Origin of the sequence: Vibrio sp. HA2012 (genome assembly GCF_002812955.1) — a bacterium.
Taxonomy (GTDB): domain Bacteria; phylum Pseudomonadota; class Gammaproteobacteria; order Enterobacterales; family Vibrionaceae; genus Vibrio.
Window position 1 is genome coordinate 1 of sequence record NZ_PFXK01000008.1, and the last position, 57,671, is coordinate 57,671.

General features: G+C 47.1%; 50 protein-coding genes, 2 tRNA genes and 1 riboswitch (1 of these 53 running past the window's edge). Of the genes, 22 read left to right on the forward strand and 30 right to left on the reverse strand.

What is annotated here, in order from left to right:
• The first annotated feature begins 11 nt into the window (after positions 1–11).
• Positions 12–96, forward strand: a tRNA-Tyr gene (locus CSW98_RS14180).
• 237 nt (positions 97–333) lie between these two features.
• On the opposite strand, the gene oppF is transcribed toward CSW98_RS14180, so the two are convergent.
• The 10 genes from oppF to moaA all read right to left on the reverse strand — a co-directional run bounded on the left by oppF (position 334) and on the right by moaA (position 9,308).
• Positions 334–1,323 carry a murein tripeptide/oligopeptide ABC transporter ATP binding protein OppF gene (gene oppF / locus CSW98_RS14185; RefSeq protein WP_269799025.1) on the reverse strand — a complete coding sequence of 330 codons (990 nt, stop codon included), beginning with the start codon at positions 1,321–1,323 and terminating at the stop codon, positions 334–336.
• Entirely contained in the window at positions 1,320–2,291 is a 972-nt protein-coding gene (locus CSW98_RS14190) for an ABC transporter ATP-binding protein (RefSeq protein ID WP_198517344.1), read from the reverse strand. Before CSW98_RS14190 ends, oppF begins: the two co-directional genes overlap by 4 nt.
• A 57-nt stretch (positions 2,292–2,348) precedes the next feature.
• Positions 2,349–3,251, reverse strand: coding sequence for an oligopeptide ABC transporter permease OppC (gene oppC / locus CSW98_RS14195; protein ID WP_100801139.1), 903 nt, complete (start codon positions 3,249–3,251; stop codon positions 2,349–2,351).
• Positions 3,252–3,266: 15 nt separating this feature from the next.
• Complete coding sequence (gene oppB, locus CSW98_RS14200) at positions 3,267–4,187, reverse strand: oligopeptide ABC transporter permease OppB (protein ID WP_100801140.1); 921 nt, start codon at positions 4,185–4,187, stop codon at positions 3,267–3,269.
• Between the two features lie 218 nt (positions 4,188–4,405).
• Complete coding sequence (locus CSW98_RS14205) at positions 4,406–6,091, reverse strand: ABC transporter substrate-binding protein (RefSeq protein WP_100801141.1); 1,686 nt, start codon at positions 6,089–6,091, stop codon at positions 4,406–4,408.
• Positions 6,092–6,573: 482 nt separating this feature from the next.
• Positions 6,574–7,032, reverse strand: coding sequence for a molybdopterin synthase catalytic subunit MoaE (gene moaE, locus CSW98_RS14210; protein ID WP_100801142.1), 459 nt, complete (start codon positions 7,030–7,032; stop codon positions 6,574–6,576).
• 1 nt (position 7,033) lies between these two features.
• The gene (moaD, locus tag CSW98_RS14215) at positions 7,034–7,279 is read right to left on the reverse strand and encodes a molybdopterin synthase sulfur carrier subunit (RefSeq protein WP_100801143.1); all 246 of its coding nucleotides are present in this window, start codon (positions 7,277–7,279) and stop codon (positions 7,034–7,036) included.
• The gene (gene moaC, locus CSW98_RS14220; RefSeq protein WP_100801144.1) at positions 7,276–7,755 is read right to left on the reverse strand and encodes a cyclic pyranopterin monophosphate synthase MoaC; all 480 of its coding nucleotides are present in this window, start codon (positions 7,753–7,755) and stop codon (positions 7,276–7,278) included. The genes moaD and moaC overlap by 4 nt, the downstream gene beginning before the upstream one ends.
• A 5-nt stretch (positions 7,756–7,760) precedes the next feature.
• Positions 7,761–8,273: a molybdenum cofactor biosynthesis protein B gene (gene moaB / locus CSW98_RS14225; protein WP_100801145.1), complete on the reverse strand. Its 513-nt coding sequence runs from the start codon at positions 8,271–8,273 to the stop codon at positions 7,761–7,763.
• Positions 8,274–8,318: 45 nt separating this feature from the next.
• The gene (gene moaA / locus CSW98_RS14230; protein WP_100801304.1) at positions 8,319–9,308 is read right to left on the reverse strand and encodes a GTP 3',8-cyclase MoaA; all 990 of its coding nucleotides are present in this window, start codon (positions 9,306–9,308) and stop codon (positions 8,319–8,321) included.
• A riboswitch (molybdenum cofactor riboswitch) is annotated at positions 9,297–9,453 on the reverse strand. It overlaps the preceding gene by 12 nt.
• Before the next feature lie 194 nt (positions 9,454–9,647).
• Here moaA and CSW98_RS14235 point away from each other — a divergent pair.
• Positions 9,648–10,550, forward strand: a complete 903-nt coding sequence (locus tag CSW98_RS14235; protein ID WP_100801146.1) for a YvcK family protein — start codon at positions 9,648–9,650, stop codon at positions 10,548–10,550.
• A 23-nt stretch (positions 10,551–10,573) separates the two neighbouring features.
• On the opposite strand, the gene CSW98_RS14240 is transcribed toward CSW98_RS14235, so the two are convergent.
• The 3 genes from CSW98_RS14240 to uvrB form a co-directional block, all read right to left on the reverse strand.
• Positions 10,574–10,924, reverse strand: a complete 351-nt coding sequence (locus tag CSW98_RS14240; RefSeq protein ID WP_100801147.1) for an Hpt domain-containing protein — start codon at positions 10,922–10,924, stop codon at positions 10,574–10,576.
• A 13-nt stretch (positions 10,925–10,937) separates the two neighbouring features.
• On the reverse strand, positions 10,938–12,365 hold the full coding sequence (gene luxO / locus CSW98_RS14245; RefSeq protein WP_443083667.1) for a quorum-sensing sigma-54 dependent transcriptional regulator LuxO: 1,428 nt from the start codon (positions 12,363–12,365) through the stop codon (positions 10,938–10,940).
• 431 nt (positions 12,366–12,796) lie between these two features.
• The gene (uvrB, locus tag CSW98_RS14250) at positions 12,797–14,827 is read right to left on the reverse strand and encodes an excinuclease ABC subunit UvrB (RefSeq protein ID WP_100801148.1); all 2,031 of its coding nucleotides are present in this window, start codon (positions 14,825–14,827) and stop codon (positions 12,797–12,799) included.
• A 561-nt stretch (positions 14,828–15,388) separates the two neighbouring features.
• On the opposite strand from uvrB, the gene CSW98_RS14255 reads away from it, so the two are divergent.
• The 9 genes from CSW98_RS14255 to gloA all read left to right on the forward strand — a co-directional run bounded on the left by CSW98_RS14255 (position 15,389) and on the right by gloA (position 22,551).
• Positions 15,389–15,464: transfer RNA gene (locus CSW98_RS14255), tRNA-Asn, on the forward strand.
• Between the two features lie 171 nt (positions 15,465–15,635).
• Positions 15,636–16,217 (forward strand): electron transport complex subunit RsxA, encoded by a 582-nt coding sequence (rsxA, locus tag CSW98_RS14260; RefSeq protein WP_100801149.1) that lies wholly within the window; start codon positions 15,636–15,638, stop codon positions 16,215–16,217.
• The gene (rsxB, locus tag CSW98_RS14265) at positions 16,217–16,801 is read left to right on the forward strand and encodes an electron transport complex subunit RsxB (RefSeq protein ID WP_100801150.1); all 585 of its coding nucleotides are present in this window, start codon (positions 16,217–16,219) and stop codon (positions 16,799–16,801) included. The genes rsxA and rsxB overlap by 1 nt, the downstream gene beginning before the upstream one ends.
• A gap of 2 nt (positions 16,802–16,803) precedes the next feature.
• Entirely contained in the window at positions 16,804–19,059 is a 2,256-nt protein-coding gene (gene rsxC / locus CSW98_RS14270) for an electron transport complex subunit RsxC (RefSeq protein ID WP_100801151.1), read from the forward strand.
• A complete protein-coding gene (gene rsxD / locus CSW98_RS14275; protein WP_100801152.1) occupies positions 19,059–20,105 on the forward strand; it encodes an electron transport complex subunit RsxD in 1,047 nt (348 codons plus the stop codon). The genes rsxC and rsxD overlap by 1 nt, the downstream gene beginning before the upstream one ends.
• Positions 20,106–20,114: 9 nt before the next feature.
• Positions 20,115–20,750, forward strand: coding sequence for an electron transport complex subunit RsxG (rsxG, locus tag CSW98_RS14280; protein ID WP_100801153.1), 636 nt, complete (start codon positions 20,115–20,117; stop codon positions 20,748–20,750).
• Positions 20,750–21,436 (forward strand): electron transport complex subunit E, encoded by a 687-nt coding sequence (locus CSW98_RS14285; RefSeq protein WP_100801154.1) that lies wholly within the window; start codon positions 20,750–20,752, stop codon positions 21,434–21,436. Before rsxG ends, CSW98_RS14285 begins: the two co-directional genes overlap by 1 nt.
• Before the next feature lie 33 nt (positions 21,437–21,469).
• Positions 21,470–22,111 (forward strand): endonuclease III, encoded by a 642-nt coding sequence (gene nth, locus CSW98_RS14290; protein WP_100801155.1) that lies wholly within the window; start codon positions 21,470–21,472, stop codon positions 22,109–22,111.
• A gap of 23 nt (positions 22,112–22,134) precedes the next feature.
• Positions 22,135–22,551 carry a lactoylglutathione lyase gene (gene gloA / locus CSW98_RS14295; protein WP_100801156.1) on the forward strand — a complete coding sequence of 139 codons (417 nt, stop codon included), beginning with the start codon at positions 22,135–22,137 and terminating at the stop codon, positions 22,549–22,551.
• A 37-nt stretch (positions 22,552–22,588) separates the two neighbouring features.
• Here gloA and CSW98_RS14300 read toward each other — a convergent pair whose 3' ends face one another.
• A complete protein-coding gene (locus CSW98_RS14300) occupies positions 22,589–23,188 on the reverse strand; it encodes a VOC family protein (RefSeq protein WP_100801157.1) in 600 nt (199 codons plus the stop codon).
• Positions 23,189–23,420: 232 nt separating this feature from the next.
• Here CSW98_RS14300 and argS point away from each other — a divergent pair, with 232 nt between their 5' ends.
• A complete protein-coding gene (gene argS, locus CSW98_RS14305) occupies positions 23,421–25,154 on the forward strand; it encodes an arginine--tRNA ligase (protein ID WP_100801158.1) in 1,734 nt (577 codons plus the stop codon).
• Between the two features lie 23 nt (positions 25,155–25,177).
• Positions 25,178–25,603: an HIT domain-containing protein gene (locus CSW98_RS14310; RefSeq protein WP_100801159.1), complete on the forward strand. Its 426-nt coding sequence runs from the start codon at positions 25,178–25,180 to the stop codon at positions 25,601–25,603.
• Between the two features lie 546 nt (positions 25,604–26,149).
• Here the strand turns inward: CSW98_RS14310 and yfbV are convergent.
• A complete protein-coding gene (gene yfbV, locus CSW98_RS14320; protein ID WP_100801161.1) occupies positions 26,150–26,602 on the reverse strand; it encodes a terminus macrodomain insulation protein YfbV in 453 nt (150 codons plus the stop codon).
• A 340-nt stretch (positions 26,603–26,942) separates the two neighbouring features.
• On the opposite strand from yfbV, the gene CSW98_RS14325 reads away from it, so the two are divergent.
• Entirely contained in the window at positions 26,943–28,139 is a 1,197-nt protein-coding gene (locus CSW98_RS14325; RefSeq protein ID WP_100801162.1) for an acetate kinase, read from the forward strand.
• A gap of 112 nt (positions 28,140–28,251) precedes the next feature.
• The gene (gene pta / locus CSW98_RS14330) at positions 28,252–30,390 is read left to right on the forward strand and encodes a phosphate acetyltransferase (protein ID WP_100801163.1); all 2,139 of its coding nucleotides are present in this window, start codon (positions 28,252–28,254) and stop codon (positions 30,388–30,390) included.
• 79 nt (positions 30,391–30,469) lie between these two features.
• On the opposite strand, the gene CSW98_RS14335 is transcribed toward pta, so the two are convergent.
• Positions 30,470–31,336, reverse strand: coding sequence for a Tim44 domain-containing protein (locus tag CSW98_RS14335; protein WP_100801164.1), 867 nt, complete (start codon positions 31,334–31,336; stop codon positions 30,470–30,472).
• A gap of 201 nt (positions 31,337–31,537) precedes the next feature.
• Between CSW98_RS14335 and CSW98_RS14340 the strand changes: the two genes are divergently transcribed.
• Positions 31,538–32,131, forward strand: a complete 594-nt coding sequence (locus tag CSW98_RS14340; protein ID WP_100801165.1) for a TetR/AcrR family transcriptional regulator — start codon at positions 31,538–31,540, stop codon at positions 32,129–32,131.
• Between the two features lie 18 nt (positions 32,132–32,149).
• On the opposite strand, the gene menE is transcribed toward CSW98_RS14340, so the two are convergent.
• From menE to CSW98_RS14370, 6 genes are read right to left on the reverse strand one after another with little or no spacing between them, the layout of a single operon-like run.
• Positions 32,150–33,586, reverse strand: a complete 1,437-nt coding sequence (gene menE / locus CSW98_RS14345; RefSeq protein ID WP_100801306.1) for an o-succinylbenzoate--CoA ligase — start codon at positions 33,584–33,586, stop codon at positions 32,150–32,152.
• A 22-nt stretch (positions 33,587–33,608) separates the two neighbouring features.
• Entirely contained in the window at positions 33,609–34,598 is a 990-nt protein-coding gene (gene menC, locus CSW98_RS14350) for an o-succinylbenzoate synthase (RefSeq protein WP_100801166.1), read from the reverse strand.
• Between the two features lie 51 nt (positions 34,599–34,649).
• A complete protein-coding gene (menB, locus tag CSW98_RS14355; RefSeq protein WP_100801167.1) occupies positions 34,650–35,516 on the reverse strand; it encodes a 1,4-dihydroxy-2-naphthoyl-CoA synthase in 867 nt (288 codons plus the stop codon).
• 3 nt (positions 35,517–35,519) lie between these two features.
• Positions 35,520–36,329: a 2-succinyl-6-hydroxy-2,4-cyclohexadiene-1-carboxylate synthase gene (menH, locus tag CSW98_RS14360; protein ID WP_100801168.1), complete on the reverse strand. Its 810-nt coding sequence runs from the start codon at positions 36,327–36,329 to the stop codon at positions 35,520–35,522.
• Entirely contained in the window at positions 36,316–38,028 is a 1,713-nt protein-coding gene (gene menD / locus CSW98_RS14365) for a 2-succinyl-5-enolpyruvyl-6-hydroxy-3-cyclohexene-1-carboxylic-acid synthase (protein ID WP_100801169.1), read from the reverse strand. Before menD ends, menH begins: the two co-directional genes overlap by 14 nt.
• Positions 38,025–39,368, reverse strand: coding sequence for an isochorismate synthase (locus CSW98_RS14370; protein ID WP_100801307.1), 1,344 nt, complete (start codon positions 39,366–39,368; stop codon positions 38,025–38,027). Before CSW98_RS14370 ends, menD begins: the two co-directional genes overlap by 4 nt.
• Positions 39,369–39,571: 203 nt before the next feature.
• On the opposite strand from CSW98_RS14370, the gene CSW98_RS14375 reads away from it, so the two are divergent.
• The 5 genes from CSW98_RS14375 to rrtA all read left to right on the forward strand — a co-directional run bounded on the left by CSW98_RS14375 (position 39,572) and on the right by rrtA (position 44,119).
• A complete protein-coding gene (locus tag CSW98_RS14375; RefSeq protein ID WP_100801170.1) occupies positions 39,572–40,786 on the forward strand; it encodes a pyridoxal phosphate-dependent aminotransferase in 1,215 nt (404 codons plus the stop codon).
• Between the two features lie 141 nt (positions 40,787–40,927).
• The gene (gene yfbR, locus CSW98_RS14380; protein WP_100801171.1) at positions 40,928–41,527 is read left to right on the forward strand and encodes a 5'-deoxynucleotidase; all 600 of its coding nucleotides are present in this window, start codon (positions 40,928–40,930) and stop codon (positions 41,525–41,527) included.
• Positions 41,528–41,575: 48 nt separating this feature from the next.
• Positions 41,576–42,190, forward strand: coding sequence for a YrbL family protein (locus CSW98_RS14385; protein ID WP_100801172.1), 615 nt, complete (start codon positions 41,576–41,578; stop codon positions 42,188–42,190).
• Between the two features lie 37 nt (positions 42,191–42,227).
• Positions 42,228–43,550, forward strand: a complete 1,323-nt coding sequence (locus tag CSW98_RS14390) for an anti-phage deoxyguanosine triphosphatase (RefSeq protein ID WP_100801173.1) — start codon at positions 42,228–42,230, stop codon at positions 43,548–43,550.
• A gap of 17 nt (positions 43,551–43,567) precedes the next feature.
• Positions 43,568–44,119, forward strand: coding sequence for a rhombosortase (rrtA, locus tag CSW98_RS14395; RefSeq protein WP_100801174.1), 552 nt, complete (start codon positions 43,568–43,570; stop codon positions 44,117–44,119).
• A gap of 50 nt (positions 44,120–44,169) precedes the next feature.
• On the opposite strand, the gene CSW98_RS14400 is transcribed toward rrtA, so the two are convergent.
• The 8 genes from CSW98_RS14400 to CSW98_RS14435 form a co-directional block, all read right to left on the reverse strand.
• Positions 44,170–44,484, reverse strand: coding sequence for a ComEA family DNA-binding protein (locus tag CSW98_RS14400; RefSeq protein ID WP_100801175.1), 315 nt, complete (start codon positions 44,482–44,484; stop codon positions 44,170–44,172).
• Positions 44,485–44,608: 124 nt separating this feature from the next.
• Positions 44,609–46,474, reverse strand: coding sequence for a peptidylprolyl isomerase (gene ppiD, locus CSW98_RS14405; protein WP_100801176.1), 1,866 nt, complete (start codon positions 46,472–46,474; stop codon positions 44,609–44,611).
• A gap of 152 nt (positions 46,475–46,626) precedes the next feature.
• The gene (gene hbs / locus CSW98_RS14410) at positions 46,627–46,899 is read right to left on the reverse strand and encodes a non-specific DNA-binding protein Hbs (protein WP_100801177.1); all 273 of its coding nucleotides are present in this window, start codon (positions 46,897–46,899) and stop codon (positions 46,627–46,629) included.
• Between the two features lie 173 nt (positions 46,900–47,072).
• Positions 47,073–49,442, reverse strand: a complete 2,370-nt coding sequence (gene lon / locus CSW98_RS14415; protein ID WP_100801178.1) for an endopeptidase La — start codon at positions 49,440–49,442, stop codon at positions 47,073–47,075.
• A 123-nt stretch (positions 49,443–49,565) separates the two neighbouring features.
• On the reverse strand, positions 49,566–50,846 hold the full coding sequence (gene clpX / locus CSW98_RS14420) for an ATP-dependent protease ATP-binding subunit ClpX (protein ID WP_100801179.1): 1,281 nt from the start codon (positions 50,844–50,846) through the stop codon (positions 49,566–49,568).
• A 72-nt stretch (positions 50,847–50,918) separates the two neighbouring features.
• Complete coding sequence (gene clpP / locus CSW98_RS14425) at positions 50,919–51,545, reverse strand: ATP-dependent Clp endopeptidase proteolytic subunit ClpP (RefSeq protein WP_100801180.1); 627 nt, start codon at positions 51,543–51,545, stop codon at positions 50,919–50,921.
• 104 nt (positions 51,546–51,649) lie between these two features.
• Complete coding sequence (gene tig / locus CSW98_RS14430; RefSeq protein WP_100801181.1) at positions 51,650–52,954, reverse strand: trigger factor; 1,305 nt, start codon at positions 52,952–52,954, stop codon at positions 51,650–51,652.
• A 519-nt stretch (positions 52,955–53,473) separates the two neighbouring features.
• Complete coding sequence (locus tag CSW98_RS14435; protein WP_100801182.1) at positions 53,474–55,939, reverse strand: cation:proton antiporter domain-containing protein; 2,466 nt, start codon at positions 55,937–55,939, stop codon at positions 53,474–53,476.
• A gap of 263 nt (positions 55,940–56,202) precedes the next feature.
• Here CSW98_RS14435 and CSW98_RS14440 point away from each other — a divergent pair, with 263 nt between their 5' ends.
• Positions 56,203–57,671: the 5' portion of a tetrathionate reductase family octaheme c-type cytochrome gene (locus CSW98_RS14440; protein WP_100801183.1), read on the forward strand. The gene runs 112 nt beyond the window's last position; 1,469 of the gene's 1,581 nt are visible here — the first part of the coding sequence; it begins with the start codon at positions 56,203–56,205; the stop codon falls past the right edge of the window.

A 57,671-nucleotide genomic window follows, 5' to 3' on the forward strand; every position in this document is an offset into this window, starting at 1 on the left:
TCGATACCCCTGGAGGGGTTCCCGAGTGGCCAAAGGGAGCAGACTGTAAATCTGCCGGCTCCGCCTTCGATGGTTCGAATCCGTCCCCCTCCACCATTTTTTTTCTTTTATCTGTTGTCTATCTTTTCATTATTTTCTGCCACTGTTTAATTCAGTAATGTTTTTTCTATATCTCTATCATTAAGATCAGAGATATTTTCCATTTAACATTTTCTCTTTCGCTCTCTTACTTCAGTCTCCGACAAGACCTGTACTCACAAAAAAGCGCCCGTTCTGACCAGCAGAAAGGACGCTGTAATACCTCATAAATCCGGCTTATTCAGCTTATTCAGCTTATTCAACCATAAGACAAGAGACTGAGTGTTTATCACTGCCTTTAATCTGAGGTTTTTGCTGCGCACAGATCTCTTTAGCCATAGGACAGCGAGTGCGGAATACACAACCTGACGGAGGATTGATCGGCGAAGGCAGATCCCCTTCCAGCATCTGGATCTGTTTATTGCGTTCGATTTCCGGATCCGGAATAGGCACAGCAGACATCAGAGCACGGGTATAAGGATGCTGAGGATTCGCAAACAGTTCATTCGCTTCACCCAGTTCCACTGCATTGCCAAGATACATCACCAGTACACGGTCTGAAATATGCTTCACCACCGACAGATCATGAGCAATAAATACCAGACTCAACCCCAGCTCTTTCTGCAATTCTTTCAGCAAGTTTACGACCTGAGCCTGAATGGACACATCCAGAGCAGAAACTGGTTCATCACAGATAATCATTTTCGGTTTCAGGATCAAAGCACGGGCAATACCGATACGCTGGCACTGGCCGCCTGAAAATTCATGCGGATAGCGGTTAATCACGTTAGGCAGCAGCCCAACCTTAGCCATCATCTCTTTGACCCTGTCTTTCACTTCTGTCTTAGACAAGTCCGGATAAAATGTCTGTAGCGGTTCGGCAATAATGTCTCCAACCGTCATACGCGGATTCAGTGATGCCAGAGGGTCCTGAAAAATCATCTGGATTTCTTTACGGGTTTCCCGGCGCTGCGCCTCTTTCATCTTAGTCAGATCCTGACCAAGCCAGACAACATCACCTTCTGTCGCTTCCACCAGGCCGATAATGGCCCGGGCAAACGTAGATTTACCACAACCGGATTCTCCGACCACGCCCAGTGTTTCGCCTTCATACAGACGTACGTTAACTCCGTCTACCGCTTTCAGTGCGGAAGGCTTCGACCATGGCCAGGCAGATTTCGATGCGATACTGAAATGAACCTTCAGGTCTTTCACATCCAGCAATAGTTTCTTATCGGCACTCATTTGTTCCAGCTCTCCCAGTCAGAAAAACACGCTCGCTGACGGCCATCAGCAAATGGTTTGAGGATCGGAGCTTCACGCTTACAACGCTCCATCACTCTATGACAACGTTCCTGATAAGGACAGCCCGGTGGCAGATGCAGCAGGTTTGGCGGATTTCCCGGAATAGTCGGCAGCACATCACCTTCCGTATCCAGACGAGGGATCGCTTTCAGCAGGCCTTCTGCGTAAGGATGGCTGGGATGGTAGAAAATATCGTTCACACTACCATATTCCATGGTACGACCTGCGTACATAACCAGCACCTTGTCACAAGAACCGGCAACGACACCCAGATCATGGGTGATCATGATGATGGCCGTATTGAACTCTTTTTTCAGTTCATTCAGCAAATCCATGATCTGCGCCTGAACCGTCACATCCAAAGCCGTCGTCGGTTCATCAGCAATCAGCAGCTTAGGGCGACACAGCAGTGCCATCGCAATCATCACCCGCTGGCGCATACCGCCGGAAAACTCATGCGGATACATGGTAATACGCTTCCGTGCTTCCGGAATTTTTACTGCTTCCAGCATACGTACCGATTCTTCAAAAGCTTCTGACTTACTCATACCTTTGTGAAGCATCAGTACCTCCATCAGTTGGTCGCTGACTTTCAGATACGGATTTAAGGAAGTCATCGGGTCCTGAAAGATCATGGCAATCTGTTCAGAACGCACCTTATTCAGCTCTTTTTCCGACAGATTAAGGATTTCGCGCCCTTCAAACTTAGCACTGCCCTTGATAATACCGTTCTTCGCCAGAAGACCCATAATAGCGAATACCGTCTGGGACTTACCCGAGCCAGATTCACCTACGATACCCAGTGTTTCCCCCTGATTCAGGGAAAAATTCAGATCATTAACTGCAGTGACAATACCGTCCTGAGTAGTAAACTCGACACGCAGATCTTTGACATCTAATAAACTCATCATTCTTTCCAATGTAATATTCTTATTTTACACAGTATGTAATTATGAATTACTGCGTTAACGGTCTTTCGGATCCAGCGCATCGCGCAAACCATCACCCACATAGTTAAAACAGAACAGGGTGATGACCATAAACAATGCAGGGAAAGCCAGTTGCCAGATAGCCAGCTCCATTGTCTGAGCCCCTTCCTGTAGCAACGCCCCCCAACTGGTCATCGGCTCCTGAACACCCAGTCCGAGGAAAGATAAGAATGATTCGGTTAAAATCATGCTGGGAATAAGCAGTGTTGAATATACCGCTACAATACCCAGTACATTCGGTACGATATGCCGGGTAATGATCTTCCAGCGGCTAACACCACAGACATGTGCCGCTTCGATAAACTCTTTACTGCGCAGACTCAGAGTCTGTCCCCGAACAATACGAGCCATATCCAGCCAGGCGATCGCCCCGATAGCCACAAAAATCAGAATAATATTACGGCCGAACAGGGTTACCAGCACAATAACCAGAAACATAAACGGCACGGAATACAGAATTTCCAGCAAGCGCATCATCACGCGGTCGGTCCGGCCACCGATAAACCCGGATGTCGCACCATACAAAGTACCGATAACTACAGCGACCAGAGCGCCCAGTACGCCAACCATCAGAGAGATACGTCCCCCTATCAGGGTTCGCACATACAAATCACGCCCCAGTGCATCCGTGCCAAACAGATGGGATGCGGAAGGAGCCTGATGCAGTGCATACCAGTCGGTACTGTCATAGGCGTACTCTGCCAGCATCGGCAGGAAGATCACGGCCAGCACCATCAGAGACAGGATGACCAGACTGACCATGGCTGCTCTGTTACGCATAAAACGGATGCGAGCATCCTGCCAGAGGCTGCGGCCTGCGATATCCAGATTTTCGGAGAACTTCTCAACCGCTTCAATATTGTCTTTTTTCGTCAACATAATCACCGTCCCCAATTAATAACGAATTTTCGGGTCAATATAAGCCAGTAAAATATCAACGATGGCGTTGAACAGAATGAAGAGGAAACCAATCAGAATGGTCACTCCCATTACCAGCGAATAGTCACGGTTAAATGCAGCGTTTACGAACAGCTTACCGATACCCGGTAAGCCAAAAATGGTTTCAACCACCACGGAGCCAGTGATAATACCAACAAATGCCGGTCCCATATAAGACACCACAGGCAACATAGCCGGTTTCAGAGCATGCTTAAAGATGATGTAGCCGAAACCCAGACCTTTAGCCCGCGCAGTACGGATAAAATTGCTGTTCAGCGTCTCAATCATGCTGCCTCGGGTGATCCGGGCAAACGTAGCGACGTACAGCATAGACATAGCGATAACTGGCAGGAACATATATTTGAAGGAACCGTCCATCCATCCCCCGGCTTCAAACCAGCCAAGGTTGATGGCAAACAGATAGATCAGAACCGGAGCTAACACAAATGAGGGCAGCACGACCCCAAGCATCGAAGTGGACATAATGGCATAATCTATCCAGGTATTCTGTTTCAGGGCCGCAATGGTACCGACACCTACCCCCATGATTACCGTAAAGATAAATGCCGCGCAGCCTACTTTAGCAGAGACAGGCAATGCACCGGCGATCAGTTCGTTTACCGTAAAATCTTTATATTTAAAAGAAGGACCAAAATCCCCGTGAAGTATATTGGTCAGATACGTGGTGTACTGCTCAAATACAGGCTTATCCAGTCCATATTTAGCATTGATATTTGCCATCACTTCCGGAGGCAGAGGACGTTCGCTGGAAAACGGATTCCCGGGAGCGAATCGCATCAGAAAGAAAGAGATTGTGATCAGTACCAACATGGTTGGTATAGCCTCAAATACCCTTTTCGCAATGAATTTAAGCATAATAACTTCTTATTCAGTTTATGACGTAGTTGCTCACTATCACACCTGCCGTATTGAGCTTATCTGTGAGCACTTTCTCAGCCATCTCTGGCGCAAAAATATTCACACATACACTGGTTAACAAAGCAGACATTCAGTGTGTTCATTAAATTTAAACGTTAAAGAGCACTGCATGCGTTTCCACATGCAGTGTCATTACTTATTGTTTTTATTCTGTTTTACTCAGCCTTGATGTACAGGTCTTTGGAGAAGACCTTCTCTTCGGCGTTGTTAGACGGGAAGCCGCCGACACGCGGGTTCAGCAGACGAGCCTTAACATACTGATAAACGGGTGCAATTGGCATATCCCTGGCCAGCAGCTTTTCGGCTTCCGCATACAACTGGGCTCGCTCTTCTTCACTGGTTGTGTTCAGAGCTTTATCCATCACTGCATCATACTCATCGTTGTAGTATTTGGCATCATTTGAACTATTGTTAGACTGCATCAGTGACAGGAAGCTGGAGGCTTCGTTATAGTCGCCACACCAGCCCGCACGGGTTACGTCAAAGTTACCCTGACGACGGGTATCTAGGAAGGTTTTCCACTCCTGATTTTCCAGCACAGCTTCAGCACCCAGAGTGGTCTTCCACATAGAAGCAACCGCAACGGCCAGCTTCTTATGGTTTTCAGAGGTGTTATACAGCAGAGTAAATTTCAGCGGATGGTTTTCATCAAAACCAGCTTCCGCCATTAGGCGTTTTGCTTCTGCATTACGCTCTTCCTGAGTCATTTTACCGTAGGCCGGCATTTCCGGATTAAAATTAGCCGTAATTTCCGGCGTCAGGAAATAAGCGGGTTTCTGACCCTGACCCAATAGTGCTTTAGTGATCACATCACGGTCAATGGCATAAGACAGAGCCTTACGCACGCGAACATCGTCAAATGGTGCTTTCTTGTTATTAAAACCGTAGTAGTAAGAACACAGGTTACCCACGATTGACAGTGATTCAGGGTGCTCTTTTTGCAGACGCTTGAAATGCTCGTTAGGCAGTTCATAGGTAAAATCAATTTCACCGGACAGGAAGCGGTTCATTTCTGAAACCTGATTTTCGATCGGCAGGAAGGTGACTTTGGTCAGCTTAGTGTTGGCTTTATCCCAGTAATATGGGTTCTGTTTCAGTTCGATACGCTCGTTCACGACCCAGTTGTCGACAACAAATGCACCGTTACCGACAAAGTGTTCCGGCTTCGTCCATTCGTCACCATATTGCTCAACAACAGCTTTATTCACCGGTTTCATGGTTGTGTGACCAGCCATTTTCACAAAGTAAGGTACCGGAGATTCCAGCTTAACTTCCAGAGTGGTGTCATCCAGCGCTTTTACACCCAGAGTTTCTTTATCTTTCTTGCCCGCAATGATATCCGCAGCATTTTCCATCGTAGTCATTTCAAAATACCAGGAATACGGAGAAGCGGTTGCCGGGTCGACAGCACGCTTAAAGCTGAATTCGAAATCCTGAGCGGTGACCGGTTCACCATTAGACCATTTAGCATCTTTACGCAGATGGAAGATAAACGTGCGGTTATCCGTTGTTTCCCAGCTTTCTGCCACGCCCGGAATCGTATTACCATCGGCATCCTGATTCACCAGACCTTCCAGCAGATCCCGAATCACATGTGACTCCGGAACCCCTTCCGTTTTGTGCGGATCGATGGACGCCACTTCGGCACCGTTACCACGCACCAGCTCCTGAACTTCTGCATATTTGATTTCACCAGCAGCAGGAACTGCCTGAGTTTCTTCTTTCTTTGGTTTTGGTTCTGGTGCTGTTTGTGCCTGTTTAGGTTCATCACCACACCCGGAAAGGGCAAGAGAAAGCCCGGCGCTCAGAAGAAGAGCCCGGGTAATATTATTTTTATCCATATGTATTACACTCCAGATTTTGTACTTTGCATCCATGACTGCATAACTATTTTTATCTTTAGTTCAGGGCAATCTCACCTGAACAACCCCTATCGAACGGCTCGAACAGCAGGGCATCCCGATAATTTAGAATAAAATACCGACTAAATCATCTTTTGCTCATAAAGAGCTAAGCAGACAAAGTACCAACCATTAGTGCAATTTGCCACAAAAACATGGTAACAAAAGTATTATTATTTGGCTTTCATCATGCGGACAAAATAAAACCCTGAAAAATCATTCATGTTACTGATAGTCGTACATAGAAAAAACATCACTTCACCGTGATAAAGATCACGCTGGATATGTAATCAAAAGAAAGTGCATGAATATTTTTTGAGACGAATCAAAAAACACCGTCTGAATTTGTGCAAAAAATCAGCAGATAAATAACAGAAATCAGAGACAAGTGGGGTTTTTACAGAAATTGACGCCACCGGACATTATTCATATTGCCACCTTTTCGCTGCCTGATGATCCGATGCTCTGGACTCAATCCAACGACTATTTTCTGCTATTGATTCTTTTTTCCAGAATGGTGCTCTGGTTTTAAGAAAGTCCATAATAAATTCACAAGCCGAAAATGAGTCACTTCGGTGGGCACTGGTGACCCCGACAAATACGATCTGTTCACCGGCCAAAATCTCTCCCACCCGGTGAATAACTCTGATATCACACACTGACCACCGATCTGCCGCCTGCTCACAAATCTCAGTCAATACTTTTTCGGTCATCCCCGGATAATGCTCCAGATGCAGGCTCTGTACATCGTCGCCCAGATTCATATCCCGAACTTTACCGGTAAACGTTACCACGGCTCCGGCCTGACTGCCCGCCGCCAACTGTTCATATTCAGAGCCGACGGAAAAATCCGCCGCAGAAACCAGAATACTGATGGCCATCCTATCCCCCTGTCACCGGCGGAAAGAATGCCACTTCATCCCCATCAGTCAGGGCATGCTGCAAAGAAACCAGCATCTGATTCACTGCTACCAGCAGTTTTCCATTCTCCAGCGCCAGAGACCACTTATCGCCCCGGGAAGTTAATGCCATTCTTAACGCTTCCACATTCGGATATTCGGCTTCCAGCACCAGAGTATCCATTCCAACCAACTCTCTGGTCTGGGCAAAAAACAACACCTTAATCATTGTTCCACCTTAAAATGTCCGGACTTTCCGCCGCTTTTCTCCAGCAGGCGAACCGGCCCGATCACTATGTCCTTTTGTACCGCTTTACACATATCGTAGATGGTCAGAGCCGCAACAGAAACCGCCGTTAATGCTTCCATTTCCACACCGGTCTTTCCGGATAGCTTGCAGACAGACTCAATACGCACCCGGCTGTCGCATTCAATAGCCTCCAGTTTTATCTCAACCTTAGACAGCATCAGCGGATGACATAACGGGATCAGTTCCCATGTACGTTTGGCTGCCTGAATACCGGCAATCCGGGCTGTTGCAAAAACATCCCCTTTATGATGGCTGCCGGACAGGATTAACTGCAGGGTTTCCGCATTCATCACCACATACGCCTCTGCCCGGGCCTCTCTGACCGTATCGTTTTTCTCCGATACATCCACCATATTGGCCTCACCGGATGTATTGATATGGGTAAATTCACTCATCAGATTCAGACCTTAAGGTGTGGCATAAAATTACACGGGCCATGGCTGGCATCCAGTTGCTGACGAATAATCTTCGTCCATGCTGTTTTACAGGCACCGGTAGAGCCCGGAACCGCAAAAATAACGGTATGATTGGCCATCCCCGCAAAAGCACGGGACTGAATCGTTGACGTACCGATTTCTGCATAAGAAAGTGTCCGGAACAGTTCACCAAACCCTTCAATCTGCTTATCAAACAGAGGTATTAAGGCTTCCGGGGTATTATCCCGGCTGGTAAACCCTGTTCCTCCAGTGATGAGTACCGCCTGAATATGCTCATCCGCAATCCATTGGGAGATCACGGCCCGGAGCTGGTACACATCATCTATCACTATCTTTTTATCTGCCAGTTTATGTCCCGCTTCCTCTAGCTGTTCGACAAAATACCGGCCAGAAGTATCATTCGCTTCCGTACGTGAATCCGATACAGTTAATACTGCAATATTGGCGGGAGTAAATTCATCCGTAGCATGCCCCATAGTTCACCTTCTGAAGTATGTTGTTTTTATGTTTGAATATAACGATTAACCGCCGATAGAGGCCAGATGAGGTGTCATTCCTGTATTGCCTTCATGCAGAGAGTGAGCTTCTGCCTTTTCAGTCAGTCCGTTACGGATACGTTCAATAAGCAGAGTCTGCTGTTCATCCTGCTGTAACAGTTCCCTGAGTTCTATCCCCTTCTCTCCGAACAGGCATAAGTGCAGCTTACCCAGAGCTGAAACTCTGAGCCGATTACAGCCCCGGCAGAAATCCCGCTCATAAGGCATAATCAGCCCCACAGAGCCGCAATAATCCGGATGAACAAACACCTGAGCCGGCCCATCCGTCAGTCCTCTGACTTCAGGCAGCCACCCATCTTGCAGCAGTTGCGTCCGGATAGCTGTCCCCGGGAGATGATGACGCTGAAACAGCGTATCCATCTCTCCGGTTTGCATCAGTTCAATAAAACGCAGTTGGATAGGGCGCTGTTTCACCCAGTTGAGAAAAACCGGTAATTCCCGGCTGTTGATGTCTTTCATCAACACGACATTCACCTTGATTTGCCGGAAACCGGCTTCCAAAGCCCGTTCAATTCCCATCATTACGTCACTGAAACGATTTTGTCCGGTAATCTGCTGAAACATACGCGGGTCAAGGCTGTCAACACTCACATTAATATCCGTCAGACCAGCGGAACGCCATGTGCTTACATGCTCAGCCATTCGGTAACCATTTGTCGTAACCGCCACTTTTTCAACACCACAGGTTGAAGCCAGTGTATGAATAATATTGGTAAAATCCTTTCTCAGGGTCGGCTCCCCTCCGGTAATCCGCACTTTACGCGTGCCGCATGCAGCAAAAGCACACACCACTCGTCGTATCTCCGGCAGAGATAAAAAAGAAGAGTTCTTCCGCCCGGACGGACGATAGCCGTCAGGCAAACAGTAGGTACATTGAAAGTTACAGGCATCTGTAACCGAGAGCCGCAAATAATAAAACTTGCGTCTGAATTTGTCTTCGAATTGTTCCGCCACGTCACACCTTTCCAAACACGGGAGGCTCACCCATTTCTAAGTAAACCCTTAGGAATTGTTTGCTTATTCATCAGCAACAACACCACGGCCTGACAGGCATATCCAGAAGACTTAGCACCAATCAGGCTCGGAGCGATGGCAACTGCTGTAAAAATCAGCAGTTACGTCTCTGCGTAATTAACACGCTTTAACATAAAAATAATGAAAAAAAATACCAGATGCCAGATCTTACTGATAAAAACGTTGCCTCTGACCCAAAATACTTATTAATAGGTAGGTATTCCGGCTGTTTTATTCTATTTTGCAGCAGAAAATCACTCACGTTACCCAAAGGCCGATATGTCGCAGTCAGAAAACATCTATACCAGTAAAAAAATTGTAGCCATCGGCGGCGGGCATGGCTTGGGCCGAATGCTTGCCGCACTGAAAGATTTCGGCAGTAATGCGACCGGTATTGTTACCACTACCGACAATGGAGGCTCCACCGGGCGTATCCGTCACTGTCAGGGCGGCATTGCCTGGGGCGATACCCGTAACTGCATTAATCAGCTCATTACCGAGCCGTCGATCAGTTCCATGATGTTTGAATACCGGTTCAAAGGCACCGGAGAACTTAACGGACACAATCTGGGCAATCTGATGCTGACGGCACTGGATAACCTTTCGGTACGGCCTCTGGATGCCATTAATCTGATCCGGGATATGCTCAGAGTAAACGTCAATATCCTGCCTATGTCTGAGCATCCTTCGGATCTGAAAGCTCTGTCAACCAGCGGTGAATGGGTACATGGGGAAACCAGTGTGGATGAGATGACTCAGGATCTGCAGCGTCTGGATCTGGAACCGGAGGTTCCGGCAACCGATGAAGCGATTACGGCGATAGAAGAAGCTGACTGCATAATTCTGGGACCCGGTAGTTTTCTGACCAGTATCATGCCGCCCCTGTTGCTGTCTGAACTGGGAAATGCGATCTGCCACAACCGGCAGGCTCTGGTTATCTTCGTAGAAAACCTTTCTCCCGAATACGGTCCGGCTTCACGCATGAGCCTGAAACAGAAACTGGAGTGGTGTGAACGAGCTTGTCGCGGACGCAAAATTGATATGTTGCTGACCCCCGATGAACACCCGGAACTGGCCGAACACTGGTATTGTGTCGCTGATAATCTAGCGTCTCCCAACCGAGACTGGCGTCACGACCGGGATAAACTACACAAAGCGATCATCCGCTTATTAACACGGTGACTAAATAACCCAGACTTTCATTTTCAGGTCAGATGGCCAGCTGAGAGCTGATTATACTCGCGAATAGTATTTTCCAGACAGGAAAGAATCGATTCGCGATTTTTACTGGTATTGATCTTTTCCCCCGCTTTTACCCGGGCATCAAAACTGACTGCCATTTCACACAAAGTATCCGCTCCAAAACTGGCGGCACTACTTTTTAGTGCATGGCTTATTTCACTCAGAGGACACTCTAACTCTTCCGGATCACCTGATAATACTTGTTGATAACCACTGAGTTCATCAAGAAATATGCTAAGCAAAACAGGTAAATTTTCCTCACCGACTTCATGGCATAAATCGACGATTTTTGTTGAGTTTAAATAAGCAGTCACTGCAAATCCTTACTTACGGGTTCTCATTCCAGGCCTGTATTTTGCGATAAATCGTTGACGGGCTGACGCCAAGGGCATGGGCAGCCTTAGGGATGTTGCCTTCGCAGGCACCAATTGCCAGTTCGATTGCTCGCTTCTCCGTCACCCATAATGGTTGTATTTCTTCAGGTAACAGACTATCTGCTGTTAAAACAGAGTCAGCTTTCGCACTTGCAATTTTTGTGCTCACTTCTGATTTATCTATCAATTGATTCAGCGGTGGCGGTAACATCTCCAGAGTTATTTCCTTACCGTGGTTCAGTACTACCGCATTACGCAAAACATTTTGCAGCTGTCTGACGTTACCCGGCCATTCGTAAGCAATAAACCTGTCGACAACTTCCTGAGAAAAACGGGCAAACTGTTTGCCCTCCTCAACCGACATATACCCAAGCAATGAATAGGCTATCTCCACCACATCTTCTCCCCGCTCCCGCAGGGGGGGCAGATGCAGAGGGATAACATACAACCGATAGTAAAGGTCTTCCCGGAAACGGCCTTCCTGTACTTCTTTCCACGGATCCCGGTTCGTTGCACAGACAAAGCGCACATCCACACTTTTCATCCGGGATGAACCTACCTTCTGAAACGTTCCTGTTTGTATAAAGCGCAGTAGTTTGGTCTGCAAATCCAGATCCATCTCACACAGCTCATCCAGAAACAGGGTTCCTCCGTCAGCCAGTTCAGCCGCCCCCTGCCTTTCTGCCGCCGCACCGGTAAAAGCCCCTTTAACATGTCCGAATAATTCACTTTCAATCAGATCCTTGGGAATAGCAGCGCAGTTGATGGCAATAAAAGGTTTGTCCCCTCTTTTGCTGGCCGCATGAATCGCCTCTGCACAGACTTCCTTACCGGTTCCGCTTTCTCCAGTAATAAAGATGCTGGCTTTACTGGCAGCAGCGGAGTCAATGGTTTTGTAAACCGATTGCATTGTCTGGCTGCTGCCAATAAATCCCTGATATTGATTATGCTCAGGAGAATCTCCTGACGCTGTTTCGGCTTTTAATTTTCCGGCCTTACGAATAGCATTGTTAACCGTTACCCTCAGCCGGTCTGCTTCACAGGGTTTGATAAGGAAGTCCTGAGCACCAAGACGCATGGCTTCAACGGCAGTATCGATAGAGCCGTGTGCCGTCATAAAGATCACCGGTACTTCAGGATTGGTTTCCTTAACGGAATGAAGTACGTCCATCCCTGTCATATCCGGCAACCGGAGATCCAGAAGAATCAGATCCGGCACCTGCTTACCCACGCTTTCTATCGCCTCTTTTCCACTACCGACAATTGATATCTGTAAACCTAACGGCATCAGAAATGAACGGTACAAAGCCGCGACTGAAGCGGTATCCTCCACCATAAGTAAATGTTTCATTTTAGGTATTTCAACCCGAGAACTGTACATTTAATAATCACCCAAAATTTGCATTTTAACAATAATTGCATCATGCATTGCATTTTGCAAATTATTCATACTGAGACAGAAAGAAAAGTGGTACTACCGGAGGATCTTCTGATCATGCCAGGGAATGATATTTGATGAATTGCTAATGGAACTTATTTTCTAAAAAGCTCAATTTTTAAAATAACCCCACTTTTAGTACCTAATTTATCTACATTTTTATTATTAAGCAGATTTATTAATAATATTGGCACGCTCTGTGCTATATATTAAATGACCCTAACGGGTCACCTAGCCAACTGACGTTGTTAGTGGAAAATATCCACAGAATATAGCCAACAGGGTCCATTTCCTGTTGGCTCTTTTTTTCTGTGAACTAACCATTTATCGTAAGCTGACCATTTATTATCGCAGACCAGCCACCGGCTGTACGATTAACTATTGGCGATAAACTGCTTCCGCAATACATCAATCTGATCTCTTTTCTCTGCTGCCAGCTCAAACTCCAGATTCTGAGCATGCTGATACATTTCACCTTCCAGTTTCAGAATTTCCTTCTCCAGTTGCTGGGGAGTCAGTACGGTGTAATTTTGTGATGGTTCAGCCACTTTAGATAACGGAACCTGTTTTGATTTCTTCTGCCGTCTGGTTTTGGCAATATCACCGATCTCCAGAATATCCTGAACATTTTTTTTCAGAGCCTGTGGCTGGATCCCCATCTCTGCATTGTAAGCCTGCTGTTTCTCCCTGCGTCGCTGCGTCTCATCCATTGCTCTTTTCATTGAACCGGTTATCCGGTCAGCATACAGAATAGCCTTACCCTTCAGGTTTCGGGCAGCCCGGCCTATGGTCTGAATCAGTGACCGTTCGGAACGCAGGAAGCCTTCTTTATCCGCATCTAATATAGCAACCAGAGAAACTTCCGGCATATCCAGCCCTTCTCTGAGTAAGTTGATGCCGACTAATACATCAAACTCTCCCAGACGAAGATCCCGTATAATTTCCACCCGCTCAACCGTATCGATATCCGAGTGCAGATAGCGAACCCGCACATCATGTTCATGCAGATATTCGGTCAGATCTTCTGCCATCCTTTTTGTCAGTGTCGTCACCAGAACACGTTCATTATTCGCAGCCCGAAGCCTGACCTCAGACAAGAGGTCATCTACCTGTGTTGCAACAGGACGCACTTCGATTTCAGGATCTAGCAATCCGGTCGGCCTGACAACCTGGTCGGCCACTTCACCGGCGGATTTCTCCAGTTCGTAATTCCCCGGTGTTGCCGAAACAAAAATAGTCTGTGGTGCAAGGGATTCAAATTCATCAAACTTCAGCGGACGATTATCCAGTGCCGAAGGCAGACGGAAGCCGTATTCCACCAGCGTCTCTTTGCGGGATCGATCCCCTTTGAACATAGCCCCGATCTGTGGCACCGTCACGTGGGATTCATCAATAATCAACAAACCATCATGTGGCAGATAGTCAAACAGTGTCGGTGGTGGCTCACCTTCACTGCGCCCACTAAGAAAGCGTGAATAGTTTTCAATACCAGAACAAAAACCCAATTCATTCATCATCTCTATATCAAACTGGGTACGCTGGGTAATACGTTGCTCTTCCAGCAGTTTATTGTTATCCCGCAGATAGGTCTGGCGAGTTTTAAGTTCTTCTTTAATCTGCTCAATCGCCTCCAGAATTTTCTCTCTCGGAGTCACATAGTGCGTTTTTGGATAAATGGTATAACGCGGAAGATCACGCTGTTTAACGGCTCCGGTCAGCGGGTCAAAAATACTGATACCATCAATTTCATCATCAAACATCTCAATACGAACGGCATCCTGCTCCGATTCTGCCGGGAAAATATCAATCACTTCTCCCCGAACCCTGAACTGACCCCGTTCAAAGGTAACATCATTGCGTGAATACTGCAGCTCGGCCAGCCTGCGCAGAATATCCCGCTGATTAATCACATCGCCACGGCAAATGTGCAGCATCATCTGCAGATAGGAGTCAGGATCCCCCAGACCGTAAATAGCAGAAACAGAAGCAACAATAATGGCATCTTTACGCTCGAGCAGCGCCTTAGTTGCCGACAAGCGCATCTGTTCAATATGAGCGTTGATCGAAGCGTCCTTCTCAATAAAAGTGTCCGTCGTCGGGACATAAGCTTCCGGCTGATAGTAATCGTAGTAAGAGACAAAATACTCAACTGCGTTATTAGGAAAAAAAGCCTTCATTTCACCATATAACTGCGCGGCCAGTGTCTTGTTTGGAGCCAGCAGAATTGCCGGCCGTTTGGCTTGAGCTATCACATTGGCCAGAGTGAAGGTTTTTCCGGATCCGGTAACCCCCAACAAAGTCTGGTGCGCCAGACCACTATCCAGACCATCCAGAAGCTGAGCAATGGCCGTTGGCTGATCCCCGGAAGGCTGATAATCAGAGACCAGATCAAATTCTTTTTTCATACACTGTCTATCTATCGTTATTTGTCTGATGAGTCATTCTCCCTATTGTCAGATGATGCATCTTCAGGGGTCAACAAAAAATATTGATAATTCTGGGAGGAAGATTCCAGTTATTACTGGATTGTACAAAGAAAATCTGATATTGTTGCTGCCCTCTCGACGATAGCCTCTTGTTATTCCCCTTAATTTAATCCACTGCTTTTCCCCAAAATAGTGCAAATTTACCTGAAATTTATGTTGTTTATGATTTAATCAAATTTATACACAAGCAGAAAAGAACATACAAACACCTAAAAAAACAAATAGTTATAGAAAATATTTATTGAAGTTATCACTCTAATTTTACGTTTATTCATTTTGTTAAAGCACCATCAACACACTTATCCACAATTTTGGTGGATAACTATGACCACCCTTTTCTCTCTGCGGCGTACAGAAAAATCAATCTTTTTTTTTCAGATCCACCGGAAGTTTTTCTTCAGTTTAAATACTGAAAAATTTGTGCCGAAAGGGTAGATTTAGAAAAACGACACTGCTAGTATACGCACCACTTAAATCGATTCCCCCTTAGTTCAGTCGGTAGAACGGCGGACTGTTAATCCGTATGTCGCAAGTTCAAGTCTTGCAGGGGGAGCCACTTTTCAAAGGCCACGTTTTTACGTGGCTTTTTTGATCCTGCGACTTATTTGAAGCAGCAATTTTTTTGACGCTGTAATCAAATCACCGAAAACCCTATAGATGATAAGTTGTTATTCGTGATTCAAAGCACGATAATAAGAAGATAATTTAAATATAAGCCAAATAAGCAATGACTGAGTATCTCCTTCTGTTGATCGGCACTGTACTGGTTAACAACTTCGTTCTGGTAAAATTTCTGGGGCTGTGTCCCTTTATGGGGGTATCCAAAAAACTGGAAACCGCTATAGGGATGGGGCTGGCAACGACCTTTGTACTGACGCTGGCATCAGTATGCGCCTATCTGGTGGAAACGTATGTGCTTTCCCCTCTGGGAATACAGTACCTGAGAACCATGAGCTTTATTCTGGTCATTGCCGTAGTGGTTCAGTTTACAGAAATGGTGGTGCACAAAACCAGTCCGACCCTTTACCGCCTGCTCGGGATCTTTCTGCCATTGATTACCACCAACTGTGCCGTGTTGGGCGTGGCATTGCTGAACGTCAACGAAAACCATAATTTTATTCAGTCTATTATTTATGGCTTTGGCGCTGCTGTCGGCTTTTCTCTGGTACTGATCCTGTTTGCTTCTATTCGTGAACGTATCGCAGCCGCTGATGTACCCGGACCATTTCAGGGTGCATCTATTGCGATGATCACTGCCGGACTAATGTCTCTGGCCTTTATGGGCTTCACCGGACTGGTGAAACTATAATGCTGACTATACTCATCGCAATCGCAGTCATCGTCTGTCTGGCCGCTCTGTTCGGTGCCATTCTCGGTTTTGCTTCCATTCGTTTTAAAGTTGAAGCGGATCCGATCGTCGAACAGATCGACAGTATCCTTCCTCAGACTCAGTGCGGACAGTGCGGTTATCCCGGCTGTCGCCCCTATGCCGAAGCGATAGCGAACGGTGATGCTATTAATAAATGTGCCCCCGGCGGACAAGCAACCATTGTCAAGATCGCCGAGCTGATGGGGGTAGAGCCCGAGGGACCGGCACACGAAGAAGAACCGGTTAAAATGGTGGCCTTTATCCATGAAGATATGTGTATTGGTTGTACCAAATGTATTCAGGCCTGCCCGGTAGATGCGATTGCCGGCGGTACTAAATCACTGCACACCGTCATCAAAGCCGAATGCACCGGCTGCAAACTCTGTGTTGCGCCATGCCCAACGGATTGCATAGAAATGGTTCCGGTTCCGGTCACAACGGAAAGCTGGAAATGGCAGCTAAATACCATTCCGGTTGTCAATATTACAGAAACTGCCACCCAAGAAACCATGAATAAAGGATGAATATGCTGTCACTGATTGAAAAAATCCGCCATGGTTACCTCTGGGACTTTCATGGTGGTATCCATCCGCCAGAGAATAAACGGCAATCTGTTCAGCTTCCTGTCACTGAAGCGGCACTCCCGGATGAACTGATCCTTCCACTGAAGCAGCATATCGGCCGTCCCGGCGATCTGTGCGTCAGCGTTGGTGATACGGTTCTGAAAGGTCAGCCGCTAACCTCCTATACCGCAACCTTTATGCTGCCGGTTCATGCACCGACATCCGGAACAGTGACTGCAATTGAGCCAAGAATAACAGCACACCCATCCGGTCTGAGTGAGACCTGTATTATTATCCGGCCGGACGGAAAAGACACATGGACAGAGAAAACAGCTTATCCGGAATTCAGAAGCGAGTCACCGGAAACGCTTATCGAAGTGATCCGGCAAGCCGGTATCTCCGGTATGGGCGGTGCCGGTTTTCCGACCGCGAAGAAGATTCAGTCCGGTCTGGGGAAAACCAATATTCTGATCATCAATGCGGCAGAGTGTGAACCATATATTACCGCTGACGATATGCTGATCCGGGAAAAAGCGAATGAAATTGTTCAGGGTATTGATGTCCTGCAGCATGTCCTCACCCCTCAGTTGGTCATTATCGGTATAGAAGACAATAAACCTGAAGCCGTCAAAGCTCTGGAAGAGGCAGCCATCAACCATGATCTGGTTATCCGGGTTATTCCGACCAAATATCCATCTGGCGGAGAAAAACAGCTGATTAGGATCCTGACGAATCAAGAAGTCCCTAACGGGGGTATCCCGGCGGACATCAACATTCTGGTTCAGAATGTGACGTCAGTCTATGCCATAAAACGAGCCGTGATAGACGGTGAACCACTTATCCAACGAATTGTGACCCTGACAGGTAATGCATTCCGCTACCCGAGAAACGTTCAGGTCAGGTTGGGTACACCGGTACAGGCTTTGCTGGATGAGTTCAGTTACCAGCCGGAGAAAAAGTATCCGCGTCTGATTATGGGAGGCCCCATGATGGGCTTCACTCTGCCTGGACCAATGGTGCCGGTAACCAAAACCGCAAACTGCATTCTGGCTCCGGATCATAAAGAGATACCACTCTCTTCACCAGAAATGGCCTGTATTCGTTGTAGCCAGTGTGCAGATGCCTGCCCGATATCACTGCTTCCACAACAGTTACAGTGGTATGCAAAGGATCAGGATTATACAAAGTGTGAAGAACTAAATCTGTTTGACTGCATGGAATGTGGTGTCTGTGCCTATGTCTGTCCGAGTAATATTCCTCTAGTTCATTATTATCGTAAAGCAAAAGCTGAAATTAGAGAAAAACGGGCAGAAGCCAAAGCGGCAGAGCGGGCAAAACAACGCTTTGAAGAGAAGCAAGCCCGTTTGGAAAGAGAAAAAACCGAACGCGAGCAACGCAGCAGACAGGCAGCCGAAGATCGACGTAAAGAGATGCAGGCATCAGAGAATGGCGATGCTATTGCAGCGGCCATCGCCCGGGTAAAGGCCAAGCAAACCGAATCCGCCACACATTCAGAACCGAAATCAGCGGTAGCAGCAGCCATTGCCCGAGCCAAGGCGAAACAGGCTGAAGCGGCAAAAGCCAATATCACGGCACCGGACAATACAGAAATAGCAAAACTACGTGAAGAACGTAAACGTCAGGCTCAGCAGCGCAAAGCAGAAAAAGAGCAGCTGTTATCTGAAACGGCAGCCGGGACAGAACCAGCTTCCCCGGCGGTACCCAAAGAAGACAAAAAAACCGCCGTCGCAGCGGCCATTGCCCGTGCAAAAGCAAAAAAAGCACAGCAGGCTGACCCAGAAAGCAAGGAATCACAACCGGATCCGGAGGCAGAAACCGCAAGTACCCAAGCCCCGGTTGACCCGAAAAAAGCGGCCATTGCGGCGGCCATCGCCCGTGCAAAAGCAAAAAAAGCGCAGCAGGCTGACCCAGAAAGCAAGGAATCACAACCGGCTCCAGAGGCAGAAACCGCAAATACCCAAGCCCCGGTTGACCCGAAAAAAGCGGCCGTTGCAGCAGCCATCGCCCGTGCAAAAGCAAAAAAAGCACAACAGGCTGACCCAGAAAGCAAGGAATCACAACCGGCTCCAGAGGCAGAAACCGCAAATACCCAAGCCCCGGTTGACCCGAAAAAAGCGGCCGTTGCGGCGGCCATCGCCCGTGCAAAAGCAAAAAAAGCGGCACAGCAAGAACAACACACTAGTAAGGAGAAAGAGTAGTGGCCTTTTTTATTGCCAGCTCACCTCACACACATAGCAGAAAAAGTACCCCAGAGCTGATGAAATGGGTCGTGATTGCAGCACTCCCCGGCCTGCTTGCTCAGACCTACTTTTTTGGCTGGGGAACACTCATCCAGCTGATATTGGCATTTATTATTGCCGGTACCTATGAGTCGATCATCATGCTACTGCGTAAACGTTCACCATCCGGTGCATTACGTGATTACAGTGTGTTTGTTACCGCCTGGCTGCTGGCAGTCGCCATCCCTCCCCTGTCACCATGGTGGATGCTGGTTATTGGCTTATTCTTTGCCGTTGTGATTGCAAAACATCTGTATGGTGGCTTAGGGCAAAACCCATTTAATCCAGCGATGGTCGGCTATGTGGTGTTGCTTATCTCTTTCCCACTGCAAATGACCAGTTGGCTGATGCCCCAGATACTCAGTCCGGACAATATCAGTCTGAATGATGCCCTGATGTTGATCATCACTGGTTTCGACAGTGATGGCTACTCTCTGCAGCAGGTACGGGCAGGCATTGACGGGATCACAATGGCAACCCCTCTGGATGCATTTAAAACCGCAATAAAAGCAGGCTCATCTTCAGCAGAGGCGCTGGCACAGCCCCAGTTTTCCCGCTTCGCAGGGATCGGCTGGGAATGGGTGAATCTGGCCTATTTACTAGGTGGACTACTACTGATCAGAATGCGAATTATCCAATGGTATATTCCGGCAGCTATGCTGGGCAGCATACTCTTGTGCAGTGGTCTGGGCTATCTTCTTGTACCGGAAATCATTGCCAATCCTATACTGCACCTGTTCTCCGGAGCCACTATGCTGGGGGCTTTTTTTATTGCGACCGACCCGGTAACAGCTTCGACAACCATCAGAGGACGACTGATGTTCGGTCTGGTGATCGGTTGTGTGATGTTTATTATCCGGACATGGGGTGGTTTTCCCGATGGTGTCGCCTTCTCCGTTTTGCTGGCAAATATGACGGTTCCCCTGATTGATTACTACACCAAACCACGAACATACGGGCATTAAGGAACGATTATGTTAACCGCTATCCGAAAAAACGGGGTGACATTAGCCATCTTTGCCTGTGCATCTGCCGGGTTAGTCGCTATTACCCATTATCTGACAGAGGATCAAATCCGCTATCAGCAACAGGAGCGCTTAAAAACCACTCTGGATCAGGTTGTTCCTCTGTCTTTGCATAAAAATGAACTTTTTTCATCCTGCACTCAAGTTCAAGATGAACTGCTCGGCAGCCCTGAGCCTCTGCGAGCCTATATCGGCAAACACGCTGACGGCTCACCAGGGGCTATTGCCATCGAAGCAATTGCTCCGGATGGTTATAACGGCAGAATAAAGCTGATTGTCGGCATCCGTTATGATGGATCGATTACTGGCTCACGTATCCTTGAACATCAGGAAACCCCTGGACTAGGCGATAAAATCGATATCCGCATTACCGACTGGATTCTGGGTTTTACCGGTAAGAAAGTCACTGCCGATAATCAGGACAAATGGAAAGTGCGTAAAGACGGTGGTGAATTTGATCAGTTTACCGGTGCAACCATCACCCCCAGAGCTGTTGTCAAGGCCGTCAGAAATAGTGTGACTTTCTATAATCAGAACCGAGACACGCTCTTTGCTCAGCCACTCAACTGCGGAGGAGAAAACTAATGGATCACAGTCAGCTGTTTAAAGAAGGTATGTGGAAAAACAACCCCGCACTGGTTCAGTTGCTGGGGCTGTGTCCCCTTCTTGCCGTATCTTCGAGTGTGACAAACGCTCTGGGATTAGGTATTGCAACTACTCTGGTACTGGTTGGCTCCAACCTGACCGTTGCTCTGGTGAGAGATTATGTTCCCAAAGAGGTCCGTATTCCGGTATTTGTTATGATTATCGCCTCTCTGGTAACCTGTGTTCAGTTGCTGATGAATGCCTATGCTTACGGCCTGTATCTGTCTCTCGGCATTTTTATTCCACTGATTGTTACCAACTGCATCATTATCGGCCGTGCAGAATCTTTCGCATCCAAAAATGATCCTCTGCCGTCAGTACTGGACGGTTTATGGATGGGAATGGGAATGACCTCGGTACTATTTGTTCTGGGAGCTGTGCGAGAAATACTGGGTAACGGAACCCTGTTTGACGGTGCTGATCTGTTACTGGGTAACTGGGCCGCCTCACTAAGAACAGAACTGTTTGAATTTAATAATAACTTCTTGCTTGCTCTTCTGCCTCCCGGTGCCTTTATCGGTGTAGGTTTTATGATTGCCCTGAAAAACATTATTGACTCAAAACAGGCACAGATTGCTGCAAAGCAGAAGAAAAACGATATTGAGCATGTTAAAGTGGAGAGCTGAATAAAATAAAGTCAGAAACTGCTCAACACGCCTATGAATAATGCTAAACGAGTCGAAATATTAAAACGACTAAGAGAAAACAATCCCAATCCACAGACAGAGCTCAACTGGACAACCCCTTTTGAGCTTCTTATCTCTGTACTTCTTTCCGCACAGGCCACCGATGTCAGTGTAAACAAAGCAACAGCAAAACTTTACCCAGAAGCCAATACACCACAAAGTCTTCTGGCTCTGGGCGTTAGTGGTGTAAAAGAGTATATAAAAACCATTGGGCTGTTTAATTCGAAAGCGGAAAACATTATTAAAACCTGCCGGATCCTTCTGGAACAACACCATGGGGAAGTTCCTGAAGACAGGGCCGCACTGGAAGCCTTGCCAGGAGTGGGCAGAAAAACCGCCAATGTTGTACTAAATACTGCATTTGGCTGGCCAACCATCGCTGTTGATACCCATATATTCCGCGTCTCTAACCGAACTAAATTCGCAATGGGTAAAACCGTTGATGATGTGGAACAAAAGCTGTTAAAAGTCGTACCAAAAGAATTTAAACTGGATGTACACCACTGGCTTATACTGCATGGGCGTTATACCTGTATTGCACGGAAACCCCGCTGCGGCAGCTGTATTATAGAAGACCTCTGCGAGTATAACGCCAAAGTCTATCCTGACGAATAATTCCAATCCAAAGGGGAGAAATCATGGCAAACGGAAGAGTATTACACACCATGCTGCGCGTGGGTGATCTGGACAAATCTATCACGTTTTATACAGATGTTATGGGTATGAAACTGCTAAGAAAAAATGAAAATACGGCTTACGAATATACACTGGCTTTCGTCGGCTTTGGTGACGAATCTGAAGGTGCAGTTATCGAACTGACGTACAACTGGGGCACTACCGAATATGAAATGGGTACTGCCTTTGGTCATATCGCTATCGGTGTTGATGATATTTATTCGACCTGTGACACTATCAAAGCGGCTGGCGGAAATGTTACCCGCGAACCAGGACCGGTAAAAGGCGGCACAACCGAAATCGCCTTTGTAAAAGACCCTGACGGTTATATGATTGAGCTCATACAAAACAAACAGGCGGAAGCCGATCTGCAAGGATAATCCTCGCGATTCCGTAACACCCTGATGTATAAAACCATCAGGGTGTTTTTTCAGAATGCACAATATCTTCCAGACTATATAGATGCAGTTTTACACACATACCATCCCGCTTAAAAGCGACCGTCGGATTTGTCAGCCGTTCGCCCTCACCTTTCGGGCTGGATAATTTCGTCTCAATGCCCATTTCAGATAAAAACGCCCATTTTTTCCCTAATTCTGGAAACCGCTCTTTAAGTTCAGCCAGATACTCATCGGCTGTCCCAGCTTTTGAAGAAACAACAAATTCGACATGCTCCCAGCCCTGTTGCGGATAGATTTTTCCTTCTGCAGGATACGGCAGCTCAAGGCAATCGACAGACCATCCAGCAAGGCTCAGACTGTTTGTTAACTTAAAAATGATAATAGGTCTTCCGTTAATCTGCGTGGAAGAAATTTCATTTCCCTTTGTTTTCCATGCCTTATGTGCCAGCTCAGCCAGTGCCTGACTATTAATACGTAATGCAATATGGTCCGCCTGACACTCAGAAATGTCTAATCCCAATTGTAGTAATAAATCCGTTACCCGTTCACCAAATACCGGCAAACTGCTAAGCATCTGCTCTGGTGTTAACCCATAATCCTGTAACTGTTCATTCATCGCCCCATCCCCACGGTTAGCAAAACAATTTATATTACCGGACTTCCGCGGAAAATCCCTTGATCACACAAAAAAGAAAAAAAATCATTTTTTACTGGCTGTTAGCATGCGCCGGAAATTGATATAATCAGAACCATTTTTATGACCAGATAAAGTATGCCCTCCAGTTTATACCATCCGGTATCTGTCAATCTGCATACTAAGACAATTCGAAGAATTGAAGGAAACGCGTGTGAATATCCAAGCACTAATTAACGACAAAGTATCTCAGGCTCTGGAAACCGCCGGAGCACCAGCCGGAAGCCCTGCTGCTGTACGCCAGTCAGCAAAACCGCAATTTGGTGATTATCAGGCAAATGGGGTAATGGGTGTGGCTAAAAAACTAGGCACTAACCCCCGAGAATTTGCGCAGAAAGTACTGGATGTTCTGGATCTGGATGGTATTGCAAGCAAAACTGAAATCGCGGGACCGGGCTTTATCAATATCTTTCTGAGTGAAGAATTTCTGGCCCGGCAGGCAGAAACCGCTCTTACCGATGAACGTCTTGGTGTTGCAAAAGACGACGAAAAAACCATCGTTGTTGATTACTCAGCACCAAACGTAGCCAAAGAAATGCACGTTGGTCACCTGCGTTCAACAATTATTGGTGATGCCGTTGTCCGTACTCTTGAGTTTCTGGGTAACAAGGTTATCCGTGCGAATCATATCGGCGACTGGGGTACACAATTCGGTATGCTAATCGCAAACCTGGAGCGTGTTCAACAGGAATCCGGTAATGTTTCAATGGAAATTTCAGACCTTGAGGCATTCTACCGTGAATCAAAAAAACTGTATGATGAAGATGAAGCCTTTGCCGAAAAAGCCCGTAACTACGTGGTAAAACTGCAAGGTGGTGACCAGTACTGCAATGATATGTGGAAAAAATTGGTAGAAATTACAATGGAAACCAACCAGCGTAATTATGACCGCCTGAATGTGTCTCTGACCAATAACGACCTGATGGGTGAAAGCATGTATAACGACATGCTGCCGGGAATCGTTGCCGACCTGAAACAGAAAGGCATCGCTACAGAAGATGACGGTGCACAGGTTGTTTTCCTTGATGAATACAAAAACAAGGAAGGCGAACCTATGGGGGTAATTATCCAGAAACGTGACGGCGGATTCCTGTATACCACCACAGATATTGCCTGCGCAAAATACCGCTACGAAAAACTGGGGGCAGATCGGGTTCTGTACTTTATTGACTCTCGTCAGCACCAGCACCTGATGCAGGCATGGACTATCGTCCGTAAAGCAGGTTATGTGCCTGAAGAAGTAACATTAGAACACCACGCATTCGGTATGATGCTGGGTAAAGATGGCCGTCCGTTTAAGACTCGCGCCGGTGGTACTGTACGTCTGGTTGACCTGCTGGACGAAGCAGAAGACCGAGCCTACAAGCTGATTGAAAGCAAAAATCCGGAATTCAGCATAGAAGAGAAAAAAGAGATCGCAGAGACCGTTGCAATGGCTGCCGTAAAATATGCCGATCTGTCCAAACACCGTACAACCGATTACATCTTTGACTGGGACAATATGCTGGCATTCGAAGGCAATACAGCACCTTATATGCAATATGCCTATACCCGTGTTGCTTCTATTTTTGCCAAAGCAGGGATTTCAATGGATCAGCTTACCGGAGATATCCGTATTACTGATGATAAAGAAAAAGCGCTGATCGCTAAGCTGCTGCAGTTTGAAGAAGCGGTTCAGTCTGTAGCACGCGAAGGTCAGCCGCATATCATGTGTGGTTACCTGTTTGAACTGGCCGGTCAGTTCTCCAGCTTCTACGAAGCATGCCCGATTCTGGTCGCAGAAGATGAAACCGTGAAGCAAAGCCGCATGAAACTGGCCGCACTGACAGCGAAAACGATCAAACAAGGTCTGTCGCTTCTGGGGATCAACACTCTGGAACGTATGTAATCATCTGATACTGAGGAATACTCATGGCATTTACACTACACCCAAGACTTGAAAGTGATACAAGCCTGATTGGTGAATTGTCGCTTTGTATGGTTTTACTGAACAAAGATGCCAGTGTGCCATGGGTGATCCTGGTGCCTAAAGTAGACAGGGTTCGTGAAATCCATCACCTGTCGCTGCAAGATCAGCAACAATTTTTGCTCGAAAGCCAGTTGGTCAACCGCTCACTGGAAAAACTTTTTATGCCAGATAAGCTTAATTTCGGCTCTCTGGGAAATCTGGTTCCCCAGTTGCATATCCACCATGTTGTCCGCTATATTTCTGATGAAGCATGGCCGGGGCCTATCTGGGGAAATACCGCAGGAAAGCAAAGAAACGAGGCGGAACAGGAGCAGCTTATTACGTTGATCCGAAAAGAATTGTCCAAAGATCATAACTTCCGTTTTTAATCGACAGAAGTAAATTTGAAAAAGCGCTGGATAGAAATATCCAGCGCTTTTTTTATCTCCGAAACCAGTCCCTTTCATTCATCCTGTCATAATCAGCCGATCTCTCGCCAAAACTTCCGTCAAACACGTCAAAAACATAACGTGGAAAACGTTAATTACCTAACTTGGTAATAATAATGACAGCCCATAAGCTCAAAACAAGATTCTCAATAAAATTGAGATAAAACAATAGCTTAAAATAACAACTCTGAATGTGTCGTATTTCTTATATCAACTTGTCGTTATTTTTATAAATAAAATGGGCCAGTAAATCTATAGTCTGCACATCGCAGGAAACCTTCCTGTATGAATTCCAGAAGTGGTGTGGTTTCGACCATACCACTCCGGCAGCAAGCAAAGGTGTCCTTGGCACCCGTGGTGTGGTCCCCCGGCCATACCACGTTTTTTTTGCCTCTCAACCAAGCAAACACCGTTATCCACCCAAATAAAAACGCAGCTTTCATTCAGAACAGCTGCGCTTTGAATATCTCGATATGATATAGCTGGTCAGAACCAGCGTTCCAGTACTGTTTTATCCAGCTGCCGAAAAGCTCTGTTCAGAATTTTTGCTAACTCTTTATACCGTGGCTGTGATTTAACCGGCTCCAGTGCAATACCGGACTCTGTGATCTTCTGATGCAGCTCTCGGTACCACCCCGCCAGCGCAGGAGGAAGTTGTGTATTAGAGCGGTTTCCTAACCACCAGACTCCCTGCAGTGGCAAACTGATAGCAAACAAGGCTACCACAATAGACTGAGGCAATGCCTGTTGATTATGAAAGACCATCTGCGTTAAAACACCGATGGCCGCAACAGCAGGCATAACTTTAATACCGAACCTTGTTGCCCTGATGATGCGATTTTCCGGGAAAATCGGTGACAACTCTTTTCTCACCGGCCAGATTTCCATGTATTTCTGGCCATCTTTCAAACTGTGAACCAGTCCGGGGTGACTCCTCATATACCGACCTCTCACTAAAAAAAAGTTGAAGAATTCAACAGAAAGTGCAAAAACTTTGACAAAAGTTAATATTCACTCAAAAATTTTTTGTTATCTTGGGTCATTATCGTTATCCTTTGCAGACCCTCAATGTCATTGTTGACCTTATTTACAGATTAGGCAAATTAATGACGTTCTTTGCAAGGAATATAAGCAGAATCACACCAAAAGTGTGATAACAAAGCAATAGGAATGCTAAACATTTCTCAAGTTCTTAGTAAAATGCTTAGCCAAAAGCAACTAAGCTTGTGATTTTTCAATTAACACGATAATTACTCAGACGATTACAGGTAACCAACACATGTCTAAGCTGGTTTTAGTTTTAAACTGCGGAAGCTCCTCCCTGAAATTTGCCATTGTAGATGCAGCTACTGGTGACGAACATTTAACAGGTCTTGCTGAATGTCTTCACCTTCCGGAAGCTCGTATCAAGTGGAAACTGGATGGCAAACACGAAGCTCAACTGGGTGATGGCGCGGCTCATGACGAAGCACTGCAGTTCATTGTAGAAACTATTCTTGCTTCTAAGCCAGAACTTGCCGAACAGCTGAAAGCTATCGGTCACCGCGTTGTACACGGCGGCGAACAGTTCACTCAGTCAGCACTTATCGATGAAACTGTACTGCAAGGTATTGAGAATGCAGCAAGCTTTGCACCACTGCACAACCCGGCACACATCATCGGTATTAAAGCAGCTCAGAAAGCTTTCCCTGCACTGCAAAACGTTGCTGTATTTGACACTGCATTCCATCAGACTATGCCGGAAGAAGCATTCCTATACGCACTGCCATACAAACTATACAAAGAACACGGCATCCGTCGTTACGGTGCGCATGGTACTTCTCACCTGTTCATCACTCGCGAAACCGCTGAGCGTCTGGGTAAACCAGCTAACGAACTGAACATCATCAACTGCCACCTGGGTAACGGTGCATCTGTTTGTGCAATCAAGAACGGTCAGTCTGTAGATACATCTATGGGTCTAACTCCTCTTGAAGGTCTGGTCATGGGTACTCGTTCTGGTGACATGGATCCAGCGATCATCTTCCACCTGCACGATACTCTGGGTTACTCAGTAGAAGACATTAACACTATGCTGACTAAAGAGTCTGGCCTGCTTGGTCTGACTGAAGTAACTTCTGACTGCCGCTTTGTTGAAGACAACTACGGCGAAAAAGAAGAAGCAACCCGTGCGATGGATGTGTTCTGTCACCGTCTGGCTAAATACGTCGCTGGCTACACTTCAACACTTGATGGTCGTCTGGACGCTATCGTATTTACTGGTGGTATCGGTGAAAACTCTGCACCAATTCGTGAGATGGTACTAAACCGTCTTGGCGTATTCGGTATTGAAGTTGACAGTGAAGCAAACCTGAAGGCCCGTTTCGGTGGCGAAGGTGTTATCACCACTGCTGACAGCCGTATCCCAGCAATGGTCATTTCAACTAATGAAGAATTGGTCATCGCAGAAGATACAGCTCGACTGACAAATATCTAATTTAAGAATCACTGGCTAACGAAAGTTAGCCAGTTTTGTATTGGGGCCCAATAAAATTCATAAGAACCGTTGGGCTTTCTTTTCTCCGGATAATTTAGAAGGTAATCTAAGAATGTCCCGAACTATCATGCTTATACCTATCAGCGCTGGTGTTGGTCTTACCAGCGTTAGCCTGGGTGTAATTCGCGCGATGGAGCGTAAAGGCGTCAGTGTTTCGTTCTTTAAGCCTATTGCCCAACCACGCCACGGTGGCGACCAGCCTGACCTGACTTCCACCATTATCGAAGCCAACAGCGATGTCAAAACCGCCGAACCCATTCAGATGTCCAAAGCAGAAGAGCTTCTGGGTAATGAACAGATGGATGTACTGCTGGAAACCATCGTTGAACGCTATAATCAAATCAACAATTCTGCGGTTACTCTGATCGAAGGTCTGGTTCCTACCCGTAAGCACCCATTTGCTAATCAGGTGAACTACGAAATCGCCAACACGCTTGGTGCTGAGATTGTATTTGTTGCCACACCGGGTACATACAATCCAACGCAGTTGAAAGAGCGTATTGAAATTGCAGTCTCTAACTTCGGCGGCACGAAGAACAAAAACATCTCTGGTGTCATTGTTAATAAACTGAATGCCCCGGTGGATGAAGAAGGCCGCACACGTCCTGACCTGTCAGAAGTATTTGACGAAGCAGACAGCGCCCTGAAAACAAACACAGATGTGATGGAAATCATCAACTCCAGTCCTATCCGTGTACTGGGTTGTGTGCCTTGGAATATCGAGCTGATTGCTACCCGAGCTATCGATATGGCGAAACACCTGAAAGCCGAAGTTATCAACGAAGGTGATCTGAATACCCGCCGAATCAAGAGCATCACGTTCTGTGCCCGTTCTCTGCCACACATGGTTGAGCACTTTAAGCCTGGTTCACTGCTGGTAACATCGGCTGACCGTCCGGACGTTATCGTTGCCGCTTCTCTGGCTGCAATGAATGGCGTAGAAATCGGTGCCCTGCTGCTGACTGGTGGCTATGAAATGTCCGACAAGGTTGCTGATCTGTGTCAACGCGCATTTGCAACCGGCCTGCCGGTATTTTCTGCTGAGGGTAACACATGGCAGACATCTCTGAATCTGCAAAGCTTCAGCCTTGAGGTTCCTGCCGACGATAAGCAACGTATCGAATTTGTTAATGACCACGTTGCACGCCATATTGACGGTCCATGGATCGACTCTTTGGCAGAAAGTACTCAGGAAATTCGCCGTCTGAGCCCACCAGCATTCCGTTATCAGCTGACTGAACTGGCTCGTAAAGCAGGTAAACGTATCGTGCTTCCTGAAGGTGATGAACCTCGTACCGTTAAAGCTGCTGCTATCTGTGCTGAACGTGGTATAGCAAACTGTGTGCTGCTTGGTAACCCTGACGAAATCCGTCGTGTTGCAGAACAACAAGGTGTAGAGCTGGGTGCTGGTGTTGAAATCATCGATTCAGACAAAGTTCGTGAAAACTATGTTGCCCGTCTGGTAGAGCTGCGTGCTAAGAAAGGCATGACAGACATTGTTGCCCGTGAAAAACTGGAAGATTCAGTATTCCTGGGTACAATGATGCTGGAAAGTGGCGAAGTCGACGGTCTGGTTTCCGGTGCCGTTCACACCACAGCGAACACTATCGTTCCTCCGTTCCAGATCATCAAAACAGCACCGGATACGTCGATTGTATCGTCTATCTTCTTTATGCTGCTGCCTGATCAGGTTCTGGTATATGGTGACTGTGCAATTAACCCGGATCCAACAGCAGAACAACTGGCTGAAATCGCTATCCAGTCTGCTGATTCAGCGAAAGCATTCGGTATCGACCCTCGTGTAGCAATGATCTCCTACTCAACCGGTACTTCCGGTAAAGGTGCTGACGTAGACAAAGTTCGTGAAGCCACTGAGCTGGCAAAAGCGAAGCGTCCTGATCTGGTTATCGATGGACCGCTACAGTATGATGCCGCTATCATGGAAAACGTGGCTGCTTCTAAAGCACCAGGTTCTCCTGTTGCAGGTAAAGCAACTGTATTTGTATTCCCTGACCTGAACACAGGTAACACGACTTACAAAGCAGTACAGCGCTCTGCGGATCTGGTTTCTATCGGTCCAATGCTGCAAGGTATGCGCAAGCCTGTTAACGACCTGTCTCGTGGTGCTCTGGTTGACGATATCGTCTACACCGTTGCGCTGACAGCTATTCAGGCTGCACAAGCCGAGTAATTTTTGTCACAGACAGTATAAAGAAAGCCCGTAAGTTTTTAGCTTACGGGCTTTTTAGTGACAATAGGTTTATTGTTTTTTAAGACCCTTGAATACCCACAATCAGCCATGGTGCATTAGGAACTGTCAGGTCACGCTCCAGATGCCAGACATCGTCAATATCTTCTTCAACGCCTTCTACAATATCTCTGTAGCGACCTTTAAACTGCAGACTTAACTGCGCATGTGAAGCATCATAGTCAGCACGCACAATCTCAGCATCAATATACATCACATCCGTATGCTGTTCTCCCTGAAGCTGAGCCCGTTCCGCTTGCAGATCATCAAACAACTCTGGCGAAACATACTCCTGAATCGTATACAATTCATTGTGGTTCCAGGCTCCCTGTATAATACGGTAATGTTCTCTGGCGCCATTAATAAAGGCAGACTGATCGAATCCTGGTGGATAATTATGCGGTACATCGCTGTGACCTGTCGAGCCGAACCCCGCCGATAATGGCTGTTCAAAGCTCTGAACATCCGGCTGGTGAGGAGTGGACTGGCGATCAGCACCAGAATAGGCATACCCTCTCTGCTGGTTCATACTGCCGGCCTTAGCCCCCAGCATGCCGCGCATAAGCTTAAAAATAAAATAGGCAATAAGACCAATCACAAGGATATCCATAAACTGAATACCATTAAATGCCCCGCCAAAAAAAGCAGCCAGCAGGCCACCGGCAAGTAAGCCTCCAAACAATCCCCCCAACAAACCGCGCCTGCCGCTGGTCTGGGTTGCCTTCGGCTTATTAATCGTGCTGGTATTGGTGACTTTCTGTTTCGGCGCCGGGGCAGTTTTAAACAGTTTACCGAACGACTTTCCCCCACCGAATCGCTTTGCTTCTGCGGCTGGTGTCACCGCCACAGACAACATAAGCAAAGCGACAATTGCAAAAATTCGTTTCATCATTTTCCTTTTAATAGACTACAGAGCAGACTCATCTTACCGTTATCAGCCAGAGAAACAAACCTATATATTTTCAGATATTTCAGTCAATTATTTTATATCTGAAACAAGCTGAGCTTATAAACTGCTTACGGTTAACAGGTTGACGATAATATATCCGACCAATACAATTTGAACATTGTTCATTTAATCATACAAACTATGGCACGCAGGAACGATCATACCCGGGACGAACTTATCGCTCTGACGCTGAATACAGTGAAAGACTTCCTTTCCTCACACTCTTACCATGAGTTAAGTCTGCGCAAGATTGCAGGAATGATCGGCTATGTACCCAGTACTCTGGTTAATGTTTTCGGCAATTATGACCTGTTACTGCTGAATGTTGTCGCACAGACAGTGGATGAGCTGCAGGAAGCTTCCCTTGCAGCCATAAAGCATACGCAGGATCCTCGTCAGGCTCTGTATGAGCTGGCACTGTGTTATCACGCCTTTGCAAAAAAGAATCCGTATCGCTGGCAACTTATCTTTCAGCATAACCTGCATGGTGAATCACTTCCCGACTGGCAGTCTGAACGCATTAAATCCATGACGGGGATGCTGGAAAATCTGATCGAACAACTGGCCCCGGAACGTTCAGAGAAAGAGCGTCTGGAAGCCAGCAGAGTGTTATGGGCAGGTGTCCACGGCATTACACTACTGAGTGTGGACAATATGTTCTATACCTCAGCCCCCATCAACGGTAAAAAGCTGATCATCAACCTGCTGGAAAACTATCTGCAGGGCTGGCAATAGCGTCAAAAGAGATAAACCTTATATTTTTACCCGGCTGAAATAGCGGTGGTTAGCAAAAAACCATTGATTAACAGCCTGCCGGGCAACCTTAATGCCTTCGGTACTCATGAGCTCCGACGGCAACTGGTAGTAGGCAATCGGCCATTTATATTTTTCCAACTGCCCTGCCAGATAATTCTCCAGATGCAGCTTTTCCGGCATCCGGTCACAAGCCAGTATGGCAACGGGACGGGCACCAAATTCGCTGTCAGCAACCGGTATAACCACAGCACAGTGAATGTCAGGCAGCTCATTAAGCACCCTTTCAATCGATTCACAGTGAATATTCTCCCCTCCGGATACAAATAGGTTGTCTTCCCTGCCCAGAACTCTCAGCTCTCCATTCAACCAGTCACCAAGATCTTTGGTATTGAACCAGCCATCGTGGGTCAACGGCGTCAGCTTCCCTTTCCGGTAATAGCCAGAAGCCAGAGTTTTTCCGCCAATATAAATATGCTTACCGTCTATTTTCAAATCCCTGTTGGGCAGGATTTCGCCCACGCCCTCCTGCCCGTCAGCAATTTTAGCCGTCACCGTCGAGGCCGATTCGGTCATACCGTACCCCAGCCAGGTTTCGATACCCTGTTCACGAGCCTGTTGTGCCAAACTGACCGGTATACGGGCACCGCCCAACAGCACATGAGTCAAAGGTAGCTTCACCCCTTTTTCCAGTAAACGTTGCAACTGAGTAGGCACCAGAGAAGCATGCGTGGCTCCCTGCAGATCGGCCTGCAAATCCTTGCCTTCACCAATAATCAGTCGCGCTCCGCTAAACAGCCAGCGCCAGACAATAGCCAGCCCGGAAACATGGTACATGGGCAGACTAAGCAACCAGCTATCTGATGGGGAAAAATGTAGCGTTTGCAATAAGCCTTCAGCGGATGCAATATGCTGAGAAGCACTGTGGGCAACAGCCTTAGGTTCAGCCGTAGAGCCCGAAGTGAACACGATACTGGCCAGATCCAGCGGATGGTTATGAAACGCTTCGCCCCAGTCTATATGACGGAAAAAGGAGGTCGATAAATCCACAGGAGACCAACCGGAAAACGTAACTTTCTGCTGTGAAGTCATATGTTCCATAACCTTGCCATGGCCTTTCCCCAGCCAGACCCGATCGGTTCCAAGCACATTTAATTTGGCTTCCAGCCGGGAAAATGGCTGAGGTGCCAATAGTGCACATAAGGCACCAATATTCAGACAGGCAAGATACAGCAGCAGCAGCTCAACCGAATTTTTGGACACGGCTGCAACGACATCGCCATTATCGATGTCCTGTTCACGCAGACACTGACTCATATTATGTACAGCATCATCCAGATGAAACCAGGTAACCTCAGAAGTTGCACTCTTTAATGCGATCGCATCCGGGCGCTCTCTGGCCCATTTTCTGACCAGACGGTATAAATCCTCTGTCATATCTTCCTGCCTTGTCATCGTCTTAGCTGCTCCAGACCAACTCCTGATCCGTCAATGATTGAAGCGGCAGTTCACATTCAGGCCATGGAACTTCAAGCTGTGCCTGATAAAAACGCATGGTATCCAGCCCCGGGATCTGCTCCGGCGTCAGCCATTTTGCCATTCTGGCCAATTGGTTTAGTGCCAGACTGGATTCAATCGCAGAGCTGATCACCACACCCATTCCCTGCTTCCTCGCCTGCTCGACCAGAGAAATACAACGCGGTACTGATCCAATCAAAGTCGGCTTAATCACAATCACTTTCGCTCCGGTCAACTGCTCCAGATGAAAATCCGGATTATTAACAGCCTGTTGCAAGGTTTCATCCCACGCAATTGCAATACCGGTATCAATAGCAAATGAAAAACTTTTTCCCGGTTCCTTACACGGCTCTTCCAGGTACTCTATCCGATGACGAAAAGACGGATTAATATAACTGGCAAATTTTCCTGCCTGTTCAGCCGTCCAGCTACGGTTGGAATCAAGTCGCAGCATAAGTTGCGGCATACTTTCCAGAAAAAGATTAACGATCATCCCATCACGGATAGGCTCGTACATACCAACCTTAACTTTTGCTACTTTTCGTTCGCTGGGAATTTTTTCCAACAGCGGCAGCATGCCATCAGGGTCACCAGTGCATAGCGGAGCTGCGAAGTAATTACCTTCCTGCGGCAGTTCTCCTTTCAGTTCACACACAGCCATCGACAGGGCAAATGCAACGGAAGGATACAACTCATCATAAGAAAGTTCGGCTCCGTTAACCCATAACTCCAGTTGCGCCTGAGCCTGTTGCCCGGCTTCCTCTGCAGTTTCACTGCTAAAGCCGGGAAGCGGAGCAATCTCTCCGTATCCGGTCCGGCCATCGTCAGTCAGAGCAGCAATCCAGCCTTCCCGCTCTGTTAACTTGTTATCACGTAAAATAAATCCGCTATCCATTGGTAACCGGTAGCGGTATAACTTTGCTTGACGCATAGTAATGTTTCTCTTTGTTCTTATTTTGTAGGATAGATTCTTATCTGTGTTCTACGGATTTCGCGGAAACTTAGAAAAGTCCGGACGCCGCTTTTCATTGAATGAATTACGTCCTTCCTGTCCCTCTTCTGTCATATAGAACAGCATGGTTGCATTACCAGCCAATTCCTGTAATCCTGCCTGCCCGTCGCAATCGGCATTCAGAGCGGCCTTCAGACAACGCAATGCCATCGGACTGTGCTGTAAGACTTCCCGGCACCAGCGTATGGTTTCTTTTTCCAGAGCATCAACCGGCACAACGGTATTCACCAGCCCCATATCCAGTGCTTCCTGAGCATCATAAAAACGGCACAGGAACCAGATTTCACGGGCTTTCTTCTGTCCGACGATACGAGCCATATAAGAAGCCCCCCAGCCACCATCAAATGAGCCGACTTTGGGTCCGGTCTGACCAAACTGGGCATTTTCTGCAGCGATAGTCAGGTCACACATCATATGCAGCACGTGGCCACCACCAACGGCATAACCGGCAACAGAAGCAATAACCGGCTTAGGGCAGGTTCGGATCTGACGCTGAAAATCCAGCACATTCAGATGATGCGTTCCTTCTTCATCCCGGTAGCCACCGTAATCGCCACGAATTTTCTGATCACCGCCGGAACAGAAAGCTTCATCCCCCAGGCCGGTCAGAATAATAACGCCCACACCTTCGTCATAACGTGCATCCGCCAGAGCTTTCAGCATCTCACTGACGGTCTGAGGGCGAAAAGCATTGCGTACCTGAGGACGGGCAATAGTAATCTTTGCGATTCCATCTTCAGATTTGTGATAAAGGATATCTTCATAGTCGGAGCTGCAATCGCTCCAGTTTACCGGCGCATAGAGTTCTTCTTCAGTAATACCAACGGTTCTTGCCATGATTTATTCCAATTGTCCTGTTTGTATCTCAGTTATGATAGTTCGAACCAGCTGTGCGAATGCATGCGGCTGCTCACTGTGAACATTGTGTCCGGCATGCTTTGCTCGGGTAAAGGATAGCCCGCTTTGTTCAGCTAATTCGGAAAATTTTTGATCTCTTTCACCGCACAGATAATGCAGTGGAATATGACTACCTTTTAGGGAATCCCGCAGATACGGCTGCTTAGCCAAAGAAGTGGCCATTAGCATCCGGCTCACACCTCGGCCATCATTATGACTGCGCTTTTGCACCAGATGTGTTCTCTGCTCAGGGGTAAGAGAAGAAAATACCGGCTGACGATACCAGTCGGCCAGTACCTGCTCTATCGGCTCCCGTTCAAAACGTACTGCCCATAGCCGGTCCCCCATCAAACGCTGCTGTATCTCTGCTTGTGACTGCAGTCCCGTATTCCCCCCTTCCAGAATACAACCACCAAGATCCAACGCATCAAATCCGTGATAACTCAGACCATACATAATAATCCGGGCTCCCAGAGAGTAACCGATCAAAAAAACCGGCCCGGTCAGATACCGGGGGGGGATTCCATTCAAAATTGCAGACAGAACAAGCTGACAGCAATCGTCAAAGCCATCACAGGAAATAAGCGAGCTGCAACCATGTCCCGGCAGATCAACCGTCAGTACTGCATAATCCTTCAGTTCATTAACCACGGCTTCCCAGTCACGAGTATTTCCCAGCAAGCCATGTATCAACACCAAAGTACCTCTGGACGGAGCGCCGCCTGCGGGTTCGGTAAATCTAGTGTAAAGCATGGATCTGTTCTATCCGCTGTCTGATGTCTGTCGCCGTCTGCCCTTGAGGAGTCTGAACTTCAACCAGTAACGTTCCGGAACCACTGCTCAGATGATGGCTTACCTGAATCAGGAGGCTATCCAGCGAATCCGGGACAAGGTAACCCAGCCGAAACTGACTGGCGGCATGCTCAAACGTAAAACCATGCGGCATCCGGTACAGAAACTGCTTCTGCTGATCCGGAACCGGTAAAAGATCAAATATCGCCCCACCGTCATTGTTGGTGACAAGGATCACCACAGGCTGCTTCGTCTGGCAGAATAACGCCAGTGAATTGATATCGTACAGCAGCGAAGTGTCGCCGATTAGCACCAGCATAGGAGAGGCATTAGCACGCTGCACACCGGCAGCTGTAGCGATCAGACCATCAATACCTGATGCTCCGCGGTTGGCGTATACCCGATTTTGTTCCAGACGGGATGCCATATCCACCAGACGGACAATCAGGCTGTTACCGATAAACAGATCTTGCCCACCTGCTAATTCAGAAAGATGAACAGCCAGATTCAGTTCCGTCAATGTGCGGTCTTTTTTCAGTAACTCACTAATCTGAGCTGCGTGTTTTATCAGTCCGTCAGCCCAGCCGTCACATTCAGATTTAATAGGGAAAGAAAGCTGCTGCTGAACCCAGACAGAAGCATTCGCCACAACATGAGTCTGCCGTAGGTGATCCGGATTCAGACGCTTGTGTTGAGGGGAGATCAACCAGTAATCACACTGGGGATCACTGCACTGAGAACAGATAAAAGTATTAAGCCGTTTGGAAACCATACGGGCACCAAACTGGATAATAAGATCACATTCTGCCAGTTTTTTCCGGTACTCATCCACCTGCAGCCAGAGATCATAATGAGCCCAGCCACTGCTGATACCCGACTGGGGATCACACAACAGAGGAAAACCCATCGCACTGGCGAAACGTTGCGCCGCAAGCGCATCCTGCAGATCCAGACTAGCGGCGATAACCACCCCTTTCTTATCCGAGAATGCTCCCGACAGGGTCTGTACGGCAGGGACTGATTCATATTGCTGCACGGTATATGGCTGATCATCATCCTGCCAGCCCAGTAGCGGCTGGAGATAGTCGGAAAAAACGGTCTTACTCAGTTGAGTATACAGTGGCTCAGGGAACGGACAGTTAATGTGTACCACACTGCCTGAGTGGCATTGCTTATACAGAAGCTGATCCAGCGATGTCAGCAGCCAGGCAGGAGGAACAGATGAACAGGGAGCAGGCAGATTCAGAGAGGCAACAACATGTGATGCAAAGATCCCGTTCTGTTCAATAGCCTGATTGGCTCCGCAGTCGATAAGTTCTTTCGGGCGATCGGCACTTAATATCACCAATTTTTCGCCCGTCAGATTAGCCTCGGCAATAGCCGGTAACAGATTCGCAACGGCCGTTCCTGAAGTCACCACTACAGCAACCGGTGCATTGGTGGCTTTTGCCATCCCCAGAGCGAAAAAACCCAGTCCGCGTTCATCAAAATGTGTATGGATCGTCAGTAAAGAGTTTGCATCTGCTTCAAGGGTCAGCGGCGTTGAACGGGAACCCGGTGCAATACATATCTGCCGAACACCAAAGCGGGTCAGTTCTTCCAGAATCAGTTGACTCCATACACGGTTCAGTACCGCCTGTTCCTGACCGTAACTCGTCATGGCTGTTTGTTCTCTTGCATTACTGTATTCCCTTCAACTGACACACGTTCTTTATCTGCTGTTTCTTTTAAAAGACTAAGCAGTGTTGACATCTTCCGGTCCAGTTCCTGCCATTCAAATTCCGCATCGGATCCTGGCAGAATACCGGCTCCCGCGTACAGACGGATCAGCCCGTCAGACACTTCTGCGCTACGGATTGCCACACAGATCTGGGCTTTTTGATGGCTGATATATCCCATTGATCCGGCATACCATCCCCGGGGAAAAGGTTCTTTATCCAGAATATACGCCAGAGCTGCTGCTCTTGGCAGCCCCGCAACGGCTGCTGTCGGCTGCAATGCCGCCAGCAGATGAACACCATTAATGCCGGGTTTCAGACAAGCATGGATCTTCCGTTTCAGGTGCTGCACCTTGCGCAGACAAACCAGATGAGCCTCGGCTTCAACATCAATAACATCAGCATACGGATTCAGACAGTCAATAATATCATCAACGACGAACTGATTTTCTGTCAGGTTTTTTTCATCATGCACCAGCCAGTCGGCCAGTTCCTGATCTTGACGTGCATCACTACCGCGTCCGATCGTCCCGGCCAGAGCTTCCGTTTCCAGACTTAATCCGTCACGCAGATAGAGGCGTTCTGGTGTTGAACCGATAAAACTGCTGCCCGGCTTGATGGCCAGCATAAAATGAAAACTGTCTCTGTTGCTTATCATGCTGGTCTTCAGCAACTGAGCCGCCGATACAGGCCGGTCAGGTACAACCGTACTCTGCCGGGCCAGCACTACTTTCTTAAACGCATTGTTTTCAATACGCTGTAGTGCATCCTCCAGCAGTGACTGCCAGCCGGAAAAATCCGGAGTATGGGAAACAGAATGAATGCAGGCTTCAATTGGGACAGGTAATGGCTCAGCAGGTAACAGAGACGCCAGAGCCTGTAGCGCATCTTCTCTTTTTTCTCCCAGATTAACCGCCAGCATCCACTGTTCTCCCTGACGGAACAATTCAATTTGTGGCAGAAAAAAGAAAGCCGACGGAAAATCCGGATTCTTACCGGTATGCCCGTCAAAGGCGCGTCCCCCCCAGATCCGCTGCTCATCACTGATTAAAGCATAGGCCGGCTCCGGTTCAGAAAATGTACATATCTGCCCGAGTGCAGCGACCTCTTCTTCACCATTTCTGGAATACCAGTAAAATTTGGGGAACAGAGGCTGAGTATTCAGCCAGTCGATTAAAGCGATACTCCCCGCAGAAACAGGCTGAGTAACACGTACGTCCGAATCTCCGGCGACCTTTACCTGTTCCGTTAGTTCAGTAACAGCTTGACGTATGTGAAACAAATCAACCTCTTCTCGTAGTATATTCAGTGACACGGTTACTCTATGGCGTGCCTGTGCGCAAATCAAGCCTGCCTATCTCATTTACTACTTTTCTTATTTTAAACGGATAAAGACCGACCAGTTAGAGATAGATTTTTATACTTTAAACACACAAATTGGTGTACTTTAATAACTTAAAGACCGGACTATCAGGAATCAAAACAATGCAAAATATCGGGATGTCAAAAAAACTCGATAATGTCTGCTATGACATTCGCGGGCCAGTGCTTAAACATGCTAAACGCATGGAAGAAGAAGGACACAAAATACTAAAGCTGAATATTGGTAATCCCGCCCCGTTTGGTTTTGATGCCCCGGACGAAATCCTGGTCGATGTAATCCGTAACCTACCGACATCTCAGGGCTATGCCGATTCCAAAGGCTTGTATTCTGCCCGTAAGGCTATCGTTCAGCATTATCAGAAACGCGGGATCCGTTCTTTGGATGTCGAAGATGTATATGTCGGTAACGGAGTCTCTGAACTGATCGTGATGGCAATGCAGGCGCTGCTTAATAATGGCGATGAAATGCTGGTACCCGCTCCGGATTATCCACTGTGGACAGCCGCGGTATCGCTGTCCGGCGGCAATGCTGTACACTATTTGTGTGATGAACAAGCGGATTGGTTCCCCGATCTGAACGATATTAAAAGTAAAATCACCCCCAAAACCCGCGGTATTGTCCTAATCAATCCAAACAACCCGACAGGTGCGGTATACAGTCGTGATTTTCTGCTGGAAGTTCTGGATATCGCCCGTCAGCATAAATTGATCATTTTTGCCGACGAAATCTACGACAAGGTGTTATACGACGGAGCAACCCATACCTCCATTGCCACACTGGCCGACGATGTATTGATCATGACCTTCAACGGCCTGTCAAAAGCCTACCGCGTATGTGGTTTCCGTAGCGGATGGATGTTCCTGACAGGTCCGAAACAACAAGCTGACGGCTACATTTCCGGACTGGATATGCTTGCCTCTATGCGTCTCTGTGCCAATGTACCGATGCAGCACGCCATTCAGACTGCGCTTGGCGGATATCAAAGTATCAATGAGCTGATCCTGCCGGGTGGCCGTTTACTTGAGCAGCGGGACAGAGCCTGGGAACTGATCAACCAGGTGCCGGGGGTCAGTTGTGTTAAACCGAAAGGAGCCATGTATCTGTTCCCGAAAATTGACACCAATATGTACAGCATTAAAGATGACCAGAAAATGGTTCTGGATTTCCTTGTGCAGGAAAAGGTTCTTTTGGTACAGGGTACCGGCTTCAACTGGCCAGAGCCTAACCATTTCCGCATCGTCACTTTACCGCATGTAGAGGATCTGGAAGTGGCTATCGGCCGCTTTGAACGCTTCCTCTCAACATATAGTCAGTAATCACTGCTTATCACGGCTCCTTTCCAGGAGCCTTGATTGTCTCAGTCACCGATAGTAAAAATAGCAATCCGCTCTATAAAACCCTTTTCGAGTTGGTTAAGCTTGCAGTAACCTGTAGGGCTGTCGCATAAGGATAATCCAGTGAAGAAAAAACAAAGCACGTTTATGGCATGGGTCACTCGTATGCCACTGATCAAACGTTGGGCGCTGATGCACTGTTTTCAGGAAGAAAATGTGTCTGAACACTCGCATCAGGTTTCAGTCATTGCCCATCTGCTGACCGTGATCAGAAATAAGCGTTATAACGGAAATCTGAGTCCGGAAAGAGCTGCCGTCGTTGCTATTTATCACGAAATCTCAGAAACAAAACTTCAGGACATCAACTCAAAAACCAAGTACCACAGCCCAGAGTTTACTGCTGCATTTAAAAAGCTCGAAGATATTGCCGAACAGGAATGTCTGGAAACTTTACCGGAAGATTTACGTGATGAATTCGCCAGTTTGCTCGTTCAGAAAAATGTCGATACTGAATATAAGGCCATTGTGAAAGCGGCAGATATACTGGCTGCTTATATTAAGGCATTGAATGAGTTAAGATTCAGTAATGATGAGTTTTTACACGTCAGGGAAGGACTCGAACCCCGTATAGAAAAACTTATCGAGACAATGCCTGAAGTAAAAGATTTTATGGATATCTTTTGTGATAGCTGCACAACAACATTCGATAAAATTTCAGGCTAATTTATGTATGTTCCATATTAGAGAAAATTTTCAGGGTTAAGAGTAGTTATGATTCATATTGATAAATCTGGTTTTGTTGGCCGGGGCCATCACCGGGAAGTCTACCGTCATCCGCAACGTCCGGAATTATGCATAAAAGTTATTTTTGATAACCAGTATGATACGCGAGAGATTGAGCGGGAGAAATCATACTATAAGCATCTCCAAAATCGTGGCATCAGCTGGGATTTATTGTCTCAATATCATGGGGACGTGGATACTGATCTGGGAGCAGGTTCAGTATTTGATTTGGTCGTAGACACGGATAACAGTGTATCTAAGACGTTAGGCTATTATTTATCCGATCCTGACAGAACTCAAACATACTATAGTGATTTATTAAAGACTCTTGCAGATTTAAAACATTATTTACTAGAACAAAGAATCATTACAAAAAGTTTAGCCCACAGAAATATCGTCTGTCAGAAAACCCCTTCCGGGATAACACGAATGGTGATTATTGATAATATCGGTAATGCGGAGTTTCTACCACTGAGTAACTATATTAGCTTTATGGGCAGAAAGAAAGTTGGCAGAAAATGGCAGCGTTTTGAAAAAAAACTGGCTAAAGAATTTTCTGATAATCAGGCATTGCACAATCTTCTGAAAGATTTAAATAAGTAGATTATACCTATACGAATAAACAGTTGGTTGAAACAGCATGGATACAGACACGCAGGAACTCTGGCAACAGCGGATCAATAATGAACACAAACTAAGACGTCAGGATCACCGGGATCCGTTCCAGCGGGATCGGGCACGGATACTGCACTCTGCTGCTTTCCGCCGCCTGCAGGCGAAAACTCAGGTACATGGCACTGGGGTAAATGATTTTCACCGCACCCGTCTGACTCACTCTCTGGAAGCCGCACAAATCGGTTCAGGCATTCTGGAACAGTTGAAGCGCAAACAACCCGAGTTTATCCCTTTATTGCCTGGTATGAGTCTGATAGAAGCCCTCTGCTTGGCACATGATATCGGCCACCCGCCATACGGGCACGGCGGTGAAGTAGCTCTCAACTATGTGATGCGTGATCACGGTGGATTTGAGGGAAATGCCCAGACATTTCGTATTGTCACCCAACTGGAACCTTATACGAAAAACAACGGCATGAACCTTTCCCGGCGCACCCTGCTGGGTCTGCTCAAGTATCCGGCGCTGCTCAGCCAGACCCAGCGGGAACAGCGTCCGCAAGCAGTAAGCCATCAACGACAGATGAAAGCAAAAGAGTGGATTCCGGCCAAAGGGCTGTACGACTGTGATAAAGGAGAACTGGACTGGGTACTGTCTCCCCTGACAGATACCGATAAGGCCGCACTCTCAGCCATGCGCAGCCGTCAGGTTGCACCTGACCAGCATAAGAAAACCCGCTATAAATCTCTGGACTGTTCCATTATGGAGCTGGCGGATGATATTGCTTATGGAGTGCATGATCTTGAAGATGCCATTGTACTGGGGCTGATCAGCCGTCAGCAATGGCAGGAATCTGCTGCCGCCCGTCTTGCGGAATGCGACAACCCTTGGTTTGAAGAGAATATACACCAAATCAGCCAAATGCTGTTTTCCGGGGAACATTATCTAAGAAAAGACGCCATCGGCGGAATTGTAAATACCCTGCTGACCGGTATTCATATCGCCAGAGTCTCCGGAGCTGAATTCCGTTGTGATCTGCTGAGTTACAATGCCATGCTTGACACCCATCTCAGCGATGCACTGACCATTTTCAAATGCTTTGTCAATGACTATGTTATCCAGATCCCGGAAGTGCAGCGATTCGAATACAAAGGACAACAGATTATTATGGATCTGTTTGAAGCACTCAGCAGTGATCCCGAACGGCTGCTTCCGCAAACCACGCGCCAGAAGTGGCTGCTAGCCAGTCAGAACACGACTCAGGGGATGCGAATAATCTCCGATTATATAGCAGCAATGACCGACGGTTATGCCCAGAGGCTACATCAGCAACTGTTTGCTGCCCGTTAATATCACTGAGTCATATCATGCGTCTGTACCTTGCCTTGCTACTTATCAGCATAATCGTTTTCCTGCTGCAGCTCCCTGAACTCCAGAGCCTTGCTGAATGGAATAAGGAGCTGATAAAACAAGGTCAATGGTGGCGAATTTTAACCGGCAACTATACGCACACCAACCTGCCCCATATGGGTATGAATCTGCTGGCGTTATGGCTTATGGGAAACCTGTTCCGCCCCGCAGTAAAAAATTTGCTGTCGGTACTCAGCCTTATTTCCGCCATAGTCGGTATCACTCTCCTTCTGTCATCTATGCAGATATACCTTGGTCTTTCAGGTATTCTGCACGGAATATTTGCCTATTATGCACTGAAAGAAGCTCTCAGCGGCAGACAGTCCAGTTGGTTGCTGGTGGCAGGCATTAGTATAAAAATCGGCTGGGAACAATGGTATGGCGCTTCTGCGGACACTGCCAGTTTGATTGGTGCCAGAGTTGCCATTGAAGCACATCTGATCGGCGGCATAACCGGTGGCTTACTCACTATAGTGACTCATCCTAAAGATAAGAACAGACATAAATGATCTGCCGGAACAGAGACACCGGCAGATCATAAAACATTGCTGTATTCTGATTATAAGAGGATCCGTTCCCGGTTTTTCTCAATAGTAGCAGAACCGATACCTTTTACTTTCTGCAATTCGTCTGCACTCTTGAACGGCCCGTTTTCTGTTCGGTAATCAACGATACTCTGAGCCTTTTTCAGTCCGATACCCAACAGTAACGTTGACAACTCTTCTGCCGGAGCCGTATTGATGTTCACGGTGATCCGGATCCCCTCATGGGTACTGCTGTCTGTTTTGGTTTCGCCACTGGCTGTTTCAGCCAAAACTGTGCAGGAAAAAGAACACGCCAATAATGTTGCTAACAATAATTTTAAATATTTCATAGTGATACCTTCTTCTGTGAAAGGCTTTACTATAACGAGCCAGGCAATATTGTCGCTATCCGGATAAACAAAATAGAACGAGCCGCATAAGCGGCTCGTGAATACAAATAGCAGTTACAAAAAACTACGGCTGAGTACTGATAGCATAGTACTCAATATCAGCCTTCTCCCGCAGGTCTTTCATCAGCACAGTTAAATCCTGCTGACCTTCTGCACTGACCAACTGGCTGCCAATCTGCTCGGTATACATTGGTTCAATGTCCGTACTCACCGCTGACAGTGCAATAAGAACTACATTACCCTGCATATCCGTTGTCTGAGAGTAAACCGCTTTGCCCTCTTCAGGCTTCGGCATAGCAAACACTGCCGAAGAAAGCTCAGAACCCCTGTCTACTGATTCAGTTTCCCCCCAGGCCAGATTGTGTTCTGCCAGAACTGCATCATTACCCGCCTTCAGTTCATCCATCACTTTAACGGCCAGCTCTTTTGCCTGCTGTTCGCCTTTCGCATCAGACAACTCAGTCACAACCAATGGTTTGACTTCATCAAATGGCAATACGGCCTCATCACGAAGATCATTGATCCGGACAACCACAACATGCTCAGGTGCAATTTCAATCACCTCAGAGTTCAAACGATCATCTTTCACTTCCGCCGATCCCAGAGCCTGCAGAACGGCTGCAGAACTCAGAGATTCAGGAGCATCATCCAAAGAAATAAAGTCGGTATTCTGTACCGGTAAAGCAACGGCCTTCGCGGCATCATCCAGAGAGTTCGGATATTCAAATGCAACGGTTTCCAGCTCGGTCTGCAGTTCATAGAAACGTTCTACCGCTTTCTGCTCTGCAATGTCAGATTTAATCTCATCGGCCACCTGATCATAAGGCTTCGCCTGTGCAGCCCGGATGGCATCCAGACGAATGATATGGTAGCCAAACGAAGACTTCACCAATCCTGTGGTATCACCCGTTTTTTCCAGAGCAAACGCCGCCTCTTCAAATGCAGGATCCATGACTCCCTTCTCAATCCAGCCAAGTAGACCACCTTCCTGAGCACTACCTACGTCCTCAGATTTGGCTTTTGCCAGAGCGGTAAAATCTGCACCACTGTTCAGTTCATCAAGGATACTCTGGGCTTTAGCCTCATCGTCACCTTCAACCAGAATATGACTCAGCTGACGCTGTTCCTGCGTGGTGTATTTACTGATTTGTTCCGCGTAGTACTGCTGCGCCTCTTTCTCAGAGACTGACACCTGTTCCTTCAGTGCTTCTGCCGACAGTTCAAGGTAAGCGACTTTCATCTGCTCCGGACGCGTATAGTTCGCCTGATGTGTATCATAATAGGTCTGCAGTTCTTCATCGGTCAGCTCCACACGTCTGGCAAAATCATCCAGCATCAGAGTAATCGTCTGAATATCCCGTTTTTGGGTGATCAACTGACTCAGAGCCGCCACCTCATTACTCAGAGAGAATACACTGTTTTGTACAGCGGCACGCACCTGTTGACGGGTCAAGTCACGGCGCAGATACTCAGCAAAGCTGTCCACCGTATAACCGGCTCTGCGCAGAGCGGCCTGATAAATATCCTGATCAAACTTACCGTCATTCAAAAACGGTTCCATGTTCAGAATTTCATTTCGTACCTGTTCATCACTGATCCGCAGACCTAGTGATGCAGCATACTGCTCCAGCAGTACTTCGTTAATCATTCTATCCAGAACAGATTTACGGAAAGACTGAACATAAGCCGGATCGGCAAGGAGATTGGAAAAATAGTCCCCCATCTGCGCCTGCATACGATTACGTTCGCTCTGATATGCCTGCTCAAATGCCCCGCGACCAATTTCAGTATTACCTACTTTGGCCGCCGCATTTCCGCTGCCGCCGATAATGTAATTACCCACTCCGGCAAATACAAAAGAAAGGATAATGAGTCCAAGAATAATTTTAACCGCGATGCTGTTTACGCCTTCGCGCAGTCGATCCATCATAATCTAACTAATCTCCGGAAATAGAGCTCGATACCACTCAATAAAATTGAATGTCTGATGATATCAGAAAAAGAAATGCGCACCAGTACGATGCGCATAAATAAGAACGGGTAAGCCAAGGCTAACAAAGCTTACCGCAAAATAAGCTTATATCAGTTACAAGCATCTTTTAGTGCTTTACCTGCTTTGAATGCAGGTACTTTAGCTTCGGCGATTTGGATCTCTTCGCCAGTTTTTGGGTTACGGCCTGTACGTGCTGCACGAGTACGAACACTGAAAGTACCGAAACCAACCAGAGCAACCTGATCGTCTGCCTTTAGCGTTTCTGTAACAGCTTCGATGAATGCATCAAGTGCACGGCCAGCTGACGCTTTAGACAGATCTGCATTTTCTGCGATTTTTTCCACTAATTGTGTTTTGTTCACTGTAATTCCCCTTATCGTTACCCTTTATTTTTTTAGTCGGTAACTTACGTTCCATTTGATGTTGAAATTAAGCGCAAGCCTTGAAATACCTAGCTTTTGCTATAGTTGGTTAACTTAGCTTCCAAAAAAAACGCTGACAAGTGTTTTTCAACTTATCAGCGTGATTCTTTTGGTTATTTTTGCTCTATATCACTATTTTTAGCCTCAACAGTGAATCCGGATGGATTATGTTCAAGAGCAACGCTTAAAACTTCGTCAATCCATTGAACGGGTTTCACTTCCAGATCAGCAATCACATTGTCCGGGATTTCTTCCAAATCCCGTTCATTGTCTTTTGGAATCAGTACCGTTTTGATCCCACCACGGTGTGCTGCAAGCAGTTTTTCTTTTAATCCGCCGATTGGCAATACTTCGCCTCGCAGAGTAATTTCACCTGTCATTGCCACATCCGCCCGAACCGGGTTGCCTGTCAAACTGGACACCAGCGCTGTGCACATAGCGATACCGGCACTTGGTCCGTCTTTTGGTGTAGCACCTTCCGGTACGTGAACGTGGATATCCCGTTTCTCGTAGAAATCTTCGTTGATACCCAGTTTAGCCGTGCGGGTACGAACCACTGTCATCGCAGCCTGAATCGATTCCTGCATCACATCACCGAGAGACCCCGTCTGTGTCAACTTGCCTTTACCCGGCATAGCTTCAGTTTCGATAGTCAGGAGATCACCACCAACTTCAGTCCATGCCAGACCGGTAACCTGACCGATTCGATTGCTCTCGTCAGCTTTACCATAATCAAAACGCTGAACACCAAGATAATCTTTCAGGTTGTCTATCGTAACCACGACTTGTTTCAGTTTCGGGTTAAGTAGGATATTTTTGACCGCCTTACGACAGATCTTCGAAATTTCACGTTCCATTCCACGCACACCCGCTTCACGAGTGTAGTAACGGATAATACCGATAATGGCAGAATCGTCGATCTCAACCTCATGCGGTTTCAGACCATTGCGCTCTATTTGCTTACCGACTAAATGGCGTTTAGCAATATTCAGTTTTTCATCTTCGGTATACCCTGACAGACGAATCACTTCCATACGATCCAGCAACGGCCCGGGAATGTTCATCGAATTAGATGTCGCGACAAACATCACATCTGAAAGATCGTAATCCACTTCCAGATAATGGTCGTTAAACGAGTTATTCTGTTCAGGATCCAGTACTTCCAGCAGTGCTGAAGACGGGTCTCCACGCATATCAGAAGACATTTTGTCGATCTCATCCAGCAGGAACAACGGGTTTTTCACGCCGACCTTAGACATTTTCTGGATCAGTTTACCCGGCAGAGAACCGATATAGGTACGGCGATGGCCACGAATTTCAGCCTCATCACGCACCCCACCCAGCGCCATACGGGTATATTTACGCCCGGTAGCAGCAGCAATAGAACGTCCCAGTGATGTTTTACCAACCCCCGGAGGCCCCACCAAACACAGAATCGGACCTTTTAATTTGCTGACTCTGTGCTGTACCGCGAGGTATTCCAGAATACGTTCTTTCACCCGCTCCAGACCATAATGGTCTTCATTCAGGATCTCTTCCGCTTTCGCCAGATCTTTCTTCACCTTCGAACGTTTCGTCCACGGAACATTTACCATCCAGTCGATATAGCTGCGTACCACCGTCGCTTCTGCTGACATTGGTGACATCATCTTCAGCTTATTCAGTTCCTGCTCGGTTTTTTCACGGGCTTCCTGCGGCATTTTGGATGCTTCGATCTTCTTCTTCAGTGTCTCAAATTCATCCGGAGCATCATCCATTTCACCCAGCTCTTTCTGAATCGCTTTCATCTGTTCATTCAGATAATATTCACGCTGGGATTTTTCCATCTGCTTTTTCACCCGGCCACGGATGCGTTTTTCTACCTGCAGCAGATCAATTTCAGCTTCCATCTGACCCATCAGGAATTCAAGACGCTCGTTGACGTCAATGATTTCCAGTACCTGCTGTTTTTCAGCCAGCTTCAGAGGCATATGTGCTGCTATGGTATCGGCCAGACGGGCTGCATCATCAATGCCATTCAGCGACGTCAGTACTTCCGGCGGAATTTTCTTATTCAGCTTGATAAAACCTTCAAACTGATTGATAGCACTCCGGACAATGACCTCTTCTTCTTTCTCATCCATCAGAGGTGTAGTCAGGTACTCGGCATCGGCAACAAAGAAATCATTTTCTTTAAAGCTGTGAATCTTAGCTCGCTGTTGCCCTTCAACCAGTACTTTAACCGTGCCGTCAGGCAGTTTCAGCAGCTGAAGAATCGTTGCAACTGTACCGATGGCAAACAGATCGTCGATTGCAGGTTCGTCGGTATCAGCTTCTTTTTGGGCGACTAACAAGATTTGTTTGCTGCTTTCCATCGCTGATTCAAGGCAGCGAATGGATTTTTCCCGGCCAACAAACAAAGGGATTACCATGTGAGGGTATACAACCACATCTCGTAACGGCAATACGGGAATCTCGATACGCTCGGAACGTTCCAAGTTCATATATGTCTCTCTATCCGCTTGTTCTTATCAAAAAGAATATGGGGACTATTTAAGGGGATTCAACAAAATAAAGATAAAAAAAGGGAGTAATTTCTTACCCCCTATCCAGATTCATTGCAGTTTTTATTCTGCACCGGCTGCCTGATTCTCTTTACCTTCATATATCAGTAAAGGTTCAGATTCACCATTGATTACGGATTCGTCGATAACGACTTTGCTGACATCAACAGAAGATGGCAGTTCGTACATGGTTTCCAGCAATACACTTTCCAGAATGGAACGAAGACCACGAGCTCCGGTTTTACGTTCCATCGCCTTCTTGGCAATAGCACGCAGTGCGTCTTCACGGAACTCCAGCTCTGTGTTTTCCAGCTCAAACAGAGCGGCATATTGCTTGGTCAATGCATTTTTCGGCTCACAAAGGATCTGGATCAGAGCTTCTTCATCCAGCTCAGTCAGTGTTGTAGTGACCGGCAGGCGTCCGATAAATTCGGGGATCAGACCATATTTCACCAAATCTTCCGGTTCAACCTGAGTAAACAGCTCACCAATAGTTTTGGTTTCATCTTTGGAACGAACTTCTGCGCCAAAACCGATACCTGTACCAGTAGCGACACGCTGTTCAATCACCTTATCCAAGCCGGCAAACGCCCCGCCACAGATGAACAGGATCTTGGAAGTATCAACCTGCAGAAATTCCTGCTGAGGATGCTTACGCCCTCCCTGAGGCGGAACAGAAGCAATCGTACCTTCAACCAGCTTCAACAATGCCTGCTGAACCCCTTCACCCGATACATCACGGGTAATGGACGGATTTTCTGATTTACGGGAAATTTTATCAATTTCATCAATATAGACGATACCACGTTCAGCTTTGGCAACGTCATAATCACATTTCTGCAGCAGTTTCTGGATGATGTTCTCGACATCTTCACCTACATAACCAGCTTCTGTCAGTGTTGTGGCATCTGCCATAGTAAACGGAACGTCCAGAAAACGTGCCAGCGTTTCTGCCAGCAAGGTTTTACCGCTTCCTGTCGGCCCGATAAGCAAGATATTACTTTTGCCAAGTTCCACACCATCAGCCGTCACATCACCGTTACGCAGACGCTTGTAGTGGTTGTAAACGGCAACAGCAAGTACTTTCTTGGCATATTCCTGACCAATGACATAGTCATCAAGGTGATCACGAATTTCGCGCGGAGTCGGCAATGGTTCCGACTCTTTCTTCGGCATTGCTTCTTTTATCTCTTCACGAATAATATCGTTACAAAGATCAACACATTCATCACAGATGTATACTGAAGGGCCGGCAATCAGTTTACGGACTTCATGCTGGCTTTTACCGCAGAAAGAGCAATACAGCAGCTTACCGCTACCACTCTCTTTGCTTTTATCTGTCATTCGCTAACCTCTTTAGCCTTTACTTATATGGTTTCAGTGTATATCAATTCTGACCAAATTGCTTCGGGGAATTTACTCGCCGCGGCGGGTCAGCACTGAGTCAACCAGTCCATATTCCACTGCCTGTGCACCGGACATAAAGTTATCACGATCTGTATCACGTTCAATAACTTCTAATGGCTGACCGGTATGTTCTGCAAGCAGTCGGTTTAGTTTTTCTTTAATTGTCAGAATTTCCTGAGCATGGATCTGAATATCCGATGCCTGTCCCTGGAAGCCACCCAGTGGCTGATGGATCATCACCCTTGAGTTCGGCAGCACATGACGCTTACCTTTTGCACCACCCGCCAGCAGGAAAGCCCCCATTGAGCATGCCTGTCCCATGCAAACCGTGCTGACATCAGGCTTGATGAACTGCATGGTGTCATAAATAGACATACCGGCAGTCACACTGCCTCCCGGAGAGTTGATATACAGGAAGATATCCTTGTCCGGATTTTCAGATTCAAGAAACAGTAACTGAGCAGCAACAATATTCGCCATCTGGTCTTCTACCTGACCAGTCAGAAAAATAATGCGTTCTTTCAGTAAACGTGAATAGATATCATATGAACGCTCGCCACGGGAAGTTTGTTCAACCACCATAGGTATCAGCGCATTCATAATTGGCGACATTGGGTCGTTGTTTTGGTAGCTCATTCTTATATCCCTAAAATAAATGGCCCGGATGAATATCTCATACGGACCATTGTTAGCAGAAAAGTTAAAACAATGTCAAATTTTCTGCATGGTTAAATTTGAGATTAAGCGGCTGGCTGCTGGTTCATCAGCTCGTTAAAGCTAACTTCTTTCTCAGAAACCTGAGCTTTGGCCAGAATCGCATCAATCGCCTGCTCTTCCAGAGCCACATTACGCATGTTCTGCATCATCTGCTCATTCTGCTCGTAGTAAGCAACAACTTCAGTTGGATCTTCATAAGCGGTCGCCATTTCGTTGATCAGTTCTTTCACTTTCTCATCGTCCGCTTTCAGCTCTTCAGCAGAGATCACTTCACCCAGCAACAGGCCGACCATCACACGACGCTTAGCCTGATCTTCGAACAGTTCACGAGGCAGCTGTGCCGCAGCTTCAGGATTACCGCCGAAACGCTGAGCAGCCTGCTGACGAAGCGCACCGATTTCCTGGTCAATAAGTGCAGCAGGAACATCGATTTCGTTTTCTTTAACCAGACCGTCAAGTGCCTGCTCTTTAATACGGGTCTTCACCGCTTGTTTCAGTTCACGTTCCATGTTCTTACGAACTTCAGCTTTCAGAGCGTCAATACCGCCTTCAGTTACACCAAACTTAGCAACGAATTCGTCAGTCAGTTCAGGCAGTTCACGGGCTTCAACTTTGATTACTTTGATCAAGAATTTAGCTGCTTTACCTTTCAGGTTTTCTGCATGATAATCTTCTGGGAAAGTCACATCGATTTCGAATTCCATACCCGCAGTTTTACCAGCGATGCCATCTTCAAAACCAGGGATCATGCGGCCAGCACCCATTTCCAGAGGGAAGCTTTCTGCTTTACCGCCTTCAAACTCTTCACCATCGATAGAACCGGTAAAGTCGATAGTCGCACGCTTACCATCTTCAGCCGCTTCATCCACAACAACCCATGCAGACTGCTGCTTACGCAGAGTTTCAATCATGTCATCCACATCTGCATCGTTCACTGCTGTCGCTGGTTTTTCTACAACAATATTCTCCAGACCTTTCAGTTCGATTTCCGGATAAACTTCAAATGTCGCGTTGAAAACCAGATCTTTGCCTGCTTCATTATTTACAGGTTCAAAAGTAGGTGCGCCAGCAGGATTAATTTTTTCTTTTACAATAGCTTCGATAAAGTGACGCTGCATCACTTCACCCAGCACATCCTGACGTACTGCTTTGCCGTACATCTGCGCAACCATTTTCATAGGCACTTTGCCTTTGCGGAAACCATCAAAACGACGGTTTTTTGCGATGTTGCGAAGTTCAGCTGTCACCGCATCTTCAATGTTAGAAGCAGGAACAGTAATAATAAGACGGCGTTCTAGGCCTTCTAGAGTTTCAACAGTAGCTTGCATTATTTATAAACCTCAAAACTGTCTCAGTGGTTACCGAGAGCATGAGCCACATCCACTATGTGGCCACATTTTTGTATTACGCCCTCAGGCGCCGTTTCAAATCGAGTATCGGTATATGGCACGATGCTCACACCGAACTAATCAGCGATATCCTGACCCTTCGCTAAAAGGGAAAAGGTGTCTCTCATTAGCCTCAGGACAAAATTAGACGCGCCATTTTAGCGGCATGCCTATTGGCTGTCGAGTCATAGCCTGAATTCTCTCCGGAAGTTGACGAAAAACAACAGAAATTTGTCGGATAAATCAACTTCTGTATCAGATAAATCAACTTCTGTATCAGATAAATCAACTTCTGTAGCAGATAAATCAACTTCGGTGAAGAAATGGGGACAATACAGTGAATTTCAAGGCAAAGACGCGTTTTTTTTCTTTAATCGGTGAAAAGGAGATCTTTCTCTTATTTTTCACTCTCACTCCCGAGTAAGAAAAAAGACTTATTCTGTGAATAATGTAGTCCGGTTACTGCTGATGAACTTCTTTGTTCAGTTGTTCAGCCAATACCTCGCCCAGATGTTTATCCTTGGATGCAATCATCTTTAATTGAGTCAGATCCAGCCAGATCAACTCCGTCGGAGTAATTGCTTTAGCACTGGTACGATAGCTGTCTGTCAGAAAAGCACTGCAACCGATAATCGTCCCTGGTTCAGCTAGCGCTTCATCATAAGAGCTGATCACGCCGACTTTGCCATGCAAAATAACAGCAATAGCATGCGCATGCTGGTGCTGCCTGTATATCAGTTCACCTTCATGAAAGATCTGTCTGCGGGCAATTTGCCCGAGAGCCATCAGTGTCTTGCCCTTAATATCCGTCGCCCAGTGCATTGTCCTTAGTTGCCGGGTCATCTCTCTGGCACTCATCTGATGAGCGTGTCGCTTCAGATGAGCAAGTTTATACTCCACTCCCTGTACCATTTTCTGCGCTTCACTCTCATCCAGAACCCCCTCTTCTATCAGTTCCCGGATATGAGCACGCTCCAGATTCAGCATCAGCCGGTGAGCGGAATGCGTTTCCAGACTGTATGATAAATCTGGAAAATATTCTCGCAACGCTTCAATGTGTGCCCGGGTTTGTGCCTTATTGGTTGCAATATCAAGCAGTGCCGCTTGTGTTTCCTGATCACCCGGTGACAGATCCGGAATATGATGAGCAACCACCTCCTGCGCCTGAATAAAACCGCTGGCAGTATCATAGCTGAGTGCCAGCCGTTCAAATGAAAAATTCACCACGATCTGGTTGATAAACGGAATATGGTTGAAAAATTTAATATAAGCAGGCGTTTTCCAGAAAGCGAACAGACTGTTACGCGGTGCCAGCTCAGGTTCTCCGTCAAGTGCAATTTCTACCGCATTGACCAGTTGCGCAGTGGCTTGTCCAGTCAATGCACCCTGCCGGAACTGAGCCCAGTAAAATTGTCTTTCTGTTTCCAGCAGACGGCGGTAAAAAGCAGTTCGGAGTTCCGACTGGCTGATCTCTCCACCAACAAGCTGACTTTCAGCCGATTCCGGAACGTCAGTCAGAGGTTTACTCAGAGCGACCCAGTTGGCTCTGTGCAAAAAATCGTTATTCTTCAGTTGCAGTAAATCCCTGAGCAGACGCTGTCTGATGCTGTATTTTGCTTTATCCAGACTGGCCTGTTTAGCCGGAGGCAGTTTATCCAGCCCTAATTTCTCCAGCACCCGGGTCATTGATGTTGAATTGATAATGATCGTCAACACGACAATCCCCGCGGTTAAGAACAGGATCTGATCACCCAGTTCCTTTTCTATCAGACTGTCTTGCGTGATAATCAATGCCAGCGCCAGTGAAACAGCCCCACGCAGTCCGCCCCATACCAGTACCACCGCTTTTTCTTTGGTGATCCCAACCCCAATACGTTTTAACAACGGCATAAAAACCAGTACCGCCAGTGCCCGTATAAACTGAATTCCCAGATACAACACTGCCAGAGAACGCCACCAGTCCGCCATATCCAGACGGATCCGGGTAGCAATAATAATCCCGACCAGCACGAAGATCAGCGTATTGGCAATATGCGCCATCATCTGCCAGAAATGATGCAGAAAGTCCGCCACCTCCGGAGAGATACGTGTGCGGCCAAACCCAGCCATAATCAGCCCCAGTGCAACCACGGCCACCACACCCGATACATGAAAAACATTTTCGGCTATATAATAAGCAATATATGCAGCGATGACCGTCAGGGTGATCTCCACCAGCGGCTGATTAAACAACCGGCTGCACCAGAACAAAACCACACTGCCAACCAGCATTCCGATACCCAATCCCAGCAGTACCACAAACAGAAAGTGGCCGCTGATACTGAGTATTCCGCTGTCCAGCTGCCCCGTCATAGTTAACATGCTGTAGAACAGGGTAAACAAAACAATGGCCGTACCATCATTAAGCAGAGATTCCCCTTCAATCAGGGTTTCCAGCCGTTTGCGGGAACTGACTTCTTTCAGCAGGGAAACAACCGCAACCGGATCCGTTGCGCTGATCAAAGCGCCGAACAGAAAACAGACCGTCCATGACCAGTTCCATGGAAACAGGTAATGCGCCAGCACAGCCGTCAAGGCAGACGTGAACAGTAAACCGGGAACGGCCAGGATAGCTATCTGGCTGAACATACGCTTAAATAGGTGCGTTTCCATACCAAAGGCTGACTCAAAAATAAGGGTGGGCAGGAACAGCAATAAGATCAGATGGGGATCAACATCAGTCAGGATAACCATCGTCTGACTGACTTCCGGATAATGTACCTGTATATAACCAGTCCGGGTAAGCAAACCGATAAACAAACCGCTGACCAACAGAATCACACTGTACGGTGAGGTCAGTATCTTAGGCAGGGATTTGACCAGCGCCCCGAGCAGCAGTGAAAGAACGACAAAAATCAGGATCAGTATTCCACTGTTTGTCTCCATTCACGACTCCTTACCCGGTAAACCGCTTTTCTTTTAGTGTAGCTTAAGATAACTGAAACAGACCCCGGGTAAGAGTCAGCTCTCGTTGATCTTATAAAGTGAAAAATGCTGCATAGCCTGCAAGTTTGATAAATACCATCAAGCCAAATTGATCAAGAGCAATATTTGTTTAATTCCCTTAGAAAAAGCATGGTTTATAAACTAGCATATTAGCATCGACTAATGCTAACTGCTTATATAACCACAACAAAAGAGATGCTGACATGATGAAAACCTTACTCAGCTCGATCACTTTAGTTATGCTGGTCGCCCAGCCAGCACTGGCTCTGACAGCAAATAACAATGGCTCCACCGCGGATCACAGTAAATTCGAACAACTTCAGGGACCTTTTGCATCAGGACCGGATGTCACCAAAGCCTGTCTTGAATGTCATACTGAAGCCGCCCATGAAATCCACGATACGCTGCACTGGACCTGGTCTTTCGATCAGGGATTCAATAACCAGACGCTGGGTAAAATAACCACACACAATAACTTCTGCATCTCAATTGCTTCAAATGAGCCACGCTGTACCAGTTGTCATGTCGGCTATGGGATGACAGACAGTCAGACCTTTGATTTCAGCTCGGAAGAGAATGTGGACTGTCTGGTCTGCCATGATACATCCGGAGCTTACAGTAAATTCCCGACTGATGCCGGTCATCCGAACTATGTCGCGAAAGAATGGCCGAAAGGTTCAGGAAAAATGCGTCCTCCGGTCGATCTGGTCAAGTCAGCCCAAAGCGTCGGAACGCCTGACCGCGATAACTGCGGCTCCTGTCACTTCTACGGTGGCGGTGGCGATGGAGTGAAACACGGAGATCTGGATTCCAGCCTGAAAAATCCGGCTCATAGCCTGGATGTGCACATGTCAAAAGACGGAGCCGACTTCCAGTGCCAGGACTGCCATACCACCAGTGCTCACCAGACTGCCGGTTCCCGCTATGTCATGAATGCCAAAGATACCGATGGTATTGATGTCCCCGGACACGGTGATCAGACCCGGGCCAGTTGCGAATCCTGCCATAGTAGCGAACCTCACGAAGACGGTCCGATGGCTGCCCGCCTGAATCATCATGCCACAACGCTGGCCTGCTCAACCTGTCACGTCCCGGAATATGCAAGGGAAAGAAAGACGAAAACGAAATGGGACTGGTCAACCGCCGGTGATACATCCAGAAAAGTCACCTTTGATGATGAAGGTTATATGACATTCACACCACAGAAAGGGGATTTTACCTGGGAACGGAATGTCATTCCGGATTATGACTGCTTCAATGGCGATATCGACTACACCACTGTCGGAGAAAAAATCACCCCAGACGCCGATGGTGTGATTCGTCTGACTAAACTACAGGGTAACTGTGGTGACAAAGACAGTCGTATCTGGCCATTTAAAATCATGCACAGTGTCAGCCCGTATGATCCGAATGAACAGGTACTGATTACCCCTCACCTGTTTGGTAAAGATAAAACCTCACTATGGGGCAATTACGACTGGGATAAATCCATTAAAACAGGAATGGCCGTCAGCGGACTAGACTACAGCGGAGAAGTCTCCTTTGTGAAAAGCGAATATCACTTCCCTATCGTTCATATGGTGGCACCAAAAGAAGACGTTCTGCAGTGTCAAGAATGTCACTCGGCTGATGGCCGACTGAAAAAACTGTCTGGATTCTATATTGCCGGACA

Excerpts from the sequence above, each read along its gene's own strand:
- oppF (WP_269799025.1), bottom strand. The coding sequence starts at position 1,323 with ATGAGTGCCGATAAGAAACTATTGCTGGATGTGAAAGACCTGAAGGTT.
- CSW98_RS14190 (WP_198517344.1), bottom strand. The coding sequence starts at position 2,291 with ATGAGTTTATTAGATGTCAAAGATCTGCGTGTCGAGTTTACTACTCAG.
- oppC (WP_100801139.1), bottom strand. The coding sequence starts at position 3,251 with ATGTTGACGAAAAAAGACAATATTGAAGCGGTTGAGAAGTTCTCCGAA.
- oppB (WP_100801140.1), bottom strand. The coding sequence starts at position 4,187 with ATGCTTAAATTCATTGCGAAAAGGGTATTTGAGGCTATACCAACCATG.
- CSW98_RS14205 (WP_100801141.1), bottom strand. The coding sequence starts at position 6,091 with ATGGATAAAAATAATATTACCCGGGCTCTTCTTCTGAGCGCCGGGCTT.
- moaE (WP_100801142.1), bottom strand. The coding sequence starts at position 7,032 with ATGGCCATCAGTATTCTGGTTTCTGCGGCGGATTTTTCCGTCGGCTCT.
- moaD (WP_100801143.1), bottom strand. The coding sequence starts at position 7,279 with ATGATTAAGGTGTTGTTTTTTGCCCAGACCAGAGAGTTGGTTGGAATG.
- moaC (WP_100801144.1), bottom strand. The coding sequence starts at position 7,755 with ATGAGTGAATTTACCCATATCAATACATCCGGTGAGGCCAATATGGTG.
- moaB (WP_100801145.1), bottom strand. The coding sequence starts at position 8,273 with ATGGGGCATGCTACGGATGAATTTACTCCCGCCAATATTGCAGTATTA.
- CSW98_RS14235 (WP_100801146.1), top strand. The coding sequence starts at position 9,648 with ATGTCGCAGTCAGAAAACATCTATACCAGTAAAAAAATTGTAGCCATC.
- luxO (WP_443083667.1), bottom strand. The coding sequence starts at position 12,365 with ATGTACAGTTCTCGGGTTGAAATACCTAAAATGAAACATTTACTTATG.
- uvrB (WP_100801148.1), bottom strand. The coding sequence starts at position 14,827 with ATGAAAAAAGAATTTGATCTGGTCTCTGATTATCAGCCTTCCGGGGAT.
- rsxA (WP_100801149.1), top strand. The coding sequence starts at position 15,636 with ATGACTGAGTATCTCCTTCTGTTGATCGGCACTGTACTGGTTAACAAC.
- rsxB (WP_100801150.1), top strand. The coding sequence starts at position 16,217 with ATGCTGACTATACTCATCGCAATCGCAGTCATCGTCTGTCTGGCCGCT.
- rsxC (WP_100801151.1), top strand. The coding sequence starts at position 16,804 with ATGCTGTCACTGATTGAAAAAATCCGCCATGGTTACCTCTGGGACTTT.
- rsxG (WP_100801153.1), top strand. The coding sequence starts at position 20,115 with ATGTTAACCGCTATCCGAAAAAACGGGGTGACATTAGCCATCTTTGCC.
- CSW98_RS14285 (WP_100801154.1), top strand. The coding sequence starts at position 20,750 with ATGGATCACAGTCAGCTGTTTAAAGAAGGTATGTGGAAAAACAACCCC.
- nth (WP_100801155.1), top strand. The coding sequence starts at position 21,470 with ATGAATAATGCTAAACGAGTCGAAATATTAAAACGACTAAGAGAAAAC.
- gloA (WP_100801156.1), top strand. The coding sequence starts at position 22,135 with ATGGCAAACGGAAGAGTATTACACACCATGCTGCGCGTGGGTGATCTG.
- CSW98_RS14300 (WP_100801157.1), bottom strand. The coding sequence starts at position 23,188 with ATGAATGAACAGTTACAGGATTATGGGTTAACACCAGAGCAGATGCTT.
- CSW98_RS14310 (WP_100801159.1), top strand. The coding sequence starts at position 25,178 with ATGGCATTTACACTACACCCAAGACTTGAAAGTGATACAAGCCTGATT.
- yfbV (WP_100801161.1), bottom strand. The coding sequence starts at position 26,602 with ATGAGGAGTCACCCCGGACTGGTTCACAGTTTGAAAGATGGCCAGAAA.
- CSW98_RS14325 (WP_100801162.1), top strand. The coding sequence starts at position 26,943 with ATGTCTAAGCTGGTTTTAGTTTTAAACTGCGGAAGCTCCTCCCTGAAA.
- pta (WP_100801163.1), top strand. The coding sequence starts at position 28,252 with ATGTCCCGAACTATCATGCTTATACCTATCAGCGCTGGTGTTGGTCTT.
- CSW98_RS14335 (WP_100801164.1), bottom strand. The coding sequence starts at position 31,336 with ATGAAACGAATTTTTGCAATTGTCGCTTTGCTTATGTTGTCTGTGGCG.
- CSW98_RS14340 (WP_100801165.1), top strand. The coding sequence starts at position 31,538 with ATGGCACGCAGGAACGATCATACCCGGGACGAACTTATCGCTCTGACG.
- menE (WP_100801306.1), bottom strand. The coding sequence starts at position 33,586 with ATGACAGAGGATTTATACCGTCTGGTCAGAAAATGGGCCAGAGAGCGC.
- menC (WP_100801166.1), bottom strand. The coding sequence starts at position 34,598 with ATGCGTCAAGCAAAGTTATACCGCTACCGGTTACCAATGGATAGCGGA.
- menB (WP_100801167.1), bottom strand. The coding sequence starts at position 35,516 with ATGGCAAGAACCGTTGGTATTACTGAAGAAGAACTCTATGCGCCGGTA.
- menH (WP_100801168.1), bottom strand. The coding sequence starts at position 36,329 with ATGCTTTACACTAGATTTACCGAACCCGCAGGCGGCGCTCCGTCCAGA.
- menD (WP_100801169.1), bottom strand. The coding sequence starts at position 38,028 with ATGACGAGTTACGGTCAGGAACAGGCGGTACTGAACCGTGTATGGAGT.
- CSW98_RS14375 (WP_100801170.1), top strand. The coding sequence starts at position 39,572 with ATGCAAAATATCGGGATGTCAAAAAAACTCGATAATGTCTGCTATGAC.
- CSW98_RS14385 (WP_100801172.1), top strand. The coding sequence starts at position 41,576 with ATGATTCATATTGATAAATCTGGTTTTGTTGGCCGGGGCCATCACCGG.
- CSW98_RS14390 (WP_100801173.1), top strand. The coding sequence starts at position 42,228 with ATGGATACAGACACGCAGGAACTCTGGCAACAGCGGATCAATAATGAA.
- rrtA (WP_100801174.1), top strand. The coding sequence starts at position 43,568 with ATGCGTCTGTACCTTGCCTTGCTACTTATCAGCATAATCGTTTTCCTG.
- CSW98_RS14400 (WP_100801175.1), bottom strand. The coding sequence starts at position 44,484 with ATGAAATATTTAAAATTATTGTTAGCAACATTATTGGCGTGTTCTTTT.
- ppiD (WP_100801176.1), bottom strand. The coding sequence starts at position 46,474 with ATGATGGATCGACTGCGCGAAGGCGTAAACAGCATCGCGGTTAAAATT.
- lon (WP_100801178.1), bottom strand. The coding sequence starts at position 49,442 with ATGAACTTGGAACGTTCCGAGCGTATCGAGATTCCCGTATTGCCGTTA.
- clpX (WP_100801179.1), bottom strand. The coding sequence starts at position 50,846 with ATGACAGATAAAAGCAAAGAGAGTGGTAGCGGTAAGCTGCTGTATTGC.
- clpP (WP_100801180.1), bottom strand. The coding sequence starts at position 51,545 with ATGAGCTACCAAAACAACGACCCAATGTCGCCAATTATGAATGCGCTG.
- tig (WP_100801181.1), bottom strand. The coding sequence starts at position 52,954 with ATGCAAGCTACTGTTGAAACTCTAGAAGGCCTAGAACGCCGTCTTATT.
- CSW98_RS14435 (WP_100801182.1), bottom strand. The coding sequence starts at position 55,939 with ATGGAGACAAACAGTGGAATACTGATCCTGATTTTTGTCGTTCTTTCA.